The sequence below is a fragment of the Paenibacillus xinjiangensis genome (genome assembly GCF_059686975.1).
The window spans coordinates 1-57,671 of sequence record NZ_JCAALS010000002.1; the positions used below are offsets into that span (position 1 = coordinate 1).

The window sequence follows — 57,671 nt, forward strand, 5'->3', positions numbered from 1 at the left end:
TCAAGGTGCGCGAAAGAAAGAGGATGAATTTCAATTTAATAAAGATGCCGGCATGTACGTTTGCAAGGCTGGGCACATGGCAATCCGGAAAGCGCGAAGCGGTAAGAAAGGGGTCGGTGCAAACCAAGTTTATTCCTACTTCTTCGATGTGGAGAAGTGTAAGAGGTGTCCTTTCAAGAATGGGTGCTACACCGAAGGAGCGAAAAGCAAAACCTACTCGGTGAGTATTAAATCCGCCGAACATACCGAACAGATGGCGTTTCAAGAAAGTGAGTACTTTAAGGAGAAGGCAAAAGAGCGCTACAAAATTGAAGCAAAAAACAGTGAACTCAAGCATAGGCACGGGTATGATGTAGCCACTTCCTCGGGTCTATTAGGCATGGAACTACAGGGCGCTATGGCAATATTCACAGTAAATCTAAAGCGAATATTAAAGCTGATGTAAAAGAAAAAATCCCAGACAAGCTTATTTAGATTAAAAAAGACGGCTCTATTCCCAAAAACTGGGGGTGAGAGCCGTCTTTTTATTCGTGTCACTTAGCTAATCCGAAAAACTACAAGTTCTTCAGTGGCCTCCCCATTACTGCTATTTCTTCCTTATCATCTCTGATACCCCATTCTGTGTAGAAGATAGAGAAATAAGTTGCTTAACGAAAGAAAATGTGACGTTAGACGACAGAGGAACGATCGTTATTAGCGATTTTTCATAAATATGAGAATGACCTAGTCATCAACGATGACTTTTGAGACAGCCTCTTCTTCGTGCGGAATGAGAAGGCTTGAGGGGGAATAGAGCGTCTCGTGTATGCTGCATAATCTGTAAATACGAATAAAGAGAGAGGAAGGAGTTGACGAATGGGAAACGAATTGTTACTATATATTAAACGTAATAATTACGATTAACTGACGGATTGTCGGTTTTTCATTTGATCATTAATCGTAATTATTACAATTTAAATAGAGCGAGATAACATGAACATCGTATGAGCATGACATTAATAAGAGGAAAAGGTGAATCAGCATGACAATGAAGAAAATACCAGTAACCGTATTAAGCGGGTATTTGGGAGCGGGTAAGACGACCATACTGAATCATGTGCTGCATAATCGGGATGGGCTGAGGGTAGCGGTTATCGTGAATGATCTGAGTGAGGTTAATATCGATGCAGCGCTTGTGAAGAGTGGCGGCGGTCTCTCCCGTACGGATGAGAAGCTGGTTGAAATGTCTAACGGGTGCATCTGCTGTACCCTTCGTGAGGACCTGCTTCGTGAGGTGGAGCGGCTCGCCAAGGAGAATCGATTCGATTATATCCTTATTGAATCGACAGGGGTGGGTGAGCCGGTACCTGTAGCTCAGACCTTCACCTATATTGATGAAGAGCAGGGCATTGACCTGACACAATTCTGCAAGCTGGACTGTATGGTGACGGTTGTAGATGCTTATCGGTTCTGGCATGACTATTCCTCAGGCGAGACACTCATCGACCGTAATCAAGCGGTGGATGAGCAGGATACGAGAGATGTGGTCGATCTGCTCATTGATCAGATTGAATTCTGCGATGTATTGCTGCTCAATAAATGCGACCTTGTTGAAGAGAATGACCTAATTGAGCTTGAGGGAGTTCTTCGTAAGCTGCAGCCTCGTGCCAAGCTTATTCGCACAGCCAGAGGACAGGTGAATCCAGCTGAGATTTTGAACACAGGCTTATTCGATTTCGATGCGGCAAGTACATCAGCTGGCTGGATCAAAGAGATGGAGGCTGAGGCTCATACACCGGAGACAGAAGAATACGGGATATCTTCCTTCGTGTATGAACGCGTCAAGCCATTTCATCCAGAGCGGCTCATGCATTGGATGGAGGAATGGCCGGAGGATGTGGTCAGGGCCAAGGGTATGGTATGGCTGGCAACACGAAGCGATCAAGCGCAGAGCCTTAGTCAAGCAGGGCCATCCATTCAATTCGGACCTGCCGGCCTGTGGGCTGCCGCGCTCCCTGAGGACGAGCAGCAAGCGCTGCTAGTGGAGGAGAAGGAGCTGGCGCAGAAATGGCACCCGGAATACGGTGACCGTGTCAATAAAGTGGTCTTTATTGGAATCGATCTGAATCGGCATGAAATCGAGGAATCTCTGGACGCATGCTTATTGAATAGCGATGAGATGAGCTCAGATTGGATTCATTTCGTCGACCCATTCCCTAATGTGCCAGGATGACCAGCTCCAAGTTCATTAGTCGGTTATTCAATTTTGAATCAGGAGGTGATCCATTATGCGAGTCATAGTGACATTGGCGTGTACAGAAACGGGAGATCGTAACTACACAACGACTAAGAACAAAAGAACAACAACTGAACGGCTTGAGATGCGTAAATATAGTCCGCGTCTGAAGCGGATAACGCTGCATCGTGAGACGCGCTAGGGCAGCATTAATTAGACTGATTCACGAAAGCTGCACAGAGGGGGATATCTGCCATCTGTGCAGCTTTTGTGTATAACGGACAGCTCGCTCCTTATTTCGCGCGAGTATAGTATAGATCATTCAAATTAAGCTGCATGATGCTGTCAACGATTCTCTCATCGAATTGTGTTCCGCTGTGTCGTCGTAGCTCGTCCCACGCGGCTTCGATGGAAAGTCTCGCGCGATAGGGACGATCAGTCAGCATGGAATCAAGGGCATCAGCAATGGTACAGATTCGTGCGTACAGCGGGATGTCCTCTCCTGCGAGGGCATCAGGATAACCTTTGCCATCATAACGTTCATGATGGTTACGAACGGTTTCGATTGTTCTTTTATCCACGTATTTGTGCTGGTTCAATATATCTTCGCCGAGCTCAGGATGAAGTCTCATAATTTTCCATTCATGCCGATTAAGCAAATCTTTTTTATGTAAAATGGTATTAGGAACCATGGCTTTACCTAAATCATGTAAAAAACAGCCCCTTACAAGTGGCATAACCTCATCTGTCTCATTCAATCCAAGGAATGGAGCCATTTTCTCCGCTAGTAACGCTACTCTGACACAATGTCTATAAGATTCAGGGCTCTTACGGAGCAGAAACTCCATCCAACTGCCGAGATCCATATGCTGCTGCGGGAAATAGTACTTCATTTGAGCATCTATAAGCATATTTCCTCCCTTTGTAATAGGAATATCACTAATTATGGATTGATTTTATGGAAGATCTTTGCAAATATAAATCCATACGGAGGGATGTCGCATAATTACAGTTATCCGACAACAACAGGAGGGATTTCACATGAATGGTAAGGAAATGGAAATAGGTTCAACAATTGTTAAGCATGCCAGTGTCCAAGAACATACATATACAGATGGACAAATCATACAGATGTTTTTATCCTCATGCAGCAGGTCTATTCATACAGCGAAAACGTATATGAGAGCGATCGAGAGGTTTCGTGTCTTCATTGGCTTCAAGCCCCTGTCATCTTCGAACTGGAGAGATATCGAAGCCTACAGACTATGCTTGGTTCACGGAGAGTTTCCAGGGGGCAGCCCCTTATCTCCGGCAAGTGTTGCCACGCTTATAGCACCATTGAAATCTCTGTTCAAATGGGGGAGTGATCCCAACATCGGACTGTTCAAGCAGAACCCTGCCAGCAGCATTAAATTAACGGCTATTACGGTTACAAGTAAAAAGCACTATTTGACAAAAAATGAAGTTGGGAAGCTCATTAGTGAATTGCAGAAGCAGGGGATCCGCAACTATTTAATCGGAATTTCCCTTGTGTTACTGGGACTTCGTGTCTCGGAGTTATGCGGCATGAAGTGGGGAGATTTCTATACAGATCCAGCGGAATCATCTGTCTGGCTGACTGTAAGCAAGGGAAAGGGCGGGAAAGTAAGGGAAGTCAAAGTGCCTGCAATACTCTGGAAAGTTTATTCCCATTACGGAGATAGCTGCATCGATCCTGTTCATAGAGAATCTGAAATGGATGTATTCCCAATTACAACACGACAAGTGGAGCGGATCATCAAGGGAGCGGGAGAGAAAAGCGGGATGAACAAAAAGGTAACTCCGCACTGGCTGCGGCATACGAATGCAACACTCGCTTTGTTGAATGGTGCTTCTCTTCAGCAGGTTCAGGAAACGCTAGGTCATGCCCATATTAATACAACTCAACGGTACTTGCATACCGTTGACCAGATCAAAAAAGCAGCCCCTGATTTTGTCGAAGACCTGCTTCTAGAGTATATCTAAAGACCCAATCTTATAGTATTAATTTCCTGTTTATATCATCTGAATAACTTGTGTATATGGGATATGTGGCATATAATACTATAGATAAATGAATGTTGCATATGTAAACATAGCGGTAGATGTCGGATAACTGTAATTATGCGACATTCTAAAATGTAGCCCCATGAATTATTAATTATACTCGAAAGTTGTCTTTACATTATTTGTGAAAAAGAATGTGATAATAGTACTGTTTAACCGAAGGGAGTGAGAAACAACCGATGATGAATACGAACACAGTCTGGAGCAATCGTTGTACATTATGTTGTCCCTCACCTCTCAGGTCGGAGCTTGAATAACAGCTTTATCATACTATTCGGATCATTGGCATTCTATTGATAGGGTGTTCATGTATTTCGTATTGTATGAGAGCTGTATGGCCGCAAGGATTATTAATCCTTGCGGCTTTTTTGCGTTCAGTCGTCTGTATGATTAAGGGACAACCGATTCGTTCACATTGAATACGGAGGCTTGCCTAATGATGAAGTTAAGTACGATGAAGCTAGTAGTGGATACACTGGACAAAGGATGGAGAAGTCCACTTGCGGAACAGATCGGAGTTCGTTGGGGCTGTGATGAAGCGGAGCTGTTCTTCTGGAGAGCGAGCGCGAACTTTGTGTTCCTGCTTAAGCGGGAAGGTAAGTCGTATTACTTGCGTTTTAACGATAGCTCAGAAAGAACGAAGGAAATGATCGAAGCCGAAATACAGCTATTATTGTATCTAGGCGAACAGCCCCTCCGAACCAATCGGCCCGTTCTATCGGAGCAGGGTCATTATGTCGAAACTGTGCATACGGAGTATGGGAGCTGGCTATTCTGGATTTCGATGATTGCTGCGGTCATTGGTATGCTGCTGATATTGCTTATGCGCTGAGAGGCTTGTCTGAGCGAGAGGTCGATCTGAGTAATCCGAATGTGGAGGCATTCATACAAGGATATAGGGAAGCAACGGACTTGGATGAGGGGCTGCTTGCACAGGGACGGCTGAATGCTTTTTTGAGCATGCACAACCTGCTGTCGTACGCGAAGCTGCTGCGTTCGATAGGCGAGCATGCGCTAGAGGATGATCCAGATGCGGTTGTTCCATTAGGTGGATTAAGGAGCCTGCTGCTGGGGATGCTTGAAGAGAACCGCACGATGTTCATGTCAGATAGAGCGTCAGACGTCTGGCGGTAAATGCGGCATAATGTGTTGGGAGAAAAGACTTGCTGTGCCTGTTGAAGGCGCTGGCAGGTCTTTTCTTGTTGAACGGTCTAGCTGTGGCACCCGAGCCTAATTAGAGCAGCAGCTTCCGATATGGGGTGGCGAGCTGCCTGTATGCTTCTTGAACGCTTTGGAGAAGGAGAAGTGATCACAAGGAGAGCTAATCCAGCTGGAATGATGACTAAAGTGCAACATTATGCGCTCAGGGGAGCTAATCCAGCCGAAATGATGACTTATGTGCAACATTATGCGTTCGGGAGAGCCAATTCGGCTCGTAATGATGACATATGTGCAGCATTAAACGTACGGGAGAGTTAATCCAACCGGAAATGATGACATAAGTGCAGCATGGTACTCATGATAAGGTCTTAGTGAGGTTCTTTAACAGGTGTGGCTTGCCAAGGGCACTCTACTCTTTAGAGGGAAGCAGATTTTTTATCTTGTCGCGGCCATAGGGTGAAGCTGAAGCTGTAGAGGAAGTCGATGCCCAGGATGATGGACCAGATACGAATGGTATTGCTTAGGGCATCCGTCTTCTCGGCATCTCCAACGATTGTGATCATGACAAGCAAGACGATACAGCCAACGGCATAAGCTAGCAAATACCGAAGCCAATTCTGGCGCTCATATCTCGCGTGCTGCTTGCCATATCTGGGCTTCGGCTCGGGTGCTGGCCCGCCTGCGAAGCGTTGGGCGAATTTCTTGTCAGCCCAGCTCACCATTCGATGTCCGAATGCGACGGATACCCCAATATAAATTGCGGCGAGCACATGCATGTAGGCAGCCGTTGAACCCGCACGAAGATCGATAATGGTCACAATAACGAGGATGACATCAACGATAGGTGTCAGTATGAGCAATAAAGCTCCCGTTCTCTTCCATCGGAGCACATAACGACATATGAGCCCGGCAATGACTAGCACCCAGAATCCGATTTCACAGCCAATAATAAATGCCGCAATCATAACAAGACATCTCCTTTTTTAATACAAGTGTATGATAAAGACTTTATTATTATAGCACTGTTGTATTAAAAAGCAACGATGGCTATAATAAGGTCATGCCAAAAATCGTAAATCATGATACGCGCAGGGAACAATTAGCAGAGGCGGCATGGAGAGTCATCCGCCGTGAAGGGATAGAGGGAGTGTCCGTAAGACGTGTAGCGGAGGAAGCAGGAATCTCGCTGGGCTCATTGCGGCATTATTTTGTCACGCAGTCTGAACTGTTGGCTTTTTCTATGCGGCTGGTGTCGGATCGAATAACTCACAGAGTAGAGAGCTTGATCTATACAGGTGACCCGCGTCAGTACGTCGAGCAGTTGATTGGTGAGCTGATTCCGTTGGATGAGGAACGTCGTGCGGAATGCGAGGTATGGCTCGCTTTCATGGGACGAGCTGTAGCTGATCCTAGTATTCGGGCATTGAGCCTTGAGGTGCATGACAAGCTGTATGAAGGCATCTGCCGTATGATTGAGCTACTTATTGCCCATGACATGCTGCCGCAAGGGATGGATGCCGAGCTCGAAGCGAAGCGGCTTCATGCCTTGGTAGACGGACTTGTCGTGCATGGGGTTACTCGCTCAGAGCGCCTCGATGCCGAGCAGATTACAAGTGTTATCGTCTATCACTTGGATCACTTGCTGAAGAGATAAGCTAGAAGAATAGCCATGCCCCCGATGAGCGTGCTGACTGGGGGCATGGCTATTCTAATTCATTATGGTGTTGCGACAGCTAGCTTCGTCATCCCATTCATATAAGGCTGAAGGGCTAGTGGAATACGAATCGAGCCATCCTCCTGCTGATGGTTCTCCAGCAATGGAATCAGAATTCGTGGTGTAGCGACAGCTGTATTGTTCAGCGTATGGCAATAACGCAGCTTGCCAGCTTGGTCGCGATAACGGATGTTCGAACGGCGAGCTTGAAAATCATGCAGATTCGACGACGAGTGTGTCTCTCCGTAAGCTTGCCGGCTTGGCATCCAAGTCTCGATATCATATTGCTTGTAAGTCTTCTGCGACATATCGCCCGTACATACGGCCATTACGCGATAGGGCAGCTCTAACAGCTGGAGCAGCTGCTCAGCGTTGGCGGTAATTTCTTGCAGCAGCAGCTCCGATACATCCGGGTCAGCCTCGCATAAGACGACTTGCTCCACCTTGGCGAATTGATGCACGCGGTATAAGCCGTGAACATCCCTGCCGGCCGAGCCAACCTCACTGCGGAAGCATTGCGAAGCTGCCATCAGCTTCATCGGCTCCGCGAGGTCAATAACCTCATTGCTGTAATACGAGATGAGAGGAGCCTCCGACGTGCCAACTAGCCAGCGGTCTTCCTCATCTATTCGGTAGGTTTGATCCCGTCCCAATGGGAAGAAGGCCGACCACATCAAGGCTTCTGTTCGGACCATTAGCGGCACCTCGAATAGTGTAAAGCCTCGGCTATCCAGTAGATCAATCGCCATCTGCTGAACAGCCCGATGGAGCTGAGCGCCGGCGCCTTTCAAGTAATAGCTGCGCGAGCCAGCTGTCTTAACACCACGAGCGATATCAAAAATCTCGTGCAACCCGCCAAGCTGCACATGATCACGGAGCTCGAACGTAGGGATAATAGGCTCACCTACATGCTTGATCACTACGTTGTCGGCATCCGATCTGCCAACGGGTGTATCAGGAGATACCATATTCGGCACAAGCAGCATAAGCTCCTCGGCTTGTTCCTCAACCTCGGCCAGCTGCCGCTCCAATCTACTTAGCTGCTCGTTCTTGGCCTTAACTTCTGCTTTCTTCGTCTCCATCCGTCTGCTGTTCTGCTCTCGCGACCCAGTATCTGCCTCGAGCAGCTCTCTTCCTTGATGCATCAGCTTCCCAATATCCTGCGACAGCTCATTACGAGCCCTCCGCAGCTCATCGGCCTCCTGCCGAAGCGTTCGCTTCTGATCCTCCAGCTCTAGCAGCTGCGCTACCGAGAGTGTGATGCCTTTCTGATCTGCAGCCCATTGCACCTGCTGCTCATTACTCCTAATCCATTTCAAATCGAGCATGTTCCACCGCGTCCCTTCACATAAGAATGCAAAAAAGCGCCCTCGTCCATATGGGACGAGGAGCGCTTAGACTCGCGGTGCCACCCAACTTGACCAGGGCAGTGTTGTAACACAGCCTGATCCACTTCGGTTCCGCGATAACGGGCGGGTTCCGGTTAACTTAGGAGTAATGACTATTGCCATCCTCTTGACGAGAACGCCTCAGAGTTGGAATCTCTTCATCGGCAAATCGTTAGTAATGAAATTAGCAGTATTATAACTCTAAACAATTACAATATTCAAGCTATTGTTCAAAAAAATGTTGTTCAAAAAAACTTATTTGATCCACGCATCGACCACAGCTTGATTCGCATCAACCCAGGCTTTTGCCGCTTCCTCAGGAGATTGACCCTCTTGGATCTGTACCATCACCTCGGCCATATCGTCCGGGGTCCAGTTGAATTGATCCAAGAATGCGTAAGCCTCCGGTTGATCATCGGCCAGCCCTTGGCGTACAACCGTATGAATCTGTTCATCTCCACCGTACACATTCTTAGAATCGTCCAGATACTTCAGATCCATACTAGCGAACATCCAGTGCGGCGTCCAGCCAGTCACAATAATCGGCTCCTGCTTGTCATAAGCCTTCTGAAGCTGCTGTGTCATGGCAGCAGAAGAGCTCTCAAGCAGTGTCCATTTGTCGCGAAGACCATATTCATCCAATACTTTTTCCGTAGCCATCATAATACCCGCACCCGGCTCAATGCCGATAATCGTATAATCAGTGGCTTGACCAGCCTGATCATTCAGATCCTCAATGCTGTCGATATCCATATATTGCGGCACGACGAGCCCGACCTTCGTACCCTCAAGATTAGGACCTAGATCCTCATATTTGCCTTCATATTTCTCAGTATAAGAGGCATGTGTCGTAGGCAGCCAAGCAGCTACCATTGCATCAGCGCTGCCATCCGAAATACCAGCCCACATTGGGCCTGCATCAACCTGAAGCATCTCTACCTCGTAGCCCAGCTTCTGCTCGAGAACCTCCTTCACGACATAGGTGCTGGCAATCTCAGAATCCCAAGCTACATAAGCGAGTGAGAGCTCTTTCTTATCTCCGCCATTCGCGGAGGAGCAGCCTGCAAGCAGGACGATCACCATTACAGAGGCTAGCAGCAAGTACATTTTTTTACCCATCTTCATCTTCAAATTCATTACAACTCCTTCTATCTATTTGGTATAAAAGCTTAGTTGATGCGGGTCTTCTTAATAATTCGTTGAGTCAATCGGTCAAGAATAATCGCCAAGATGACGATAGCAAGACCTGCCTCAAACCCTACACCAGTGTTGCCTTGTGTTACTGCGCGGTATACGAATGCACCTACACCTTGAGCACCGATCATCGAAGCTATTACGACCATCGACAGCGACAGCATGATGGTCTGGTTAATCCCAGCCATTATTGTCGGCATCGCAATTGGAAGCTGCAGCTTGAAGAGCTTCTGCGATGGTGTAGAGCCGAAAGCATCCGCTGCTTCTACAAGCTCAGCAGGCACCTGCCGAATGCCTAGATTAGTCAGGCGAATCGTAGGCGGAATAGCAAAAATAATGGAAGCGATAACGCCAGGCACAACTCCTAGTGAGAAGAAGGAGACGGCTGGCAGCAGGTATACGAATGCTGGCATCGTCTGCATAAAGTCCAGCACAGGAGTAACGATATTCTGTACAGTGTTCTTGCGAGCGCATAAGATCCCGACTGGCACACCTATCAGTACCGAGATAAAGGCAGCTGTAAGCACCAGCGCGAGTGTCTGCATCGTCTGGCTCCAATAGCCTAAATTCTCAATTATAGCTAAGCCAACTAATGTGAATAGAGCCATTCTCCATTTGCCAATGAACCAAGCGAGGAGGGAGAAGATCAGAATGAGAACAAGCGGGGGAAACCAATTGAGTCCGGCTTGCAGTCCACCAACCGTTTCGCCAACAATTAATCGAATGAAGTCAAATATAGGTTCAAGATTGTTTTCCAGCCATGCCTCGAGCCATTCAACCCAATCGGCTAAAGGGATTTTAGGCAGATTCATTACGTTCACCAACCTCCAATACGGTATTTCCGGCTAATGCAGCAAGGACAGCACCTTTGATAACGATGCCCTGCAGCCGTCCGTTATCGCCGATGACGGCAACAGGAAGCTTGGCATTGCTCATGATTTCGAATAAATCATTAATCAGTGTATCCGGAGCAGCGATGGGTACTTCACGCTGCATAATCTGTTCGAGCGATAGACCCTCTTTGAGAGCATTCGACGCATCCTCTGCGGTAATAACGCCGAGAAGTCGTTTCTCTTTGTCAACGGCATACAGACTAGAGACACCTCGGTCACGCATGAATTGGAGCGCGACGCGTGGACCTCTCTCTATTGTGATCGTCTCCGCCTTGACCATAACATGGGAAGCGGTAAGCACCTTCGATAAGTCAACGTCCTCAACGAACCGTTCCACATATTTGTTAGCAGGCTGCATCAATATTTCATCTGGCGAGCCAATCTGTACGATGCTGCCGTCCTTCATTAAGGCGATCTGATCGCCGATACGCAGCGCTTCGTTCAAATCATGGGTAATGAAGACGATCGTTTTCTTCATCTTCGATTGCAATTCGAGCAGCTCATCCTGCATATCCTTGCGAATAAGCGGATCAAGTGCGCTGAAGGCTTCATCCATGAGCAGAACATCCGGATCATTCGCTAGTCCTCTAGCGAGCCCCACACGCTGCTGCATACCGCCGCTGAGCTGATCAGGATAGCTATTCTCATAGCCGCTCAATCCCACAAGCTCAAGGGATTGCATCGCCATCTCCCGGCGTTTCTTCTTGTCGATGCCCTGCACCTCAAGACCATATTCGATGTTCTCAATAACCGTGCGATGCGGGAATAAGGCGAATTTTTGAAAAACCATTCCTACATTCTTTCTTCTGAAATTGCGCAGCTGCTCCGCATTCATCTTGAGAATGTCTGCTCCATTGAACAGAACCTCACCTGCGGTAGGCTCGATCAATCGGTTAAGCAATCTGACAAGTGTAGACTTACCACTGCCTGACAGCCCCATGATGACAAAAATTTGTCCAGCCTCAATTGCGAAGTCTGCTTGATTAACCCCAACAGTCAGCTTCGTCTCCGCATGTATTTTTTCTTTAGACCATCCTTTATCCAGCAGTGGGATCGCCTTTTTCGGATCAGCTCCGAAAATTTTGGTTAGCCTTTTGGCTTCTATAATCGCCATTTGTCTGCCCCCTTTGTGGAATATTTCGACTGGTATAAGTTTAGATGGTTATCTTTGCTAGGGTCAAAAGGCCTGAGCGTCCGTATAGTCTGTACAGTTATAACTTTACAAACTTTACGTACTGTATGCTCTTGATAACTCCCTTTTTCGTACTAGTCGCATTCTTTACAGCTATACAAGCATTTGAGTACAATGGGTTAGGTAAGGTTGAAAGCGGATATGTAACTCCTCGGGAGGATCGATATGAACGAACTAGAAGCATTATCTGACGAGCAGCGGGCGAAGATTCTTCAGGCACGTCGTCGAGTCATTGAATCAATTGGGAAGAATATGGACTTGTACGGCGTTACGCTGTCCATTGGGCACTTATACGGCAATATGTACTTTAATCAGCAGCCGGTTACGCTTGATGAGATGAGCGAGACGATGGGGATGAGCAAGACCTCTATGAGTACCGGCATGCGTACGCTGCATGATTTGAAGATGATTAATAAGGTGTGGGGCAAGGGCTCGCGCAAGGATCTATATGAAGTAGTTCCCGATTGGCATCAGAACTTCACGGATTTCTTCTCTATTAAGTGGAGGAAGGCTGTTGAGCAGAACATGAATATGTTCGAGCGTACCTTGAAGGAGCTTGAGGGGCTTAAGGAGCAGTACAAGGACGATGAGGCATTCATGGACATTCTTCGCAACGATACGGATAAGATCCAAGAGACATTGGCTTATTACAAATGGCTTGACCGCTTGATTGATTCGTTCGAGACCGGAGAGATCTATCGCTTTATACCGAAAGAAGAGATTTAGAACAGGGATAAATCGCGTAGAGCCGCGGTTTATCTTTTTTTCAATTTATACGATAGAAAATGGAGGGTTGACTGAGGATGAGCGAATTTCGTGCATATGTACTGGACAATCGGATTGGTGGGCAGCCGACATTCGAGCTTAAGCGGCTCTCGCTTGCTAGCTTACCAGCAGGAGAGGTCACCGTTAGAGTCGCATATTCCAGCGTGAACTATAAGGATGGAATGGTCGCAAAAGGGAATAAAATGGTGAAAGCCTATCCATTAATTCCTGGTATTGACCTTGCGGGGACAGTAGAACAGTCAAGCGATGCGCGCTTCAAGCCAGGTGATCCCGTAATCGTTACAAGCTACGGGCTGGGAGTCTCGCATCATGGTGGCTTCAGTGAAATGGCGAGAGTGCCTGCGGACTGGGTCGTTCCGCTGCCGGAAGGGCTGACCCTGCGGGAGGCGATGATTATGGGGACAGCTGGCTTCACAGCTGCACTCTCCATACAGCGTCTTGAGGATAATGGACTTCGCCCGGATAAGGGGCCGGTTCTTGTTGCGGGAGCAACTGGCGGGGTCGGCAGCGTAGCGGTAGATCTATTGTCATTACGAGGCTATGAGGTAACGGCCAGCACAGGCAAGACGGAGGAGCATGATTACTTGCGGGAGCTTGGAGCGGCTCATGTCATTCATCGCAGCGAAATTGTCGATACGGATAAGAAGCCGATTCGCAGACCGCAGTGGGCAGCAGCCGTTGATCCCGTTGGAGGCACAACCCTGCCATACATACTCAGCACACTGCAGTATGGGGGTTCTGTTGCAACTAGCGGCCTAACAGGAGGGATTGACGTAGAGACCTCCGTCTATCCGTTCATTCTAAGAGGAGTTAACTGGCTGGGTATTGATTCGGTTGAATGTCCGATGGACATTAGGCAACAGATATGGACTAGGCTGGGGAGTGATCTGAGGCCTAGATCGATCAATGATCGTATGGTGAATGCGATTAGCTTGGAGCAGCTTCCAGATGTACTGAACCAGATTCTGCAAGGCAAGGTGCGGGGAAGAACGATTGTTGAGATGTAAGGCTATGCTCCTTCACACAGAGGCTGTTCCACAAGAGAACGGGGCCGTCTCAAAAGGTAATCACTCACTCACTGTAGAGACGGTTCGCATAAGTCTAGCGGCAAGCCACATGAACATGATGTTTTCGCGTACTGCTTGCGCGATTTGGCGAGAGGAGTACATGCGCTGCGTATAGGCATAGATGATGACCTTCATCAGCATTTTAGGGTGGTAGCTATCCCAGCCACCTCCGGGATAAGCTTTGGTGAAAGAGATTCATATCTCAACGATAGACCGCGTCATTGATGACGCGAACGAGATGATTTTCGGGGATATCTTCCTGCAAGTCCATTGGCAAGGACAGCTGATCCCTGGTATATTTAGAATGGTTGGTGGTACTTCTATTCTAACAAGGGTTGGCTTCTTTTTGTTTGATTCATGAATAGGTTAAGGGCGGACGGAGCATTAAATGATTCTGGAGAAGCGTTAGCGGTCGCTTTTGTGAAGGGATGCCAACATTACCTCGTTGATTCAAGGAATCCCTGAGCAATGGCGATCGGAAGAACATTTAATGCGCAGGCTGCTGTTTAGCCAAGATAATAAAAAGGGGGTGTCCCGTCATTTTCATGACTTATGGGACACCCCAATTCTCTTATGTAGTACTATATACTTCGATTAAACACTATTTTTCCTTAGCTACTGCTTTTATTTCTTTATGTTCACTCGATCTAGTCCCCAGCAGCACGAAACCGGCCCACTACTGCTTTTTCTTCCTTCTTAAGTAATGAAGTTCCGCTGTTCCTGCTATTTCTTCCTTACCCTCTCTGATCCCCAATTCTGTGCTGCAAATAGAGAAAAAAGTGGCTTATCGAAAGAAAAAAGTGACGTTAGACGTAAAAGGTGCAATCGTTAGTTAGCTAGCCATCTTCCTCCAAAAATACGACACTGACCCCGTTACGAACTGCACCCCAATTGTTAGTTGTGTCTACCAATTGGGGTGCAGTTTACTTATTTGGCTATTTGATATACACCCCGCCGAATGGCAAAAGCTCGCGAAGCATGCGCCTAATCATTCCTCCGCTCTGCAGCTGCTCCTCAATTCCACCGGCCTTCGTGCCGGTCTGGATCAATACAGGCCCTGTGCCTGTAATTTCCCACTGCACGTTCATATGCTGGCTGGCAAGCTGATTGCCATAGACAGACAGCTTAATGACTGCATCCTCAGGGTAGGCGATCAGCGCTCCGGCATCGACGAATAGCGGCTGCTTCGGATCAAGCTGCATATACGCCATATCTCCAAGCGTCAAGATACCGAGCTCGCCCGGGCCTGTGAAGCGCATCCGCATGAATTCTCTCGTGATCCAAGCGGTTTTCATTTTTTGAACGACAGTCTTGAGCTTCATTCCTTCGGAGAAAAAGAAAACATGCCGGAAGTCGAACAGCAGTCCGCTGTCTTCTGGTATAGGGACGGTGACCAGTGAGCAGCCAGGCGGCAGGCCGGCAATGAAATCGCAGGGACCCGTGAAGAGCGAGCGTATCCATTTCTTTTTGCGATACAGGCCTGCCAGATCCATGAACCGGTCCTCCCGCGAATGCGGAGCGCCTTGATAAGCCATAATTGCCGAAGGATGGAGCACGTGGAGCTTGTCCCCTTCAGCCAGAGAGATATGAACGTGACCGAGTGGTGCCGGAGCTGTCGTCTTCATGTTGGATTAGGCTCCTTCAGTCAATGGTTTCTGCTTGCGCCATACGATATAACGCCATACTCTAACGGATACAATATAAGCCACTATAAAAAAGGCGAAAATAACGACGGTATAGATCAGCTTGCGGACGAAGCTCTCACGATCCTGCTTAGCCAGCTCCATCTCATTGACGAGCTTGCTGTTCTGCAGCATCAGCTGCTCATTCTGCAGACGGTACTGCTCGTTCTGAAGCAGCAGCTCCTGCTGCTTCAGAACCGATTCCTCCAGCTGCTGCCGCTGCTCCTCGAGCGCATCCTTCGCTTCTGTATATTGCTGCTGCAGCTCATCTATTTTTTCTGGTGTATTGTAAATATCCTTGATACGGTCGAATACGCCTGCTTCGGCTGTGGGAGTAGGAATAATCAGGAATAGCATAGCTACGAAACTTATGATGGCGTACGAATAAAGTTTATTGTTCATTAGGCATCAGCACCTCCTAATGAACAGTTTATCTCTTTTTTCGCCAATAATCTATTAATTACGTCCTTTTCAGTGCTAGTTTCCTATATCTCAGGATACGGTTATACATGGATCGATCTTCCAGCTTGCGGAACGGTATCGCCTCGGGTTTGGAATTGACTTCAAGTATCCAAGGATGAAGCTTCTGATCAAGGGCAATGTCGAAGCCAAGCTCATTCAGATGTGGAAAAGCATGCTGCAATTGTTTCGCGGCAGTGCGGCAAATGGTACTTAGTCGGACCTCCGTTCGCAGCCGTGAATCCGATCTGCCTTGCGAGCCCATTACCGTCTTGATGGTACGGATGGAGGCTCCTTGACTGCCATTGGTGACAGCGCTGCCCAGCTTAGCCACTCTAGCAAGCATGCCGGTTACGCGCCAGCTTCTTGCCGGGTCCAGCTGCGCCACTACACGAAGGTCGAACATTCTGCGTTGGTACCTTAGCATATGGATGCCCCGCTGCACGAGGTAACGCTTGCTTCTGGTGTGCTGACTAACGCGATAAAGCAGGCTTTGCCAAGTTAAATTGCGGTAGACCTGCGAGCCGAGCTGGAGACGGTAGCCGCTCTTCTTGCTCTCGATACGCATAACGCCGATGCCATGCGAACCGTGCACAGGCTTCATATAGACCATGCTATTCTTCCGCAGCATCGTTCTTAGCGTCTGTTCAGAGAAGGGTCGTGTATGCGGAATGTAACGCCTGATCTGTTTGTTTTTCATGAGTATGCTCGTCTTCGTCCATTTGCTGGAAGCACCTCTTGTGGACTTTCTCTTCTTGTGTTGTCGGCTCATTACAGTCTCTTCCTCCTATGATGGTATCGCTTGCCACAGCATATGCTTGCCCAATTCGGCAGGAGTGGGCTTCCTTGCCTCATAGGACATGTACACGGACGCTTCGATTCACGCGTGCATAAGCTGATAGAAGTTGAAGTTGAAACGGAGGATGGACGATGCGGATTTCCCTAAGCGACAAAGCGGTTCGTGACAAATGGGAGGACGTGCTCCGGCTGTATCCTTGGTATGCAGACCTGAAGACGGCAAGTGAAATCAAGCAGTGGGAAGACATCCCCTTCCTCACGCATGAACGCTTGCTGCCTTATTATGAGCGCGGTGAAGGTGCTAATTATCCAGATTGGAATGTGTATCGCACCTCAGGAACTAGTGGAAGCAAACGTAAAGCCATCTATTATGATGCGATGGATGAGGTAGCCTATGTGCAGCATAAAACAGCTCTATTCGAAAAGCTGCTAAGCGACTATTCTGTCAAGCGGGCGCTTAGTGATGTGGGAACGGGGCATGCTGAGGCGACTGCCTTGCGTATATTCGAGGAGCTTGGGCTCGTATGCGAATCGATCCCCTTTGGCCTACCAGTGGCGGCACATCTGCTGCATTTGTCTGCTTTTAGACCGGATGTATTATATACGATGCCATCTATTCTGGATGGTCTTGTTCGGGTTGCTCCTGCTGACTACAAGTGGGGGCTTAGCTGTGTCATTCTCGTGGGGGAGCCAGCGTCTCCTGCATGGCGGCAGCGTATGGGAGAAATACTGAGTCTAGATGCAAGCGCCATTATGGATACCTATGGAAGTATTGAGGTAGGAACGATTGCTTATTGGGAGCAGGCTCTCGGTCGTTATGTTGTGCTTGACGGCTTGATTGGTGAGGGTGCAACACCAGATGAGGTTGGGCTGACGGATATGCAGCTGGCAGAGGGGGAGCAGATTCTGGTCCTTACATCGTTTGTTCGGCGTCGGTTCCCGGTGCTTCGCTTTGTCACCTATGATGTCGTTCGGGATCTTCGAACAGAAGAGGTAGAGGGGCAGCTGGTGACCACATTCGAAGCTGTCGTGAAGCGGGTCGGACCGGAGCTGAAGCATGGGGAGAAGATTAGCATATTCGATATCGAGAACGCCGTATTCAAGCATGTGCAGCAAGCGACAGTCCGAGTGCTTGTGAGCGGCAATCGGCTGGAGGTCTCGATAGCCGTTCCTGATCCAGTTGCTCCGGCTGTTGCTGCGAAGATCCGCAATGAAGTGCATGGCGCGATACCGGAGATCGGAGCGATGATTCGAGGCGGGCTGCTGGGAGAAATTAAGGTAGCTTTCCTAGATGCCAATGAGACTGCTGGCAGCTTCGCTTCCACGTCACAAGAGGCAGCAGTCCCGATTAAGCAGAAGAAGCTGTACGTTGGGAAAAGTGCTGAGAAGGTGGAGCCTTCTTGAGCATTCATGAGGATATACGTACCGTCATTGGCAGAACGCCTGTTGTAGAGCTGGGACGACTGTTCCAGCATGAGGACTTCAAGGTATATGCGAAGCTGGAGCTAATGAATCCCGGAGGCAGCATCAAAGACCGATCAGCTGGGATGATGCTGCAGGCTGCACTGCAAGAGGGACGAATTGGCCGTGGCTCAGTTATTGTAGAGTCCAGCTCGGGCAATCTGGCTATTGGGCTCGCCCAGCTGTGCAATGTGATTGGCTGTACATTCATCTGTGTCGTAGATCCACGAACGACAGAAGCTAATCTTCGAATTCTCCAAGCTTATGGCGCGCGAATCGATATGGTGAGCCAGCCCGATCCAGCAACGGGGGAATACGTCCCGGCGCGGCTTGCTCGCGTACAGCGCTGGCTGCGCAGATTGCCTGATGCCTATTGGCCGAACCAATATGGCAATCTGAACAATGCGCTTGCTCATGAGCGCATGACGATGGCTGAGCTTGCAGCTGATCTGCCGCGCATCGATTATTTGTTCTGCGGCGTCAGCACCTGCGGTACGCTAAGGGGCTGTCTGGACTATATTAGGCGGAACGGACTGCCTACGAAGGTTATTGCGGTTGATGCCGAAGGGAGCGTGATCTTCGGCGGCAGCAAGGGGACATCAAGGCGGTTGCTGCCTGGACTCGGAGCGGGCATTCGCCCTCTTCTCTGTCCGGAGGAGGGGATTGTGGACGTCATTAAGGTGAATGATCGAGATTGCATAGCCGCCTGTCGTAAGCTCGTGCGTCAGGAGTCGATTCTCGCGGGAGGCTCATCTGGAGGAATCATTGCGGCAGTGGTGAAATATCGGGAGCGTATAAAGTCCGGCTCCATATGCGCCTTACTGCTTCCAGACCGGGGAGAGCGTTATCTCGATACTGTCTTTAATGATGAATGGGTCACGCAGGCCTTCGATGCGGAGTTCACAGCCAGCCTTCATTCACAAAGGGGATGCAGCAGGTGATCTATCTTAATGAAGCGGATATCGAGCATATCGGAATGGATTGGAGTATGCTGGCCGATGTGGTGCAGGATGCGGCTGAAGCGCATGCCCTTGGCGAATGTGCACAGCCTCTTAAGCCTTACTTGAAGTTCGGCGATGAGCGCAATCGCATTATTGCTATGCCGGCGTACGTCAATCGGCCTATTCAGTCAGCGGGCTTGAAGTGGATCGCAAGCTTTCCAGGCAATATTACAGCAGGCTTGCCGCGTGCGCACAGTGTAACGGTGCTTAATGATCCAGCTACGGGAGAGCCGACCGCTCTCATTAAGGGCGGCTTGATTAGCGCCGTTAGAACAGCGGCGGTTAGTGCTGCGCTCCTGCGACGAATGCTGCCTGCACGATCTGAGGGTCTAGAGGTCTTCGTTATTGGAATGGGCCCGATCGGACGGATGCATATCCGTATGCTGAACAGCTTGTTCGGCGATCAATTGGCTCGAATCCGTGTATACGATCAGAGAGATATGGAGGTAGACACTTGGCTTGCAGGGATAGAGATGGTCATCCCGGTTGAGCGATGCCAGTCGTGGCAGGAAGGATATGCCGCTGCTGATCTCGTCTTTACCTGTACAGCATCTACACACCGATATATTAATGTGGCAGCCAAACAGAATGCTCTGCTCATGCATATTTCACTGCGAGATTATAGGGTGGAAGCGCTGAAGGGACTCGGAATGATTATCGTGGACAGCTGGGAAGAGGTCTGCCGTGCAGATACGGATATTGAGCAGCTGTATCTTCATCAAGGGCTGCTCGAAGAGCACACGACCACTCTTGCAGCGATCCTCCTTGGGAATAAGGATGAAGAGAACGCTCCTGCGCGGGTGACTGCTGCTAGTGCTGGCCCAATTCTGTTCGCCCCGATGGGGATGGCGATATTCGATATTGCAGTTGCGGCTCATTATGCAGCGATAGCTCAGCGGCTCGGCATAGGCAGGCCGCTTGATTAAACATAGCAGAAGCCTCCGAAGCAGGCCTTATTGCTGTGGCTAGCTTTGGAGGCTTCTGCTTGAGCTTACTTCAATAGATGATCATCCGGCTGGGGGTCGTCTGCAATGCCCTTGGTCGAGTTGCGGAATTCACGCATCGTATCTCCCAGGGCACGGCCAAGCTGAGGCAGCTTGCTTGGTCCGAACACGATGAGCGCGATGGCGAAAATAATAATTAACCCTGAAACGCCGATATTGTTGAACATCAGTTATCCACTCCTATTTCTTATATGGTTAAGACGGATTCGGACTCATCAACATTCTCTTCCGCTTGCTGCGGGAATAGCGCCAGGACACGAATACGCTAATCTCGAACAACAGAATAAGCGGAACAGTGACAGACAGATGAGACACGAAATCCGGTGGTGAAATGCAAGCACCGAGTACGGCGAGACCGACGTAAGCGTATTTCCGGATGAACTTCACTCTTCCGGGCGTAAGAACGCCGATTAGCGTGAGGAACAGCATGACGAGCGGCATCTCGAAGGCGATGCCCATAGGGAACAGAAAGCTGAACAGGAAGGATACGAAGTGCTGAAGTCCGTATACTTCGTTGGCGCCGATGACGTGGTTCAGCTTCACCATGAAGCGGATCATCATCGGGAGTGCGACCGTGTAGCCGAATAGAACGCCAGCTGCGAATAACGCGGCTGATGCTGGTACGAACCATAGCATGTTTTTCGCTTCGCGTACGGTCAAGCCGGGGCGGGCGAACGCCCAGACATGGTACAGCAAGAAGGGGAGCGTGGCTGCGATACTGAGCAGCATTGCGCATTTCATGTACACCATCAGTCCGTCAGAGAGCGCGAATACGCTCCACTCGACATTTAAGGTTCCGAGGTTCGATTGGATGAAACGCAGCAGGTGTGGAGAGAAGTAGATGCCGACGCATAACGCACCCAAAAACCAAGCGGCTACATAGATGAGCCGTTTGCGAAGCTCGGTCAGATGAAGGACGACGTCCTGCTGCATATCCATCTATACCAGGGAGCCTCCTTTTTCCAAATACTTAAGAATACCTTCGGCAGCCCGGTAAGTGAGCGCTCCAACGGTTGCGGTCGGGTTATATCCGCTATTGTGCGCGAAGGCTGAGGCGCCGATAATAAACACATTTTCCGCATCCCACATTTGCAAATAGTTATTCACAACAGAGGTGGAAGGATCGCTGCCCATGATCGCTCCGCCAGTATTGTGAGTGGATTGGTATGGCACGATGCTGTAGGTCGTAATCTGATTGCTTGTCTCGACTGAAGTCGGCTTCATCGCTTCGGCAATGGCTTTGGTCTTCTCAGCGATGAAGGATACGAGCTTGCGATCCTGATCCTCGAAGTCGAAGGTCATGCGCATAAGCGGAAGCCCGTATATATCCTTGTACGTCGGATCGAGATCAAGATAGTGGTGCTGGTAAGGAAGGTTGGCGCCTTGAATGCCGACACTTAAGTAACGATTGGCGTATTTGATCGACTGCTGCTTGAATTGCGCACCCCAGGCGGGTGTGCCCTTAGGCGCTGGATTGTTGGCAATCGGTCGCAGTCCGGCTTGTGTAAGCCGTATGTTGCCGCCATGCAGGAAATCTAGCGAGCTATGGTCGAAGTTGTCGCCATTGAATTCGTCAATCGCGCTGCCAAGCGCGCCTGCACCCATGAAGGTGTTGAACTCTCTTTCGTCAAAATAAGCATTCGAGGTACCGCCGACGATCTGATAGGCATAGTTGCGGCCGACAACACCTGTACCCGATTGGGAATCATACGGCTTGCCAAGGTTGGATAGGAGCAGCAGCCTGACATTCGAGAAGACGTAGCCTGCCATAATCACGACATCTGCGGGCTGCTCGAATTCTTCTCCTGTCGGAGTGTTAATATATACAACACCAGTGGCCTTGCTGCCGGTATGTAGAATCTTGGTAACGTTCGAGAATGTGCGTATATCGAGCTTTCCGGTTTTTTGGGCGACCGGTATGACCGTGATGCTCGGATCTGCTTTGGACCCATATTCGCAGCCGAACCTTTCACAGAATGCGCAGTATTGGCATGCGCCGCGAGCAATGCCATCCTCATTCGTGTAATCCTCCGATAGGTTAGCAGATGGGATGACGTAGGGCTTGTAGCCGAGCGAGGTAGCTGCCTCCTCGAACATTTTCATCGAAGGCGATTTCTTCATTGGCCCTGTAGGAAAAGGCTTGGTCATTGGGGCAGCGAACTCAGGCATTGTCGATTCACCGGAGATGCCGGCCATATATTCGAACTTGGAGAAATAAGGATCAAGCTCATCATAGGTAATGCCCCAATCCTGAAGCATCATGCCCTCGGGAATTTTGTTCTTGCCGTATTTCTCAATGGTCTTCGTCCTTATCTCGAAATCGTAGGGAAGGAAACGGTGATATTGCCCATTCCAATGGACGCCCGAGCCACCCACGCCTTCGCCCATTAGGAAAGAGCCGTATGAACGCATAGGCAGGGACCTAGTCTTCTCAGAATGGCGGAAGGTTACGGTTTCCTTGGACAGATCCTGCATCATCTCGTAACGCTGAGCGTAGCGAAGCTCGTCATGGACGTGGAAAAAATCTTCTGTATTGCGCATTTTCCCGCGCTCGAGCGCGACGACCTCATGCCCCGCCTTGGTCAGCTCGGCTGCAATAATACCGCCGACCCAGCCTAATCCGATAATAACAATCGGTACCTTAGGTAACTTTGTAGCCACATCTGTTCGCTCCTTTATCCTAAATTCAAATGATCATGCAGACTGAGAGGCTCCAGCTTAACGAACTCCTCCTTCTCAATATCTTCGAAGTAGCTCATCTGATTGCCAGGGTAATTGCGCATGCGCCAGCCATCCATATTCTTATTGCCGCTGTAGAGCGGATCGGCGTATGCCCCTTCTATCGTTAACTGGCGGAGCAGGGAGAAGAAGGTAGAGGATGGAACGCCTTTAAGTGAGGCTTCATTCTTCTCGAATGCAGTAAGCACCGCATCCTGCTCCTCTGCGCTAAGCTCGATGAACGTCTTCTGGTATTTCTCTGAGCTGTACTCGCGTAAGGAATCCAGCCCCATCGTGAATATTTCGTTTCGCTTGAAGCTGAGCTGGTAGCCCTGTGTAACATCGGCCTCATAGAACGGGCCCATCATATAATCGCGGGCGTTGATTCCCCATGCACCAGCCAGCTGATGATCGATATAAAAAGCAACGCCGAGCGCTTTGGCACCAGGGCCTAAGTCATCCTCGGGGAAAATACGCTCAGTTGCAGCTTCTGTATTAAGGAATTGATCCTGCGTTAAATACATGAGCGCTTGGCTGAAATCCCTCGATTCCTGCTGGGTAGGCGCAGCAGGCTGCTCCTGTGTCTCCTTCCCCCCTGTCGAGCTGCCGATTAAGCCGCCGATGAGTCCACCAACGACTGCTCCGCCGAGTGCTGTACCAGTGTATTTCATGAACTTACGACGGGATTCGTCCTGCGGCTTATCTTTTTTGAGAGTGTCGTTCGCCATAATAACCTCCTTGAATTTGTCGAAGACAAATGGACTTCATTGGGCATGTGCTTCATTATTGCGAAGCGAGCTTGCTTCCAGTAATCGAACATGCTATTCATTGTTACTTAAAGAAAGTTTTACCTATTTGCTGAATTTCATCCAAAAAGATATAACGATAACGGTAAACAAATGTTTGTTATTGTGGTAGTATGAAGTTAGTTATATGTAATAACAAAATAACATATTAGCTAACAAAAGATTGGGGGATGAATGGATTGCTTAACATTGATCTTACGAATAAAGTCGCTCTGGTCACTGGGGCAACTGGTGATCTTGGCAGAGTGATGGTTCGCACTTTGGCAGCTTGCGGTGCAGATATCGTGATCCATTATTTGAGTAACGAGGCTAAAGCAACGGAGCTGAAAGATGAGATTGAGGCGCTTGGCCGAAGAGCGACAATTATACAAGCCGATATAACGAAGCAAGTGGACGTCGAACGTATGCAGCAGGAGGCAGCTGAACAGCTGGGAGCCGTTGATATTGTAATAGCGAATGCTGTTATTCAATATCAATGGGCGAGTGTATTGGAGCAGCCTGCCGAGGATTATGCGGGGCAATTCGAATCTTGTGTGATGCAGAGCGTCTATTTGGCGAAAGCTTTCATACCATCCATGATTGAGCGTGCAGGTGGCGGACGTTTTATTGGTATTAATACAGAAAGTGCCATGCAGAACTTCCAGAAGCAATCTGCATATGTTGCCGGCAAGCGCGGGATGGATGGCGTATATAGAGTTCTTGCCAAAGAAGTAGGGGAGCATCAAATTACAGTGAACCAGATTGCACCTGGATGGACAATCAGCGACAGGGATCGGGAAGCACAAACGGAGCGTAACGAAGGATACGAGAGCAGCGTGCCGCTGAAGCGCCGTGGTACCGATCAAGAGATTGCCAATACGGCTGCTTTCCTCGCATCCGATCTAGCTAGCTTTATTACAGGCGCATACGTACCGGTCAACGGCGGCAATGTGATGCCTACGATCTAAACTCATGGGCGGACATCATCGAAGAGCGAAACGAGTTTCGCTATTTAAGGAAGCGACTTTCGCTAATTGTCGGCTGCTCAGGCTAATTAGTGGTGATAGCGAAACGAGTTTCGCTATTAACGAAAAGAAATTCACCAATAGCGAACTTCGTGTACCTATTCGATTGTTCACCTGACTATCACTCCGCATTAGCGAAAATAGATTCATCATTAGCGAAATTCATTTCGCTAATCAAACCCGAGTAACTGGATCAAGCACCAGCGAGCCACAGACGGTTAGTTGAGTAGCTAGATAAGCAGCAGCGAGCCACAGACGGTCAGTTGAGTAACTAGATCAAGCAGCAGCGAGCCGCAGACGGTCAGTTGAGTAACTGGATAAGTACCAGATAGCCACAGACAGTTAGTTAAGTAACAGGAAAAACACCAGCGAGCCACAGACGGTCAGTTGAGTAACTAGATCAAGCAGCAGCGAGCCGCAGACGGTTAGTTGAGTAACTGGATAAGTACCAGCGAGCCACAGACAGTTAGTTAAGTAACAGGAAAAACACCAGTGAGCCATAGACGGTCAATTGAGTAGCTAGGATAGCAACTGTAGAATTAGCGAAGCAGTTTCGCTATTTAAGGAAGCGACTTTCGCTAATTGTCGGCTGCTCAGGCTAATTAGTGGTGATAGCGAAACGAGTTTCGCTATTAACGAAAAGAAATTCACCAATAGCGAACTTCGTGTACCTATTCGATTGTTCACCTGACTATCACTCCGCATTAGCGAAAATAGATTCATCATTAGCGAAATTCATTTCGCTAATCAAACCCGAGTAACTAAGATCAAGCACCAACGCACCGCCCACGGCCATTAGCTATCTGCCTCGTGCTCATCTCTCCACTGCTTGCTCTTCATGTCTGCAGACACACACCTCCAATCCACGGTGAAGTGGAGTGGGGGTGTTTGGGGTGAAGAATGCGGTGCTGACAACAGTAAGAATTCCTAAGCCAACTGAATATGGTTTTGTTATACTACAATAGATACAGAAGCAAGAGAAACACGAGGAGCTAAGAGAATGAACCAGTCACGGCTGTGGAACCTATGGGCCAGATTTAACGACATGCAGATGGAGCGCAAGCTGCTGCTCGTGTTTTTATTATTGATAACGCTACCAATATCGTTCATCGGCTATATATCCTATACGAATTACTCGCAATCGATTGAAGAGAAGACCATCGTATACTCCACCAAAATGCTGGAGAACATGATGGTGCGAGTCGACGATTATATCGAGGATATGATTCGCATATCATCGATTCCTGCCTATCAGGACGATATTAAGCAAAACCTGCTGCGCTCGAATCGTTACTATGAGCAGCGGCAGCAGGCTTCGGGAGAGGATGGCAAGACATTACCGGCAGAGTTCGATCTGCTCTTGTCGATCCAGAGGGGCATTGAGGGGAATATCTCATTCATTAACAACATTAAGCGGGGCGCGAACTCGGTTTATATTTTTGACAAGTATGGGAACGGCTATTATTCAACGCAGGCTGGCGGAATCCGGCTCAATATTCAAGAAAGCTACGAGACCTGGATACAGCGTGTGGATCAGTCTAGCGGAGAAGCCATGCTGTTCGGTACCGAGAAATATACGAGTAATCTCAAAAGCGAGAGATACGCCTTCACCGTCGTCCGCAAAATCATCGACAAGTCGCTGCGGCAGATTGGGCTTATAGCGGTGGATGCGAATATTAGCGTCATCGAGGATCAGATAACAGAGCTGGACAACGTGACGAACGGCCGCTCCATTATTGTAGATGAGCTGGGCAACGTTGTGTATGACAGTGAGAAGCTGAGGACAGCGACCAACATTAGCAGTGATCAGGACTTTGAGCAGGCTATAGGGGAAGAAGGAAGCTTTTATGCCGATATGGATGGAGAAAGCCTCCTATTTATTTATGCAACCTCACCGAACACGAAGTGGAAGGCGATCACCTCCATACCCGTCAAGGAGCTGACGAAGGATTCCGTCGTCATTCGTAATGTGACGTGGATTGCGACCTTCGTGACGATTGCGGTTGCCCTCTTGCTGTCGATTTTCCTATCCATTGCCCTGACGAATCCCCTTCGTAAAATGATGCGCCTGATGAAATCCGTTCAGGAAGGCGATTTCAATGTGAAGTTCCAGGTGAAATACCGCGACGAGGTCGGGCAGCTAGGCAATCAATTCAATCGGATGATTGTCAGAATTGAGCAGCTAATCCGGGATATATATCAGATGGAGACGAAGAAGAAGGAAGCAGAGCTTCATGCGCTGCAGAGCCAGATTAACCCCCATTTTATGTACAATACGCTTGAATCGATTCGAATGGAAGCGGAGTTGAATGATGATGTAGTGGCAGCAGATATGATCTCCGTTCTAGGCAAGCTGCTCCGTTATGCCATCAGTGATCTGCATGAGCAGGTGACGCTGCAGCTGGAGCTTCAGCATGTAGATAATTACGTCCAAATGCTCAATTACCGTTATCCTAACCGGTTTATTCTGGCTGTAGAGACGGGAGCGGGTCTTGAGCGTTACCCAATCATTAAGCTTGTGCTTCAGCCGATCGTGGAGAATGCCATCTATCACGGGATGGATGACCGCAAATCCAAGATGGTGATTAGAATTCAAGCGGAGCTCAGCCATCCCTACTTGCTGCTTCGCGTAACCGATGACGGACTCGGGATGGACCGAACAACGCTGGAGCGTCTGAACCAATCCTTCGCAGGGGGAGAGCAGCCTAAACGCAAGAATGGCGGCATTGGTCTAGCTAACGTCAATGAAAGAATCAAGCTGCATTACGGCAGCATGTATGGCATCAAGGTGAGGAGTGCAGTTGGGGAGGGAACAGAGGTGCTGCTGCAGCTGCCGCATCCTGATCAACTACTTACGTCAAGGGAGGGTGATTCATGAGAACCTATGGAATAATTATGATAACAATCCTATGTGTTGTATTAGGAGCGGGCTGCATGTCTTCCAGCTCTACGGATCAGCTCAAGCCATCCAGCGAGCAGGAAGGTGCTGATAAGGGAACAGACGGCAGCAGTACGACAACGCTGCAGGTATTGACTAACCGTATTGATCTGATCGAGAACGGTGAGCTGCGTCGTTATGCCGAGAAGTTCTCAGAGGAGCATCCAGGAGTTGTGATCGAGTTCGAGGGCATTACGAATTATGCCAATGATATTATGGTTCGATTGTCGACACGCAATATGGGGGATGTGCTGCTCCTCCCTAACAATATTACGAATCAGGAGCTGCCTAACTTCTTCGAGCCTCTGGATGACGGGATGTTCGAGAATCTCAGATTCGCCGATTACAAAGCCTATCAGGGCAAGCGCTATGGCATGACGACTGGAGCTTCCACGACAGGGATTGTCTACAATAAAGCCGCCTTCAAGAAGGCAGGCATTACAGTCATTCCAACGACCTTAGATGAGTTCTATGAAGCGAGCGGCAAGCTGAAGAATGTCGGGATCACCCCTATATATTTGAACTATGGAGCACAGTGGCCGCTTATGGTGTGGGGGGAGGATCTGGTCAGCTATATGACCGGCGATGCCGCTTATTTGAATGACATGGAGAATAGCGATGAGCCATGGCAGCTGGATACGCCGTGGGGAGATGCGATAACAATCGTCAGAACCTTGATCGACCGCGGCTATACAGAAGCGAATCTGATCGAGAACAATTGGGAGAAGTCCAAGAGTGAGATAGCACAGGGCAGCACAGCTATGTATTTGATGGGAAATTGGGTCATTAATCAGATCGTTGATGCTGGGGCAGATCCGGATAATATCGGTTATTTTCCATTCCCCTACGATAATAGTACAGAGAGATTCGCACCGCTAAGTCCAGATTGGTTCATTGGCGTTAGCAAATTCAGTACCAAAAAACAGCTGGCAGCCGAGTGGGTGGAGTTCTTCGTACGAGAATCGGGCTATGTCGAGGATTCCGGCTTCATGCCGATCGATCTAATGAAGCCGTCATCCGTGCCACAGCAGCAGCTTCAGCAGTTTCTATCGTTCAATCCTATATTGGTGGAGAGAAAGCCTCCAAGCGACCGATTCTTAGAAATCGCCAATATCTCGCAAATAGCGTTCTGGTCAGGCGACTATCTTCAGGAGTGGATTGCAGCTCCAGATTTGTCCACGGTGTTCGAACGCTACAATCAGAAGTGGAAGGAAGCCAGACAAGCCTCCACACAATAATCGAAGCAGACGCTAACTTGTTAGCATGTTATAATAACAAAAAGTAGATAAGATAATGGAGCTGGAGTGGTAACATGTCGAAGAAAGTGACGATGCAGCAAATTGCAGATTATTTAAGCGTCTCTAAGTTTGTCGTGTCCAAAGCGCTGTCAGGCAAAGGCGGAGTTAGCGAGCAGACGAAGGAACGCGTTATACAGGCTGCTTCGCAGCTAGGTTATTTCACGCAAAAGAATGCTTATGTCAAAACGATGAAGCTCGATCAGCTTCCGAAATCACAGTCCGGCAACAAACAGTCTGTTATTGTCCTGATGCCTAACATTCGCTTCCAGACGAAGGATTCCGTCTATTGGGGCCGCATCCTGGATGGCATCTCCTCGCGTCTGGAGGAGGACGGGCTAGGCATGGTAATCTTGTCCGAGCAGAGCGTAGATCATTTTCTTCATTTGATCAACCCTAGCGGCATATTAGGCTTAATCGGAGTTGGAGAGATTTCCACTCCTCTGCTGCTGGAGGTGCACCGGATTGGCCTTCCGATGGTATTGGTCGACCACGAGGACCCGCTGATCCCAACGGACACCGTATTCGTGAACAATTACGACAGTATGAATCGATTGGCGAAGTACCTGATCGGCTCGGGACATAGGCAGCTGCAATTCATCGGAGATACGCGGTTCTCCAGAAGCTTCTATGATCGGTGGACAGGCTTCCGCAGTGCTCTGGAGGAGAATGGCTTGAGCGTTGGCATCAAGGAGGAGATGATACTAGCTCTGGATGGCCTTGAGAGCGAGTATTTTCAAGAGCAGATTCGCAGCTGGGCGGCTAAGCGCAAGAAGGCAGGGACATTGCCAACGGCATTCCTATGTGCGAATGATTCCATCGCTGTGAGTGCTATCCGTGCGTTGACCGAGCTGGAAATTGCAGTACCAGACGATGTATCGGTTACGGGCTTCGATAACATCGAGGACGCTTACCAGCTGCAGCCGACGCTGACGACGATCCATGTGCCGAAGGAAACGCTGGGCAAACGGGCAGTCGACAGGCTGCTCGCACGAATCGTGAGCCAGCAGGACCCCGTGGAGAAAATACTGATTGCCGGCGAGGTGCTGTATAGAGAGTCGACGACAGAGGCTAAGCTGTCATCGGTATAGAAGGCAGGTCCCGTCATCTATCGGTGGCGGGCTATTTTTTTTCGTGGGCATTTCTGAATTTATGTCTAATTTCATTGGCTCCTATGGTACAATGTGTGGATATATTTAAGACCATGTACAGGAGGAAATGATGACTCAGCATCTCATACCCCATAATGCTTTAATTACGGTAGCGGGCACTGTCGGCGTAGGCAAATCCACATTAACAGCTGCACTGGCGAGCCGACTTGGCTTCCGAACTTCTCTTGAGCAGGTCGAGCATAACCCTTATTTGGAGAAGTTCTATCATGATTTCGAGAGATGGAGCTTCCATTTGCAGATTTATTTTTTGGCCGAGCGGTTCAAGGAGCAGAAGGCGATCTATGAAGCAGGCGGCGGCTTCGTTCAGGATCGTTCCATCTATGAAGATACGGGTATATTCGCAAGAATGCATGCGGATCAAGGGACGATGTCAACGACGGATTATGCGACCTATACGAGCTTGTTCGAAGCGATGGTCATGACGCCTTATTTTCCCCACCCGGATGTGCTGATCTATTTGGAAGGCAGCCTGCCGTCTATTCTGACACGGATTGAAGAGCGCGGTAGGGAAATGGAGCTTCAGACTGATCGTTCCTATTGGGAGAGGATGCATGGCAGATACTCAGACTGGATCGCAGAGTTCGATGCATGTCCTGTGCTTCGCCTTAATATTGAGGATTATGATGTTCATGATCCAAGCTCTATGGATACTATTCTCCAGGATATAAGCAACACGATCCAGGCTGCCAGAAGCGTGAAATCATAGCGTCTCCTAGCTCAAAATAGGATATTATTCCCCTGAAATTGGATTAATCTAGTATAATTAGAAGCTCAAGCGATACATTCGTTTGGGCTTTTTAGCATGAATACAGACAGACCTAATGGAGAATGAAGCGATGAATAGAGACCGTAAGATTCTAATTATTGAAGATGAACAGCCGATTGCGCGAATTGTAAAAGATTATTTGACCATTAATGGCTATACGGCTTTTGTCACGCATACGGGCAAGGACGGTCTGCTGGCTATCGAGAGCGAGCAGCCAGATTTCATCATTCTGGATATTATGCTGCCGGACGCCGATGGCATTGAGCTCTGCCGCCAAATTCGGGAGAGCAGCGCTACGCCGATATTGCTGCTGAGCGCCAGAGGCAGCGATACAGATAAAGTGCTGGGGCTAGGCTTCGGTGCAGATGATTACATGACGAAGCCTTTCTCGCTTAGCGAGCTCGTCGCTCGGATTCAAGCGCATTTGCGCAGAGTGGAGCGTATGGCAAGCGTTCCGGCGCCTGCTGCCGCACCTCCAGCTCAGGTGGAAGGACGACTAACCTTCGGCATTCTCACAATCGACAAGAAGGCTTATCAGGTAACGTTAGAGGGCAAGGAGGTATCCTTGTCTGCCAAAGAATTCGAGCTGCTCTATTATTTGGCCAAGCATCCTAATCAGGTGTTCTCGAAGAGCCAGCTGCTCGATGCGATATGGGGCTTCAACGAATATGGCGATGAGAATACGATATCTGTGTATGTCCGGCGAATTCGAGAGAAGATTGAGGCAGATGCCTCGAGCCCTGTCTATGTAAGGACAGTATGGGGCGTTGGGTATAAGTTCAGCGTGGACTAGGCGAGATAGGAGAGAGCGATGTATTTGAGTCAATGGATGCGCAGGTGGCTGGCAGCAGCGCTTGTCTGTATCGTTGTTATTGCAGGCAGCAGCATGCTCCTGCTGGCAGATGCCCTCGGAAGCCAAGCGGAGCAGAGTTCAACCTATGTCATTAATCAAGCACGAATTCAGGTTAGCGGGACTATGCAATATCTGGAGCAGTATATCGAGCAGCTCGAGCTGGATGCTGATCGGCAGAGGACGCTGCTGGCTATGACTGAAGACAGCGGCATGAGCCTCTTAGTGGCGTTAGCAGACGGCACAGTGATCTTCGACTCTGAGCAGTCGTCGATAGCGTCAATAGATGTAAGAACGGCGGTCCACTATGATATTTACGCATCCCAGATCGACAAGGAGATGTACCGTGTAGCTTTTCCAATCGTAGAGCAGTATACGGGGACGCAGGTCGGCAATGCTATCTTCCAGCTACCCGCTGCATCCATGATGAATGGGGAAGCCTCCAAGCCTCCCATCGCTCCAAGTCTTCTCCTGCTCTCCTCTATAATCATTCTCGTGATTCTGCTCTTCTTGCTGCACCGTAGAATTACCTATACGACCATCAAGCCTATTCAACAGCTTACGGGCTATTCAGAGGCGATACTTAGAGGTGATTATGAGCAGCAAGCGGAATATGCCAGTATGGATGAGGTCGGTGAATTGTATGCGATGTTCGATCAGATGAGGCTGGAGCTGATGGAGCTCAATCAGAGCAGAACGCAGCAGGAGAAGGCTCAGAAAGAGCTGATATCCTCGATTTCACATGATATTAGAACGCCGCTGACGACGGTGAAGGCTTATATTGAAGCGATAAGGGCAGGCGTATGCCCGGATATGGATGCCGTAATGGACTATATGGAGGTCATGCAGCTTAATGCGGATCAGATGGCGAGACTGCTGGACGATCTGCTGCTGCATGCGCTCAGAGAGCTGGGACAGATTTCTGTGCATCCCGTCGAGCAGTACAGCGGGGAGCTCTTTCATGCGATTATTACTCCGCTTGGACATTACGTTCGCACGACTGGGGTTACGTTCATCGAGCCGCAGAGCCTCCCTAATGTTCTTATTAAGGCGGACAGCACTCGTCTGGAGCAGGTGATTGGCAATCTGGTGTCCAATGCGCTGAAGCATACAGCAGCGGGAGATTCGATTCGAATAAGCGTGGAGCAGGATGCTGCGCAGCTGACCGTAACGATTGCGGATACCGGAAAAGGGATTCTGCCGCAGGATATGCCCTTCGTATTTGAGCGGTACTTCCGTGGCCATGCAGACGAAAGTGCTGCTACGCTTGGCAGCGAGGGGACGGGACTTGGCCTGTCTATATGCAAGTCGATCATTGAAGCGCATCAGGGAACGATTTCTTTTACAAGTCAGAAGGGACAGGGAACGGTGTTTTATTTCTCAATTCCGCTGTGCTGAGCGAGGCTGTAAGAATTTATACATAATTTGATAAGCATGCAGTAAGATCGGCCCTTTACAATCCATAGTAGACAAAGCGATTACGGGAGGGCATATGAAGAAACCGATTATTCAAGCTGTGAACCTATGTAAGACTTATCAGACCGGCAGTGAACAGTATCATGCGATTCGGAACTTGAATGTCGATATTTATGAAGGGGATTTCACTGTCATTATGGGCAATTCCGGCTCAGGGAAATCGACGCTGCTCTATCTGTTAAGCGGGCTTGACAGTTGCACAGCTGGGGAGGTTTATTTTCAGGGGGAGCGGATTGATGGTTATAAAGAGAAGCAGATGGCGGAGTTCAGAGCGAGAAGGATGGGGTATATCTATCAGAGCATCAACCTCGTGCCCGATCTGACGATCTTCGAGAATATCGCGCTTCCTGGCTATGTGGCAGGTGCAGCAAGGCCGGAGGTGAGGGAGAAGGCGCGTGCCCTTATGCGGAGGATGGACATCGAAGGTCAGCATAATCGCCTGCCCTCACAAACATCAGGTGGACAGCAGCAGCGAGCTGCTATCGCCAGAGCACTTCTTAACGGACCGGATGTAATCTTCGCCGATGAGCCGACGGGGAGCCTAAATGTGGAGCAAGGTATTGCAGTGCTTGACCTCTTAACGGGCATTAACCGCCAAGGCCAGTCCGTTGTTATGGTTACTCATGATATTAAGGCGGCCTGCCGAGCCGACAGGCTTATTCTTATAAGAGACGGCAAGCTAGGCGGCATTCTGGAATTCGACAAATTCGCAGAGCAAGGCAGCAGCGAGCGTGAAGCGATGATTTTCTCTTACGTGACGGGAAGGGGGTAGCGCTATGTATGCGGTATGGACTCTTTGTCTGTCTAATCTAAGAACGAAGAAGCTTCAGAATGGGCTGATCGCCCTGCTCATCCTAGCGTCTACGCTTCTGCTCGCTACATCTGTCACCATCATCTCCAGCTCAGAGAATGTGTTCACGGATAGGCATGAAAAGGCGAACGGATCTCACCAGATTCTGACGCTGGCAAGTGGGCAGCATGATCCCCAGAGGGTCCATGAATGGTGGAGCGGGCAGGAGGGGGTGGCGTCATCTGAGCTGCTGCCCTTCCGGTATTTGTACGGAATCGAACATGAAGGCACCTATGTTCCGAATGTTTATTTGCACATGATGAATACGCCGGAGCATGCTCCTACAGTGGATAAGCTGATTTTTGCACAAGGACAAGAAGCGGTCACTCCTGACAAAGGGACGATATGGATTCCTACCTCGATGGCTTATTCCTATGATATCTCGGTAGGGGATCAGGTGGGATTTCATGCAGGCGATGCGTTGCTTGCTCTGGAAGTATCCGGGGTCGTTGTCGACTTGCCTTACGGAGCACCATTTACGACGAGCGCGCGCATATGGATGAACAGCGAGGATTATGAGGAGCAGATGGCTGTACTACCTGGCGAAGATCTGTTCATGATGGGCCTTCGTTATGAGGATTACAGTGAACGACTGGATTATTGGGAGCGCTTCGAGCAATACCTGGGCGTTCCGTATCAGGGGGCCAAGATGGAGTTCGAGGAGATCTCCTCCTTCTATCTTATTATCAATAAAATAGTCGGTTTTATTATGATTTTTGTAGGCGTCGTGATGATATCCATTGCACTGTTCACCGTTAGCTTCACAATCGCCGATGCTGTATTGACCAATTACAGGACGATTGGTGTCCTGCAATCTATCGGCATGACCGCTCAGCGAACGATGAGGGTGTATATCCTGCAGTATGCGCTCCTTGCGGCTGTATCGATTGTGCCGGGACTAATGCTAAGCTCTCTGTTATCGAGGCTGATCGTAGACAGCGCCCTTTCTTATTTGAGAACAGATGCTGAACCGTTACAGCTGCAAGGCATTCCAAGTGCCACAGCCACTGCCTTGCTTGTTTTTCTTATCGTCCTTGGATGTGTATGGCTGTATGCCCGCAGGGTACGCAGGGTCCAGCCTGTACAGGCGATTCGGTATGGGATGTCAGAGCAGGACAGCGGCAGGCTGGCGAGACGTCTAAGCAGATCAGGCAGCAATCGATTGGGATTCGGCTCGATCCCGGTGCTTCTGGTCATTGGGCTAAGAGCTGTTCTGATTAATCGCAAAGGCTCCACACTCATGATGGCACTGGCAACGGTAACGTCGGCGATACTCGTATTGGGATTTGTTCTGCTGAGTAGCATTGCCTCCATCCAGCAGACAGCTTCATCATGGGGGTATGATTCTGCTAACATTGCTATAGTCGTGTTGAATAAGACGACATTCCCTCGCGCTGAGCTGGAGAAGGACCTGCTGGCAGATAAGCGTATCCGAACGGTCGGCTGGGTCGGCTATGTCAATGGCGTACTTCCTTCGCAGCCGGCGAAGAACGATAATGAGTCGGATGTCCAGGCGATGAACATTAATATCACCGTTGTAGACGGAAGCTATGAAGAGCTGGGCTACGGCACCTTGGAGGGGGATAATCCTCGCAATCGCAACGAAATCGCACTTGGCGTCAATATAGCGAGGACATGGAACAAGCAGATTGGTGATGTCATCGAGATCTATATAGAGGGGAACAGAGTGACCTTCACCGTCACGGGCATTTATCAGGCTATCGCCAATATGTCCTACACTGCGAGAATAACCGTAGATGCGGTGCTAGCGTATAACCCGAATTATGTTGCTCTAGAGTCTGGGTTCATCAATCTGGTCGATCCTACGCAGGATGATCTCATAGTAGACGAGTTGAATGCTCGATATAAGCTTGACCTATCGGCCGTTACGCAGCAGACGCTGCTTGATTCGGTGTTTAAGGAAGCTGTGGCTGTCCTCCTCATTCCGATGAGCCTGATGGGACTGCTGTTTATTATCGTTACCTTCATTATCATCTACAGCGTATGCCGGATTAATATCCGCAAAGAAAGCCGTACCTATGGCATCTACAAATCGATCGGCATGACCTCAGCGGCTATTCGATGGTCGATTACCCTTGGGATCGTCGTTATATCCACTATTGGAGCTGTGCTCGGCATGGGTGCAGGTGTGTATCTGCTGCCTAAGCTGCTCAGCAGTATACTGATCAACTATGGAATTGTACAGCTGCCGCTCGTCATGAATAATGCAGGCATTATCGCAGTCGCATGTATAAGCATATGCTCGGCTGCGCTCGGCTCATGGGTATCCTCAAAAGCCATACACGAGGCATCGCCTCGAATGCTGGTAATAGAGTAGAGCGGAGGTTAACGTGTATTTAAAAAGCAAAAGGCTCAACAGGTGCGGCGCATAGCCTCCTGTTGGGCCTTGTTTCTTGTTTAAGGTGCATAAACAGCAGCGGAGCAGAACGAATGATTCTGAAGAAGCGCAGCGTTCGCCTTTGTTTCCGGATTGCCCCCATGGGCAATTGTTCAAGCAATCCGGAAACAACAGCGATCGTAAGAACATTCGTCCTGCGCAGCAGCTTGTTTAATAATATATAGGTTTAAATTAATCCAATGGAAATGGCTAACGTTGTCCAATTCGATCACATTCGTTAATAGCTATAATGAAAGCGTAACCAACATATGAACTCCATTAAGCTTATCCGAACCGAAATTAGGGAGGACTACATTCATGAATAAACATATTCGCTGGATTGCAAGCACGGAGCAGCACCGCTGGCAGGAGCAGACGGCGGTAGCAGCATCAGCTGAATCAGCTAACTTAACGATATCCGATCACTTATACCAGACATTCGAAGGCTTTGGCGGCTGCTTCAATGAGCTTGGTCATGTCGCGCTGGGTTATCTGCCAGCGAAGGATCGTCAACAGGTGATGTATGACCTGTTCCATCCGGAGGGTGACCATAAGCTCAGCGTATGCCGGCTGCCGATCGGTGCCAGCGATTATGCACTAGATTGGTACAGTCATAACGAGATTGACGGCGATACCGCGATGGAGCATTTTTCGATTGAACGCGATCGCAAGCATTTGATTCCTTATATTAAAGAAGCGCTTGAGCTCAATCCTGACCTCGTATTGTTTGCTTCCCCCTGGAGCCCGCCAACGTGGATGAAGTTCCCGAAATCATACAATTATGGCACGCTGCGCTGGGAGAAGGGTATCTTGGAAGCGTACGCCCTGTACTTCGTCAAATTTGTACAGGCTTATGCAGAAGAAGGAATCACGATCCATCAGGTGCATGTGCAGAATGAAGTGGTCGCTGATCAGAAGTTCCCTTCCTGCGTATGGACCGGACAACAGCTGCGAGAGTTTATTCGCGATTATTTGGGGCCAGCCTTCGAGCAGCATGGGCTGGCTACAGAAATCTGGCTGGGCACCATTAATGCGCCAGAGGCTTGGGATGAATGGCTGAAGAAAAAGGCAACCGATTTCGACGGTTATGCGGGTACAGTGCTCGGAGACCCAGAGGCGTACAAATATGTCAAGGGAGTCAGCTATCAGTGGGCGGGCAAGTATGGAATTCAGCGGACCGTGCAAAGCTATCCAGAGCTGCGTTATATGCAGACCGAGAATGAATGCGGCGATGGAGAGAATACTTGGTTCTATGCCAAATATATTTTCAACCTATATCAGCATTATTTGTTCAACGGGGTCCATGCTTATATCTATTGGAATATGGTGCTGGAGCCGAAGGGCAGAAGCACTTGGGGCTGGGAGCAGAATGCGATGGTTACCGTTGATCCTGCGTTGCAGCAATATGGCCGGAATCCGGAATATTACGTCATGAAGCACTATGCGCATTATATATCCCCTGGCGACATCCGAATTGGCTTGCAAGGTCCGTGGTCGGGCCATGCCACAGCCTTCCTGAAGCCGGACGGAACGAAGGTAATCATACTGACGAATCCTTATTTGGAGGAGAAGGAGCTGCGACTGTCGAGCGGCTCTGAGGTATACAGCTTCAGGCTTGAGCCTGAATCCTTCCATACGATTGTATGGCCTGGCTAAAATGGTCTCATTCACGAACGCCCACAGCAGCTGCGGGGCGTTCGTGCTTTTTGATTTAACCTTTTGAGCTTGTCTGCTTCAAGGCTATAATGGTTGCAACCCGGGGGTGATGTCGTAATGATAACAAGATTGTTCAACAAGCTGGTCGAGCCGTTCAAACGCAGCATTAGGAATAAGCTGATACTCGCAATGATCGTATTGGCGATTGTGCCGATTGCCGCTATAACGGGGCTTGCTGCCGACAACAGCCGCGTCTCCATGGAGACAGAAGTGATTGCAACGAACGAATCCAATATGAAATGGACAGGTGTATACGTAGGTGACCAATTCACACAATTGAATAATTTTATTTATAGTGTGCTTATTAGTCCTCATCTCAGCGAATATTTGGCGAATGCGGAGGAGGGTAGTCCGTCCACGCAATTCACGATACAGAAGAATCTAATCGAGACACTCAATAATTTGTTCTACTCTGCGGGCAATCAGGTCATCGGAGTGGAGATGTATCTAGCTGAGCCCCACAAGATGTTTATCGTTAACGCATCGCAAAATGATATTGAGTCAGTAGCCGCTCATCCGGAGCCCTTCCAGACAATGTTGGTCAACAACGAAGACTTTATGGTGCGGACAGACGAGGAGCAGCCTGATCAATTCCAATTAATTAGAAGCATTAACCGCTTCGAGAATCAGGATCGCCTTGGCTATATTTCCTTGCGGATTCGATGGTCCATGTTCGATCAGACGCTCGAACTGCTAGGTCGCGGCGATCAGCAGCAGCTGCTTATTGCCAGCGGGGAGGGCGAGGTACTCTATTTGCCAGGTGGTCATGACGTGCCAGAGCGGACGCTGGAGCATATACGGCAAGAGGATGAAGGACAAGGCTACTACAGGACGGATGATGAATATGTGTTTTACAATACGATCGATCCGGTTAATCTCCGCCTCATTAACATCGTTCCAAGAAGCGTGATTAATGAGAGCGCGCTTGCTACGATGCGATTTGGGTTCATCGTCGGAATTATTTCGGCTATCGCTGCAATCATTATGGCCATATTTCTCGCTTGGCGCCTAGCTAACCCTATTGTGCTGTTGGCGAGATCGATGCAAGGACTCGGCCTTATAAGAGAGACGGAGATTCCGATCAGCAATCGCGTCGATGAGATCGGGCTTCTAGAGACGAAGCTGAACAACATGTCTCTGCGAATCAAAGAACATATTAAGAACGAATATAGTATTACGCTTGAGAAAAAGACAGCGGAGCTCAAAGCCCTTCAGGCTCAGATTAATCCGCATTTCCTACAAAATACGCTGCAAATGATCGGCAGTATGCTGTTCACCAAGCCGCCTGCGGAATGTTATGCCATTATTCGTTCGCTTAGCGAAATGTTCAGATATGTCATTCGTGATCCTGATCATCTGGCAACGTTAAAGTCCGAGATGAGCCATCTCGATAATTATATGAAAATTCAGCAGCAGCGCTTCGGAGCAAGGCTTGCGTACAAGGTGCAGCAGAATGAGGAGGCACTTGCGAGTCCAATTCCTAAGCTCACACTGCAGCCTATTGTGGAGAATGCTTTTTTCCATGGACTGGATACGAAGCCGGGAGATTGGCAGCTTAGCGTTGACGTCTACAAGGAAGAGAGTACAGTGCATATTCGCATCAGGGATAACGGCATCGGTATGAGCGCTGATCGGCTGGCTCTCGTCAGGAGCAGGCTGGGCGGGCCCAGCGGACAAGCATGGACGACCGGCAACCGGATTGGCATTCAGAATGTCGCAGCGCGAATCAAGCTGCATTTTGGCAGAGAAGGCCATATAACGATCCATAGCGAGCTTGGAATAGGCACAACGGTAACAGTAAGCATACCACTTGGCGGGGGGAGTCAGACTTGAGTAATCGCATTAAAGTGCTGTTAGTAGACGATGAAGGGTGGACACGGGATATTATAAGGACGTTCGGCAGCTGGGATGCACTGAACATGACTATTATCGGAGAAGCGGAGGATGGCATGGAGGCGCTGAGGCTGGTTGAAGAGCTTGCTCCTCAGGTTGTTATTACAGATATGCGCATGCCTGGTGTTGACGGCGTTAGATTGCTAGAGATGCTGCATAAACGTTATCCCGATATTAAATCGGTTGTAGTCAGCGGCTACGATGATTTTCAATATGCGAAGCATGCGCTCCGGTTCGCAGCAGTCGATTATTTGCTGAAGCCTGTGGACCCAATGGAGCTCAACGCTGCTTTGCTCAAATGCAAAGAGCAGGTGGAGGCTGCGCAGCCTGACATCCATGTCCGAGGCTTGGATATCGATGTCTCTTATCTGCTCTCTCCGTTCAAAGCCCGCCTGCGCAGCTACTACAATGAGCTTAATTATGAAGGCGTCGAGTCGACGCTTAATCAATTGCGGGTAGAGCTCGATGCGAAGGCAGTTGTGAAGCCAGCTATGCTGGAGCAGGTTGCGCAGGAGCTGCTGGTGCTGCTTAAGGAGCTGATGGCGGTTAATTCACAGAGTGCGGACAGCTTGAAGTTCTCCTATGAATCCAGCACGTTCGAGTCGCCTAGCGGCACAACGGCTTTTTTGCGGGTGTGCTACGGACATATGCTGGATCAATTGATCCAGCTGCGCAAGTTCAAGAACAAGCTTAATCTGGAGGAAGTTCGCAAGTTTATGGATATGCATTACGCCGAGCCGATCACGCTGGAGCAGCTAGCGCGAAGCTTCTATGTGAGCAAAGAATATTTGAGCAAGATGTTCAAGCAGGAGTTCGCTTGCAACATTACGGATTATTTGCTGACCTTGCGAATGGACAAGGCGAAGGAATGGCTGCTGGACGAGAACATTCCGATTAAAGCGATTGCCGAAATGGCAGGTTATGAGGATGTGACTTATTTCTATCGCGTATTCAAAAAGCGCTTCGGTATCGCTCCAGGCGAAATGCGTAAAAACAACGAGGTTTAAAATTGTCCAACAAAAGTGTACAAATCCGTCCAATTAAACGCTTTCATAAATCAGTTACACTGAACATGTAAACAATACAAGGCAATTGGGGAGGTCGTCACCAATGAGAAAAATGTTAAAAGGCATGTTGGTTACAGCACTTGCAGTTACACTTCTGGCGGGCTGCGGGAATAATACGAGCAGCAATAGCAAGCCCAGAACAAGCGGTGAAGCGAAGAGCGTTAAGCTGAAGATTTTTATTGCACAGCCACGGCTTAAAGAGCATTACGACAAATTTATTGCCGACTTTGTTGCCAAAGAGAAGGCCGACAAGAACATCGATGTTTCGGTACAGCTTGAGATGCCAACAGCTGACAATGCGGCTCAAATCTTGAAGACGCGTCTTGCATCCAATGATGCCCCTGATATTTTTGCACTTCATGCAATCAATGAGATACCGACCTATTACAAAGCTGGCTACCTGGAGGATCTGTCCACTCAGCCATTCGTAGGCAAGCTGCTAGACAGCATTAAGCCTGCGGTAACGACCACGGATGGCAAGGTCGTTGCAGTTCCGTTAGAAACATTATCTTGGGGCTTCTTGTACAACAAGGAGATATTCAGCAATCTTGGATTGACGCCTCCGACGACGCTGACAGAATTGAAAGCGATTGTAGAGAAGCTGAACGCGAACAATATTACGCCGTTTGAATTGTCCTACAAAGAGTCATGGGTACCGCAATTGATACTTCCGCTAGCGGCTGGGGCCATGATCAACACCGAGAATTCAGATTTCATTGAACGGATGAACAAGGATGAAGGCTCCTTCACTGAAATCAAATCAGCGATCTTCGATGTATTCGACCTGATTAACAGCAACGGTACAGAGCGTGCGACCGAGGTTGGCGCAGATGACGGAGCAGCAGCGTTCGCATCAGGCAAAGCGGCTATGTGGCTGCAAGGTCCATGGTATGCGGAGACAATACTGAAATCGAATCCTGACATTGAATTTGGTGTAGCGCCGCTGCCAATCAACGATAACGAGCAAGCGACGATGATCAACCTGAGCGCGTCTACGTCTCTAGCTGTTTCCAAATCGAGCAAAAACAAAGAGGTAGCGCTTGATTTCATCAATTATGTGCTCGATGACCAAGCCTCCAACGATTTCTTCCAAGTCCTGAAGTTTAATCCCATCGCGACTGTTCACACGTATGAGAGCTATCCATGGGTGAATGATGCAACCGCATATGTAAAAGAAGGCAAATCATATCAGGACCCTGCCATTCCGCAAGCGGTCAAGGATGAGGTCGGCAAAGGCTTGCAATCGTATTATGCGGGCCAAATTTCGCAGGACGATGTTGTGACTGCACTGGATAAAGCGTGGAAGTCATTCAACAAAGTAAACAAATAAACAGATATTCGGGCATGGTGGGAGCGCAAGCTCCCCACCTGCTTGCTGAGAGAGATCAGATTATCACATGGAGGGGGCGTAACCGATGCTCGCCAAAGGCTTTCGCAAATATGCTACATTTATAACATTTATCGCGCCAGCATTTGTTTTATATGCCGCTTTTCTATTAATCCCGACAATAGGCGGGATGTTCTACAGCTTTACGGATTGGAATGGACTCAATACAGATTATGATTTTATTGGAATTGGAAACTTCGTGGAAGCGCTTAAAGAGGATCCGGACTTTATCAACTCGCTGCTCTTCACGCTTAAATATGTATTGTTCATGATCGTACTGCAGAATGTAATTGCGCTTGGTCTTGCCGTGCTAATCGAGACACGGACGCGCAGCAAAGGGTTTTTCCGCACCATCTTCTTCATGCCGAATATGATCAGTATGATTATCGGTGCTTTTATGTGGACGTTCGTGTTCGCGCAGGTGCTCCCGCAATTGGCAGAGAGGACAGGCATTGCCTTCTTCGGTCAATCCTGGATCGGCGATCCGAATGTATCGTTCTTCTCTATCCTTATCGTTTCCTTGTGGAACGGCGTAGGCTATATGATGATTATTTATTTGGCCGGGCTGCAAGGCGTTCCGCAAAGCTTGAAGGAGGCTGCTGTCATTGACGGCGCAACGCCGTTCCAGACGTTCCGCAACGTTACGCTACCTATGATTACACACGCTATCACGATCTGCTTCTTCCTGACGCTTAATGGCGCATTCAAAGTGTTCGAGGCGGTATATGGACTTACTGGCGGCGGCCCAGGCCGCAGCACGCAGGTAATTACGATGAATATTTACGAAGAGGCTTTCTCGAACAACTTCCGTTATGGTTATGCGAGCGCCAAATCGGTTATTTTGTTCATTATTATTCTGATCTTCACCTTTATTCAAATTCAGGTTATGAAAAAACGGGAGGTAGAGGCATGAGACAGAAAAAATCAACATCGCTGCTTATTGGCATTCTACTGACAATCGGTGCAGCTATCTCCTTCTTCCCTATCTATTTGGCCATTATCAACTCCTTCAAGACGCAGGGAGATATGTTCCGCTCATTCGTTTCTCTGCCTACCAGCATTAGCTTTGACAACTATGTGCAGGCCTTTGATAAAATAAATCTGCTGGGCAGCACCTTGAACTCGGTTGTTATATCGGTGCTAGGCATTGGCGGCATCGTGCTGTTCGCCTCGCTTGCCGGCTACAAGCTGTCGCGAACAAGCGGCAAGCTGAGTCAGTTTATTTTCTTCCTGTTTATCGCATCCATGCTTGTTCCGTTCCATTCGATCATGATTCCGCTCACTAGAATGGCCAAATCGTTATCTGTGCAAGGAAGCACCTATGGTCTGTCCGTTATTTATATCGGATTAGGTGTCAATATGGCCATTTTCTTGTATCATGGTTTTGTGAAGTCGATTCCTCGCGAGCTGGAGGAAGCGGCGCAGATAGATGGCTGCAACGAGTACCAGACGTTCTTCAAAATTATCTTTCCCTTGCTAGTACCCATTACGGTTACCATTGCTATTCTTGATTTTCTCTGGATCTGGAATGACTTCCTGCTGCCGCTGCTCATGCTGACAGACTCGGCGGACTTTACCCTTATTTTGTCTACGAATACACTGTTCGGCGAATACAACAAGGACTGGTCATTAATCTTGTCTGCCCTCGTGCTGACAGCTATTCCGGTCATTATCATCTATGCGTTCTTCCAGCGCTTCATTATGCACGGCATTGCCGAAGGCGCGGTCAAAGGCTAATCGAAGGAGCGGATCCACTTGGACAAATTATTGTATGGTGTTGCTTATTATGATGAATATATGCCTTATGAGAGGCTTGATGAGGATATTCGGATGATGAAGGAGGCGGGCATTAACGTTGTCCGCATTGCCGAGTCTACCTGGAGCACTCATGAGCCGCACAATGGGGTATTTGATTTCACCTCGGTGGACCGCGTGCTTGATGCTATGCATGGGGCGGGCATTCATGTCATTGTCGGAACGCCGACCTATGCGGTTCCGACTTGGATGGTCAAGGAGCATCCGGAGGTGCTCGCAGAGACGCCTCGTGGCCTAGGCAAATATGGTGCCCGCCAGATCATGGACATTACAAGTCCAGCCTATTTATTCTATGCGGAGCGTATTATTCGCAAGCTCATCTCGCGAGTTGCTAGTCATCCCGCGGTAATCGGCTATCAGACGGATAATGAGACGAAGCATTATGATACGGCAGGAGCGAATGTTCAGCTGCGCTTCGTTAAATATATGCGTGATACTTACGGTGATCTCGACGTAATCAATAGCCGCTTCGGTCTCGATTATTGGAGCAACCGAATCAACAGCTGGGAGGACTTCCCTTCCATGGTTGGAACGATTAACGGCAGTCTAGGCGCTGAATTCGCCAAGTTCCAGCGAACGCTTGTTAACGAGTTTCTGGCTTGGCAGGTATCGCTCGTGAATGAATACAAGCAGCCTGGACAGTTCGTCACGCAGAACTTCGATTTCGATTGGCGCGGGCATTCGTTCGGGGTTCAGTCAGCAGTGGACCATTTTGCAGCTGCGGTGCCATTCGATATTGCAGGTGTCGATATTTATCATCCTTCACAGGATAAGCTGACGGGCATTGAGATTGCCTTCGGCGGTGATATGACACGTTCGCTTAAAGACAGCAACTACCTGGTGCTGGAGACGCAAGCGCAGGCATTCCCTAATTGGACCCCATATCCTGGTCAGCTTCGCCAGCTTGCATTCAGCCATCTGGCATCGGGAGCTAATATGGTCGCTTATTGGCATTGGCATTCCATTCATAATTCCATTGAGACTTACTGGAAGGGCTTGCTGAGTCATGATCTTGGCCCGAACCCTGTCTACAATGAGGCGAAGACGGTCGGCGCCGATTTCCAGCGTCTGAGCGCTGAGCTAGTCAATCTGCGCAAAACGAACAAAGTCGCGATGCTGGTTAGTAATGAGGCGTTAACGGCAATGGAATGGTTCAAGCTGCCGGACGGCAAGCTGTACAATGATGTGGTGCGTGCGCTCTATGACGAGCTGTACAAGCTCAATGTGGAATGTGATTTTATTTCTCCTTCGAGCACGGAGCTGGACCGTTACAAGCTGATTATTGTGCCTGCCCTATACGCGGCACCGGATGCTTGCTTGCAGCGTCTGAACGAGTATGTACAAGGTGGAGGCCACGTAGTCTACTCCTTCAAAAGCGGCTTTGCCGATGAGACTGTGAAAGTGCGCCAGTCGCAGCAGCCGGGCATCATTCAGGAAGCATGCGGCGTAACGTACAATATGTTCATTGTACCTGAACAGGTTGGACTGCGTGGTCCAATTGCAGCTGAAGGCGAATCAGCGGCTGTCACATCATGGATGGAGCTGCTGACACCTGGATCGGCTGAGGTGCTTGCTTGGTATCAACATAAGCAATGGGGAGAGTACGCTGCTATTACGCGTAATCGGTATGGCTCGGGTACTGCGACTTATATCGGATGCTTGCCGGAAGCGGGCATTATCCGCCGAGTGCTGGAAGGCGCCGTACAGGAGGCAGGGCTATGGGGAGTGGAGCAGGAGCTGTCATTCCCTATCATTACCCGTGCGGGCATTAATGGTGCGGGCAACCATATTCGCTATTACTTCAACTATTCCAGCGATGAGACAGCCATTCATTATCCGCATGGCGATGCTGTAGAGCTGTTGTCAGGCAACTTGGTCAAGACAGGAGACAGCGTCAGACTCCCAGCTTGGGGCGTTGCTATACTAAAAGAATAGTGAAGAGAAAAAGGCTCAACATGAGCGGCGCATAGCCTCCTGTTGAGCCTTATTTGTTGTTTTTGGTGCATAAACAGCAGCAGAGCAGAACGAATGATTCTGAAGAAGCGTAGCGTTCGCCTTTGTTTCCGGATTGCCCCATTGGGCAATTGTTCAAGCAATCCGGAAACAACAGCGATTGTAAGAACATTCGTCCTGCGCAGCAGTATGTTAATCCTTATCCTTACTTTATTTCGAATTAACCTGCAAATTACGCTGAATAAGTGCAATGCGCTGCTCTACACAAGCGTGAGAACGGAGCGGGTCCTCAGGTGTGTTCATGACGTAGTCGAGCAGGCGGTCGATCGTCGTTGTAGCGACATGGCAGCGAGTATCCGATGACGCATAATAGAGGAACACATCGCCGTTATCACGCGCAATAATACCGTTGCAGAAGGCTACATTCGACACGTCGCCGATTCTCTCTTCTCCTTCAGGGGCGAGCAGGTGGCCGCCAGGGCGATGAGTGACCCTGTTCGGCTCATTCAGATCCGACAAGAAAGCATAGAGCACATAACGCAGACCAGCAGCGGTGTTGCGTACGCCATGAGCGATGTGCAGCCAGCCTTTCTCGGTTTTGATCGGAGCAGGGCCTTGGCCGTTCTTCACTTCTTTGATTGTATGATAGTGGCGCTCATCAATGATGCTCTCACTCTCGATAACCGCGTTCTCGATGGTTGCCGACAGCCCCCAGCCAATACCGCCGCCTGATCCCGTATCGATGAAGCCATCCTGTGGACGAGTGTAGAAGGCATACTTGCCATCAATAAATTCAGGATGAAGCACCACGTTGCGCTGCTGATTGGAATTGGTCTTCAAGTCAGCGAGCCGCTCCCATGAAGTTAGATCCTTCGTACGCACAATTCCGCATTGAGCAATAGCGCTGGACAGATCTCCAGGGCCTGCAGCTGGGTCTTTGCGCTCCGTGCAGAACAGGCCGTAGATCCAGCCGTCCTCATGGCTCACCAGCCTCATGTCATAGACGTTAATATCGGGGTTCTCTGTCTCCGGCAGCAGGATCGGAAGATCCCAGAAGCGGAAGCCGTCGATCCCGTTGTCGCTCTCAGCGATTGCGAAGAAGGACTTGCGGTCATTGCCTTCTACACGGGCGACCAGATAATATTTGCCGTTCAAGTAGATGGCACCGGGGTTGAACACACAGTTGATGCCCAGTCTTTCCATGAAATAAGGATTCGTAGCCGGGTCGAAATCGTATTTCCAATGAAGTGGGGCGTGAGCGGCCGTCAGCACGGGATGCTCGTATCGCTCATAGATGCCGTTCCCGTTCATAATAGGCGTATTCGGGCGTTGTACAAGTGCTTCATATTGTGTGGTTAGCTGTGATTTTCTTTGTTCAAATAGACTCATTCGTGATCTCTCCCTCTCTCAATTAACTCAAAGCATGCTCTAGCATTATGATAAGGACATTTCCATACGCCGGCTTTAGGATGGCCCGTTGTCGGGACACCTTCGCGGGTAACGCTCCAATACCATTCCCCGTTAGCTTTATCGACGATATATTGATCGATGAACGACCAGCTCTTCTCTGAAGCTTCCAGGAACTTCGTGTCCCCGGTCAGCTGGTATGCATTGAAGAAGCCTACTACTGCCTCGGCTTGCGGCCACCAGTCTTTATCCGTATCGATTAGTCCAGTACTGTCAGCTTCGTTGAGCAGACCTCCATCTGTATCCACGCCCTCCGCATAAGTGGCCTCTGCCATGCGGATTGCCGCTTTCTTGGCAGCGGCGAGGAGCTCTTCATCGCCTAATACTTCAGCTGCCTCATGCAGCAGCCAGCTTCCCTCGATATCATGGCCATAGGAGATTAGGTCGGATTTGACCTCCCATTCCTCGTTGAAGAAGAGATTGAAATGGGCGGTATCGGCATCAATGATATGCTCCATCGTGATTTCGATAAGCTCCTTCAGCTTCACTCTAAGCTCATCAGACCTCCACACCCGATACAGGTTCGTATACGCCTCGAGTACATGGAGATGAGTATTCATTGATTTCCGCTCGAGCCGATCTTTACCGCTTAGGCTGTAATCATCGGTCTCCTGCCACTCCCGGGAGAGAGCCTCCCAGTAGCCTTTATGAAGAGAATCATAGCCATACTTCTCTACCGTACGGAACAGTTCAATCGCATAAGCCAAGGCACTCTCATCACCAGTTGCCCGGTAATATTCGGATACCGCATAAATAACGAAGGATTGACCATAGATTTGCTTCTTATCCTGCGAAGCCTTGCCGTTCACGTCAACCATCCAATAGAGTCCGCCATATTCACGATCGTAGAAATGCGCGGTTAGGTATTGATAGGCACGGTCGGCTGTCTGCAAATATTGTTCATTGCCAAGCAGACGATAAGCTGCCGCGAACGTCCATAGAATGCGAGCGTTCAGCACCAGACCTTTATCGGCATCGGCATGGACGGTCATGTCCTGACTAATCTCTCCGATGAAGCCTCCGTGCTGCTCATCAATCGTGTTCTTCATCCAGAAGGATAGGATGTTGTCCTTAAGCTCAAGCTCAATCGCTTCAAGCCAGCTGCTTTTTACGGTTGTCACTGAGCATTCACCTCTTTCGTCCTTGTTTTACTAGCGTAGTAGCTGCCTACGATAGCTTCTGCTTTCTTGGCATACAAGCAGTAATCATCATTCTGAGTAGCAAGCTCAGGCGGATATAGAATGGCCGGCCAATCCCACAGCATGAAGCCGCCGACCCAGTCGCGCTTCTCACAGCTTGCGAACATTGCTTCATAGAAGTCCGCCTGTGCTTGCTCACTTGGGGCTCCCTGCAGTCCCCAGTCATTCGGAATAGAAGGCGAGCCTTCCCGGCTTGGACAGCCAGCTTCCATGAAGAAAAAGGGCTTGTCATAGTGCTTCACAACCGGTTCAATACGAGAGAGCTGTTCCTCCCATTGATCGATCGGGTAGTAGCCGCTGGAAGAGATGACATCAACCGCATCCCACCATTTCACTTGATTCTCTTGATATTTATCGCAATTATACGTAATGATGCCTGAATAAACGGCTCTTACTTCTTTAATTAGCTGGCGCCACTCGGATTCCCTGCGGTCCGTCTGCACCATTTCGCAGCCAATACAGAGCATCTCACAGCCAGTTTCCTCAGCAATCTTCGCGTAATGCACCATGAAGCGCGTATAGGAAGCGAACCATTCCGACCATTTGGGCTCACAAGGAACATTAATATCAAAAAAGTTAATATGTGCGCGCCAAGTGCCGTCAGCACAGTTCACCACCGGCTTCAGACAAACGTTCAATCCGAGCGACTTCGCTTTGCGGATAGCGAAGGTGATTTCCTCGTCCGTAACAGTAGGCTCTTCCCAATAAGTAATTTCAGTCGCTTGTGGATGAGCTTGATGTGCCCCGAATGTAATAGCTGCCCAATTGAGCTTCAGATTCTCAGCCATAAGCTCCATGGATTGCTCAGCTTGCTCACCTGTCCAAGTACCGCGTACGCCAGTCCAGCCCCAGGTCATTCCGGCGATATATGGTGTAGTCATGTTCATCGTCGTCTTCGCTCCGTTCATCGGTATGTTTGTTAGCATAATAAACTAATAATTTATATAACAAGTAAACATGATAAGGGTGGCTGTTGGCAAGAGGGTAATGAAAAAAAGTGTTTTTTCTAATGTCATCCTAAGACTAGAAAAGACAATGTAGACCATTTCAACAGGCTCTCACATGAAGTAAACTCAAGTTGCAAGCGTTGCCAAAACAATTCTTAGGGGGAAAAAGAAATGAAGAAGGTTTTTAAGTTAGCAGTAGTATCTTCTGTTATGCTAACAATGTTAGCGGCTTGTGGTGGTGGGAACAACGCTAACAACACACCAACTACAGAGCCAGCAGCAACGAACAACACGAATAACACTGCAACTGAGGCACCTGCATCAGAGATTACAGGCGAAGTTATTTTCCTTACCAACCGGACAGATATGATCGACAAAGAATACAACGATTATGAGAAACGTTTTGAAGATAAATACCCAGGCGTTGATCTTCAATTCGAAGCCATCACAGATTATGATAAAAACCTCAAAATTCGTATCGCTTCAGGCAAATTCCCTGATGTCGTATTCACGCCTACGATTGCTAACAACGAATTGCCTAAATATTTTGCGCCACTAGATGATATCGCTTTCTCGGATGAGATTTACTTCAAAGACCTGAAGGCGAATGAAGGCCAAATGTACGGTATTTCCTCTGGTGCTTCTACAGTAGGCGTCGTGTACAATAAAAAAGCTTTCGCACAAGCAGGTATTACGGACATTCCGAAAACCTATGATGAGTTCCTTGCAGCAGCACAGAAGCTGAAGGATGCAGGCATCGTGCCGCTGGCTTCCAACTTCAAAGACAAATGGCCGCTAGATGCATGGGTTTATGATGTTACTACAATGATTGCAGGAGCTGCTGACCACCAGAACAAACGTGCTGAGACAGATACGCCGTACACACTTGATAACGCTTACGGCAAATCATGGAGCATCTTGAGAGAGCTCAGCGAGAAGGGCTTCCTTGAGAAAGATATTAACTCCACGAACTGGGAGCAATCCAAAATTGACGTAGCACAAGGTAAATTCGGTATGTACTTGCTGGGTAACTGGGTTATTAACCAAGTTATCGGCGCTGGCGCTGCAGCAGAGGATGTAGGCTTCTTCCCGTTCCCAACTGACAATTCAGGTCAAGCCAAAGCGCCTCTTAACCCAGATTTCTTCTATGCGGTTAACAAAGACGGCAACGTAGCAGCAGCTAAGGCTTTCGTACAATGGATGATCGAAGAGTCAGGCTATGAAGATTTTGCAGGCTTTATTCCCACATTGAAATCCAAAGAGCCTAAGCTTGCACAGCTGGCTGAGTTCAACAGCTACAATGTAACGTTCTTCGAGCCTGCTTCTCCAGTAGATGCAGCTACAGAAATCCAGAACAAAGCGCAAATCGATCAAGCTGCAGTCGTTCAAGAGTTCGTACTCGCGAAAGACCCGCAAAAGGTATTGGATAAAGTAAATGCAGCATGGGCCAAAGCGAAGAAAGATCTTGGTCTGTAGGACTGTAAGTAACGTCAGGATGGGTTACTCGGGTAGCCCATCCTGCTTCTTTCCATTAAAGATAAAGATAATGAGTTGTGGAGGAGAGGGGATTTCCCATGCTAAGTAGCCTTTCTTTTAATGCACAGAAGAGAATAATTATTATTTCCTTTATTGCTGTGCCATTGATATTGCTGTTTACCTTTGCCTATTATCCAGCTCTGGAGCTGTTCCGTTTAAGCTTCACAGATTGGGATGGGTTAAGTCCAGATAAGTCCTGGATCGGCTGGTCCAACTATAAAGAGGTATTCTCCAATCCAGAAATATTTGGCGTGTTCAAAAATAACTTTGCTTATTTCGCCGTAGGTATCGTGCAGAATATCGTTGCTATTTATTTCGCTGTTATACTCAACAGCAAGCTGAAAGGGAAGAACTTCTTCCGACTCGTCCTATTCCTTCCTTATATTCTGAATGGCGTTGCCGTAGCTTACTTATTCGGTTTTGTATTCAATACAACAGAAGGCTCACTGAACTATGTACTTGGTCTAATAGGTCTTGGCTCAGAGACTAGCTGGCTTGGAACTGAGGGACTAGTCAACTATACACTTGCTTCCATTGGCTTCTGGCGCTTCATGGGCTTCAATATGGTCATTTATTTGGCAGCCTTGCAATCTATCCCAAGTGATATTTACGAGGCGGCCTCGATCGATGGGGCGAACGGCTGGCAGAAATTCACGAAGATTACATTACCGAATATTTATAAAATCATTGAGCTGAACCTGTTCCTAACGGTAACCGGAGCATTGGAAGTATTCGACCTTCCATTCGTCCTGACGAACGGTGGACCTGCAGGGGCAAGTGAAACCTTTGTCATGAAAATTATCGAGACTGCGTTCCAATTTAACAACTATGGTTTGGCATCAGCGATGAGCGTAGTGTTGTTAGTATTTGTAGTATTAGTATTGTCTGTACAGCGCTTCTTATTGAAAGGGAGGGATTAGGAATGACCAAGGAGAATAAGCTGTGGAGCTCACTTAAATATTTATCGCTAATTCTTGGGGTATTTGCTGTCCTGTTCCCTCCGTATATAATAGTCATTAATGCGTTCAAGACGAAGGATGAGTTCTTCAATAAAGAATCGATTGCACTGCCTGACAGCTTCCTGAACTTCGATAATTTCGTCAGTGCCTTCAAGCAGGCCAACCTGCTGCATGCCTTCGGCAATACGTTGTTTATTGTGGCTGTTACACTCATCCTTAATATCATCATTGGATCAGCCTTCTGTTATGCAGTGGGGAGATTCAACTTCAAGTTCAAGGGCGTACTGGTTGGCCTGTTCCTGTTCGCGACCATTATCCCGCAGATCACGACGCAGGTGGTTAACTACAAAACCGTGCTTTCACTAGGCTTAACGAACAACTTATTTGGTCCGGTGCTCATTTATATTGGAGCAGATATTATGCAAATTTATATTTTCCTGCAGTTCATCCGCAATATCCCTTATGAGCTGGATGAGAGTGCAATGATCGAGGGAGCATCCTTGTTCAAAATCTATCGGTCGATCATATTCCCGCTGCTTGCACCAGCTACTGCGACCATTATTATTCTAAAAACGATTAGTATCTATAATGATATGTTCGTTCCGTTTCTGTATTTGCCTCGGGCGGAGCATGTTGTAGTCTCGACTGCGCTCATGCGGTTCTTCGGAGTGAACAGCGGGGACTGGCAGATGGTATCCTCGGCAATCCTTATTATTATGATCCCAACGGCAATCATGTATCTGTTCTTACAGAAATATATCTTCGCAGGCGTGACCAGCGGGGCGGTGAAGTAATTTTCGTGGCTTAAAGGAGTGGGGGTAGCTTGAAAATAATCATTGCGGACGATGAAGAGGTCATTCGCCTCGGTTTAGAAAAGATTATGTCCAAGATGGATCTGGACATTGAGGTTATAGGATCTTACGGCAACGGGATGGATGCCTTGACGCATATTTCCAAGCTTGACGCGGGTGAGCTCGATGCTCTCATTACCGATATCAAAATGCCTATGATGGATGGGCTTAAGCTAATTGAGCATGTACGTGACAAGGCAAAGATGTTCCCAATCATCGTTTTGAGCGGCTTCAGTGACTTTGAATATGCACGTACTGCTCTTCGCTATGGCGTACTTGATTATTTGCTTAAGCCGATTGATAAAAGCCAGCTGTATGATATTTTGTGGAAGCTAAGGGTCGTTAAGAAAGAGGAAGAGGCGCTCAAGAAGCCTGATGCAGGTAGTGTCGACAAGGAGCATCATGTTATTGAGCAGATGAAGGCTATTCTGGAAAAAGAATATGATAAAAATTTCGAGCTGGAGCGTATTTCAGCTACAGTAGGAATGAGCGGAAGCTACTTAAGCCGGCTGTTCAAGCTTCAGACCGGAATGACCGTAACGGATTATCTTATTCAGATTAGAATGGACAAGGCCAAGCAGTTCCTCACGGATCACCCCAACCTGAAAAACTATGAAATCTCCCAGCTTGTTGGGTATAGCGATGCCGTCTATTTCAATAAGCTGTTCAAAAAAATGGTCGGCGTGACGCCCAAGGACTACAAGGTGAAGTATCGCTAGATAGTGATGGACTACGAAGATCGTGCAGAGGAGGACCAGTACCGAATGATTCGGTCTGGTCCTTTTTACATAGTTTTTCATAAAATATAGGGAGAGACCATTGAAATTATAGGAAAACAAAGTTACACTTATAAATGATAATGAGAATTGATATCATATAAAATTTCACAGATGAATTTGATTATAACTATACGGGCATAGCCGTCACATACTGGAGGAAATAATGAGCGAGCAACTGGAGTTATACGATGTAACGATTATTGGCGGAGGCCCTGCGGGGATGTACTCCGCATTCTATAGCGGGATGCGTGATATGAAGACCAAGTTGATTGAAGCACGTGATAGGCTCGGTGGAAGAATGCTCTTTTATCCGGAGAAAATGATCTGGGATGTAGGCGGCGTCACGCCTATTCTATGTGAGAATCTAATTAAGCAGCTAGAGGAGCAAGCCCGGACCTTTGATCCGACGATTATTCTTGGCCAGCAGATTGAAGATATGGAGCGGCAGGAAGACGGAACGATTATACTTACTACTACTACTGGAGAGAAGCACTGGACCAAAACAGTCATTATGGCTATTGGCTACGGTATATATAAAATGGCTAAGCTTGAGATTGAAGGGGCAGATCGTTATGAGGTAACGAATCTGCACTATACCGTACAGGAGCTTGAGCCATTCAGAGGGAAGCATGTGCTTATCTCAGGAGGCGGAGATTCTGCAGTCGATTGGGCGAACGAGCTGGAGCCGCTTGCGGCAAGCGTGACTGTCGTACACCGCAGAGATAGATTCGGCGGACTTGAGCGTAATGTGCTGCGGATGAAGGAATCATCAGTCAACATCAGAACGCCTTATGCGGTAGAGAAGCTGCATAGCAACAACGGAAACAGTATCGATCAAGTAACGATCACGCATGTGGAAACAGGTGACAGCGAGGTGCTTGATGTCGATGCGATTATCGTTAATCACGGGATGAAGAGTGACTACGGACGGATCCGTGAATGGGGTTTGAACATGGGCGAATGGCACACACCGGTTAGCCCTAGGCTTGAGACGGATGTGCCTGGCATCTTTGGAGCAGGTGACTTTGTTGAGTATGGCAGCAAGCTATACCTCATTGCAGGTACGTTCACAGATGCTGCACTCGCGGTCAACAGCGCGAAGATCTATATCGACCCAGAAGCAGACAAGGTAGCTTATGTATCCTCCCATAACAGCCGCTTCAAGGAGAAGAACAAGGCACTCGGCGTAGTGGAAGAGGTCTAATCATTCTTATAACAGTAACTGCAACAGCAATACCGAATTTGGTATTGCTGTTTTTTTGTGCCGCGGTTATTTCTATGTTAGTTGCCTTCAATGTTAGGTGTGAGCGCTCGGGGTGAACTACAGCGAAGGAACAAGGACCTGTCGGTATGCTTCTGGCGAGGATAAGCTAGTTGGAGGGATATCATTCATTAATTAGGCCCTCTCCGAGGATAGAGAAGCAATGCCATTCTTGTCCTTTGGGCCACTCTCCCCCCAGCTCAGGTAGATTGAGAAATTTAGAATTCCTCGTTGTGGGCAAGCTCATTCCTGATCATTGAATGCCCAGATGTATTATTAACTGTAATATATCGGTGGGATTTCTACCGCTCCTCTTTCTGAGCTAAAGGGAGAGTGCCTCAAAGTACGAGAAAAGGTGCACTGCTTTTCTTACTGAGCTAAAGGGAGAGTGCCTCAAAGTACGAGAAAAGGTGCACTGCTTTTCTTACTGAGCTAAAGGGAGAGTGCCTCAAAGTACGAGAAAAGGTGAGGGTTAGATTAGATTAGATTAGTAATAGCAACTGTTATATTGAACAAGCCGGGGTCTTCCGCTGGGGGAAGGCTCCGGCTTGATTTCATGCAGTTATTTATTTTGCTGGTTTCACATATAGACGGCTAGTCTCTTCCCATATTTCTCCGGGCTCAAGTCCGACTAAACCGATTTGATCAGCAGGCAGTGCTACATTCGGTGCATTCACCAGATTGAGCTGTGGCTCTGGGCAGAAGAAGCCCTTCGTCGCATTGTTGTTCCAGATCATCCATTGCTTGTAGGCTGTGCCCGCATCGTAGACCAGAGTTACTTGCTCATTCTTGTCAGTAAGCTCCATGCGGTTGCGGCCGTTCTGAGGCTCTACCGTATAATGATTGTCCATTGCATCCCAGAAAGGATTGAGGCCTGTCGTGCTCATTGCCTCTTCTACACGACCAAGCGGTTGGTAGTTCCCTGTTGGCAGCATGCGCTCGTTAAGCTCCCAGCGCTTGCCGATTGTCAGTGTAAAGTTATAATCATCTGATGTGCTGTTCGGTGCGAATGGCGCATTAATGGCTGTATGGAAAGCGATCATGCATGGCATGGCATCTGTTCCTTCATTATGTACAGAAACATGCTGGAAGAGTCCATCACCATTCAGTGCATAACGAAGCTTAATGCTGAAGCGATGCGGCAAATATTGATAGATCGGATGGCTGTCGTCGACTGACAGCTTAAGTGCGACGAAGCTTTCTGTTTTGGTTACTCCGAAGTCTTCCACACTCCACACCGCTGTATGAGCAAACCCATGTAGATGATTGCCAGTATTGAGTTCATTGACTGGGAAGCTGTAAGATTTGCCATTCCATTCGAACTTTCCGTCTTGATAGCGGTTCGGAGGGAAGAGGACGGGAATTCCGTGAACACCGGGGCTTGCTTTGAAGCCTTCCATTTCTTCTAGTGCAGGCTCACGCAAAAACTTATAACCTTGCTCAATGTCGCGGAACAGAATAAGGTTGGCTCCGATTTCCGGCAGTACTGCCGCTTCGTAAGCACCCCATTGCAGCCATACGGCTTGCTCGCCATTAAATAGTTTCTCGAATGCTTGTCCTTGAGTAGTCATAATAGCCTCCTAATGGTTGTACGCTGGACGTTAAGCCAGCTTTATTACGTCTATCACTTAAGCTATAAGTATGTTCTTGATTAGAATAACAGGATGAATGTAAACAAACAACCGCTGTATTCCATCGGAATGGAATAAGCGGTTGTTCATAAAAAGGTTAATTATGGCGTAATGCGAAGATCATTATTCATCGTCCGTTGCGTGAATAGCTGCTGGATAACGAATTGTTTTCTCCGTGGTACAGGTATTTGCTTGGACTCGGAATATTCCGATCCGAAGTAAATGACGCCACCGGCAATAGACTTGATTTTGCTAATATTAATGTAGCAATTAGAGCTAATTGGATAGAACGAGTTCTCGCTAGTCAACTGCTTAATCTGCTCGGCAGTCATTCTCTTTTTTATATTATAGTTTCTGCCGTGGAAGCTGACCAATCCTAGCGTGCCGATTCTGTAATACAATACATCGGACTTAGGATCAATATCCTCATAAACGTTTCTGTCGCTCAGCGTTGCATTCATCATCCTGAATCCCCCCTCAAGAAATGTGAACCACTGAATTGTTAGCGCTTACATTGTATCATGGGCAAAGAGGAAATGGAAGTCTTTTTTTGAAAAAGACATTGTTTTATGAAGGAGGCGTGTGCTATGTTCAAATACAAGAGTATATAGAAGGGTTGATGAACATGACTTTGAATTCACTATCCAAACCATATGAAGGTATCCTGTACATAGGTTCTTACGGAAGTGCCTCTGAGCCAACCATTCGTGTGTGCTCCTTCAATGGAAGCTCCGGAGCCATTACCGTTATTCAAGAAATAAATGAAATTGAAAATGCATCCTATCTGGCGCTAAATCCGGCTGGAAATCGCTTATATGCGGTTAGTGAAACGGATAA

53 protein-coding genes and 1 pseudogene (1 of these 54 running past the window's edge) are annotated in these 57,671 nt (G+C 48.6%); 35 read left to right on the forward strand and 19 right to left on the reverse strand.

What is annotated here, in order from left to right:
* The 3 genes from AC6ESP_RS02045 to rpmG all read left to right on the forward strand — a co-directional run.
* On the forward strand, nucleotides 1–445 hold a 445-nt coding region (locus AC6ESP_RS02045), incomplete at its 5' end, for a transposase (protein WP_497095012.1).
* Between the two features lie 576 nt (nucleotides 446–1,021).
* The gene (locus AC6ESP_RS02050) at nucleotides 1,022–2,212 is read left to right on the forward strand and encodes a GTP-binding protein (RefSeq protein WP_497095013.1); all 1,191 of its coding nucleotides are present in this window, start codon (nucleotides 1,022–1,024) and stop codon (nucleotides 2,210–2,212) included.
* A gap of 55 nt (nucleotides 2,213–2,267) precedes the next feature.
* Nucleotides 2,268–2,417 carry a 50S ribosomal protein L33 gene (gene rpmG, locus AC6ESP_RS02055; RefSeq protein ID WP_497095014.1) on the forward strand — a complete coding sequence of 50 codons (150 nt, stop codon included), beginning with the start codon at nucleotides 2,268–2,270 and terminating at the stop codon, nucleotides 2,415–2,417.
* A 91-nt stretch (nucleotides 2,418–2,508) separates the two neighbouring features.
* Here rpmG and AC6ESP_RS02060 read toward each other — a convergent pair whose 3' ends face one another.
* Nucleotides 2,509–3,126 (reverse strand): HD-GYP domain-containing protein, encoded by a 618-nt coding sequence (locus AC6ESP_RS02060; RefSeq protein ID WP_497095015.1) that lies wholly within the window; start codon nucleotides 3,124–3,126, stop codon nucleotides 2,509–2,511.
* Nucleotides 3,127–3,256: 130 nt separating this feature from the next.
* Between AC6ESP_RS02060 and AC6ESP_RS02065 the strand changes: the two genes are divergently transcribed.
* From AC6ESP_RS02065 to AC6ESP_RS02075, 3 genes are all read left to right on the forward strand, one after another.
* Nucleotides 3,257–4,219, forward strand: coding sequence for a tyrosine-type recombinase/integrase (locus tag AC6ESP_RS02065; RefSeq protein ID WP_497095016.1), 963 nt, complete (start codon nucleotides 3,257–3,259; stop codon nucleotides 4,217–4,219).
* A 517-nt stretch (nucleotides 4,220–4,736) separates the two neighbouring features.
* Entirely contained in the window at nucleotides 4,737–5,132 is a 396-nt protein-coding gene (locus AC6ESP_RS02070) for a hypothetical protein (protein WP_497095017.1), read from the forward strand.
* 5 nt (nucleotides 5,133–5,137) lie between these two features.
* On the forward strand, nucleotides 5,138–5,434 hold the full coding sequence (locus AC6ESP_RS02075; RefSeq protein ID WP_497095018.1) for a hypothetical protein: 297 nt from the start codon (nucleotides 5,138–5,140) through the stop codon (nucleotides 5,432–5,434).
* Nucleotides 5,435–5,877: 443 nt separating this feature from the next.
* On the opposite strand, the gene AC6ESP_RS02080 is transcribed toward AC6ESP_RS02075, so the two are convergent.
* Nucleotides 5,878–6,426 (reverse strand): hypothetical protein, encoded by a 549-nt coding sequence (locus AC6ESP_RS02080; RefSeq protein ID WP_497095019.1) that lies wholly within the window; start codon nucleotides 6,424–6,426, stop codon nucleotides 5,878–5,880.
* A gap of 95 nt (nucleotides 6,427–6,521) precedes the next feature.
* On the opposite strand from AC6ESP_RS02080, the gene AC6ESP_RS02085 reads away from it, so the two are divergent.
* Entirely contained in the window at nucleotides 6,522–7,115 is a 594-nt protein-coding gene (locus tag AC6ESP_RS02085) for a TetR/AcrR family transcriptional regulator (RefSeq protein ID WP_497095020.1), read from the forward strand.
* Nucleotides 7,116–7,177: 62 nt separating this feature from the next.
* Here the strand turns inward: AC6ESP_RS02085 and serS are convergent, their stop codons facing one another.
* The 4 genes from serS to AC6ESP_RS02105 form a co-directional block, all read right to left on the reverse strand.
* Nucleotides 7,178–8,503: a serine--tRNA ligase gene (gene serS, locus AC6ESP_RS02090; RefSeq protein ID WP_497095021.1), complete on the reverse strand. Its 1,326-nt coding sequence runs from the start codon at nucleotides 8,501–8,503 to the stop codon at nucleotides 7,178–7,180.
* A gap of 315 nt (nucleotides 8,504–8,818) precedes the next feature.
* The gene (locus tag AC6ESP_RS02095) at nucleotides 8,819–9,700 is read right to left on the reverse strand and encodes a glycine betaine ABC transporter substrate-binding protein (RefSeq protein WP_497095022.1); all 882 of its coding nucleotides are present in this window, start codon (nucleotides 9,698–9,700) and stop codon (nucleotides 8,819–8,821) included.
* A 32-nt stretch (nucleotides 9,701–9,732) separates the two neighbouring features.
* Nucleotides 9,733–10,569 (reverse strand): ABC transporter permease, encoded by an 837-nt coding sequence (locus AC6ESP_RS02100; RefSeq protein ID WP_497095023.1) that lies wholly within the window; start codon nucleotides 10,567–10,569, stop codon nucleotides 9,733–9,735.
* The gene (locus AC6ESP_RS02105; protein ID WP_497095024.1) at nucleotides 10,556–11,764 is read right to left on the reverse strand and encodes a quaternary amine ABC transporter ATP-binding protein; all 1,209 of its coding nucleotides are present in this window, start codon (nucleotides 11,762–11,764) and stop codon (nucleotides 10,556–10,558) included. The genes AC6ESP_RS02100 and AC6ESP_RS02105 overlap by 14 nt, the downstream gene beginning before the upstream one ends.
* 243 nt (nucleotides 11,765–12,007) lie before the next feature.
* Between AC6ESP_RS02105 and AC6ESP_RS02110 the strand changes: the two genes are divergently transcribed.
* Both AC6ESP_RS02110 and AC6ESP_RS02115 read left to right on the forward strand, forming a co-directional pair.
* On the forward strand, nucleotides 12,008–12,568 hold the full coding sequence (locus AC6ESP_RS02110; RefSeq protein ID WP_497095025.1) for a GbsR/MarR family transcriptional regulator: 561 nt from the start codon (nucleotides 12,008–12,010) through the stop codon (nucleotides 12,566–12,568).
* 77 nt (nucleotides 12,569–12,645) lie between these two features.
* Nucleotides 12,646–13,635, forward strand: coding sequence for an NADPH:quinone oxidoreductase family protein (locus AC6ESP_RS02115; protein WP_497095026.1), 990 nt, complete (start codon nucleotides 12,646–12,648; stop codon nucleotides 13,633–13,635).
* 66 nt (nucleotides 13,636–13,701) lie between these two features.
* On the opposite strand, the pseudogene AC6ESP_RS02120 reads toward AC6ESP_RS02115, so the two are convergent.
* The 4 genes and pseudogenes from AC6ESP_RS02120 to AC6ESP_RS02135 all read right to left on the reverse strand — a co-directional run.
* Nucleotides 13,702–13,966 (reverse strand): annotated as a pseudogene (locus AC6ESP_RS02120) (transposase); the annotation flags it as partial.
* Between the two features lie 664 nt (nucleotides 13,967–14,630).
* On the reverse strand, nucleotides 14,631–15,320 hold the full coding sequence (locus AC6ESP_RS02125; RefSeq protein WP_497095027.1) for an AIM24 family protein: 690 nt from the start codon (nucleotides 15,318–15,320) through the stop codon (nucleotides 14,631–14,633).
* 6 nt (nucleotides 15,321–15,326) lie between these two features.
* Nucleotides 15,327–15,779 carry a hypothetical protein gene (locus AC6ESP_RS02130; RefSeq protein ID WP_497095028.1) on the reverse strand — a complete coding sequence of 151 codons (453 nt, stop codon included), beginning with the start codon at nucleotides 15,777–15,779 and terminating at the stop codon, nucleotides 15,327–15,329.
* 58 nt (nucleotides 15,780–15,837) lie between these two features.
* A complete protein-coding gene (locus AC6ESP_RS02135; RefSeq protein ID WP_497095029.1) occupies nucleotides 15,838–16,608 on the reverse strand; it encodes a YheC/YheD family protein in 771 nt (256 codons plus the stop codon).
* A gap of 158 nt (nucleotides 16,609–16,766) precedes the next feature.
* Here AC6ESP_RS02135 and AC6ESP_RS02140 point away from each other — a divergent pair, with 158 nt between their 5' ends.
* From AC6ESP_RS02140 to AC6ESP_RS02150, 3 genes are read left to right on the forward strand one after another with little or no spacing between them, the layout of a single operon-like run.
* Nucleotides 16,767–18,038: a phenylacetate--CoA ligase family protein gene (locus AC6ESP_RS02140; protein ID WP_497095030.1), complete on the forward strand. Its 1,272-nt coding sequence runs from the start codon at nucleotides 16,767–16,769 to the stop codon at nucleotides 18,036–18,038.
* Nucleotides 18,035–19,036, forward strand: a complete 1,002-nt coding sequence (gene sbnA / locus AC6ESP_RS02145) for a 2,3-diaminopropionate biosynthesis protein SbnA (RefSeq protein ID WP_497095031.1) — start codon at nucleotides 18,035–18,037, stop codon at nucleotides 19,034–19,036. Before AC6ESP_RS02140 ends, sbnA begins: the two co-directional genes overlap by 4 nt.
* Nucleotides 19,033–20,022 carry a 2,3-diaminopropionate biosynthesis protein SbnB gene (locus AC6ESP_RS02150; RefSeq protein WP_497095032.1) on the forward strand — a complete coding sequence of 330 codons (990 nt, stop codon included), beginning with the start codon at nucleotides 19,033–19,035 and terminating at the stop codon, nucleotides 20,020–20,022. Before sbnA ends, AC6ESP_RS02150 begins: the two co-directional genes overlap by 4 nt.
* A 65-nt stretch (nucleotides 20,023–20,087) precedes the next feature.
* Here the strand turns inward: AC6ESP_RS02150 and tatA are convergent, their stop codons facing one another.
* Genes tatA through AC6ESP_RS02170 form a run of 4 tightly spaced genes read right to left on the reverse strand, consistent with a single transcriptional unit; the run spans nucleotide 20,088 to nucleotide 23,546 of the window.
* Nucleotides 20,088–20,267, reverse strand: coding sequence for a twin-arginine translocase TatA/TatE family subunit (tatA, locus tag AC6ESP_RS02155; protein WP_497095033.1), 180 nt, complete (start codon nucleotides 20,265–20,267; stop codon nucleotides 20,088–20,090).
* A gap of 28 nt (nucleotides 20,268–20,295) precedes the next feature.
* A complete protein-coding gene (gene tatC, locus AC6ESP_RS02160; protein ID WP_497095034.1) occupies nucleotides 20,296–21,039 on the reverse strand; it encodes a twin-arginine translocase subunit TatC in 744 nt (247 codons plus the stop codon).
* A complete protein-coding gene (locus tag AC6ESP_RS02165; RefSeq protein WP_497095035.1) occupies nucleotides 21,040–22,761 on the reverse strand; it encodes a GMC family oxidoreductase in 1,722 nt (573 codons plus the stop codon).
* 14 nt (nucleotides 22,762–22,775) lie between these two features.
* Nucleotides 22,776–23,546, reverse strand: a complete 771-nt coding sequence (locus AC6ESP_RS02170) for a gluconate 2-dehydrogenase subunit 3 family protein (RefSeq protein WP_497095036.1) — start codon at nucleotides 23,544–23,546, stop codon at nucleotides 22,776–22,778.
* 248 nt (nucleotides 23,547–23,794) lie between these two features.
* On the opposite strand from AC6ESP_RS02170, the gene AC6ESP_RS02175 reads away from it, so the two are divergent.
* The 17 genes from AC6ESP_RS02175 (at nucleotide 23,795) to AC6ESP_RS02255 (ending at nucleotide 46,186) form a co-directional block, all read left to right on the forward strand.
* Entirely contained in the window at nucleotides 23,795–24,571 is a 777-nt protein-coding gene (locus tag AC6ESP_RS02175; RefSeq protein WP_497095037.1) for an SDR family NAD(P)-dependent oxidoreductase, read from the forward strand.
* A gap of 1,057 nt (nucleotides 24,572–25,628) precedes the next feature.
* The gene (locus AC6ESP_RS02180) at nucleotides 25,629–27,506 is read left to right on the forward strand and encodes a sensor histidine kinase (protein ID WP_497095038.1); all 1,878 of its coding nucleotides are present in this window, start codon (nucleotides 25,629–25,631) and stop codon (nucleotides 27,504–27,506) included.
* Nucleotides 27,507–27,562: 56 nt separating this feature from the next.
* Nucleotides 27,563–28,804 (forward strand): ABC transporter substrate-binding protein, encoded by a 1,242-nt coding sequence (locus AC6ESP_RS02185; protein ID WP_497095039.1) that lies wholly within the window; start codon nucleotides 27,563–27,565, stop codon nucleotides 28,802–28,804.
* Nucleotides 28,805–28,878: 74 nt separating this feature from the next.
* Nucleotides 28,879–29,952, forward strand: a complete 1,074-nt coding sequence (locus AC6ESP_RS02190; RefSeq protein ID WP_497095040.1) for a LacI family DNA-binding transcriptional regulator — start codon at nucleotides 28,879–28,881, stop codon at nucleotides 29,950–29,952.
* 130 nt (nucleotides 29,953–30,082) lie between these two features.
* On the forward strand, nucleotides 30,083–30,739 hold the full coding sequence (locus tag AC6ESP_RS02195) for a deoxynucleoside kinase (RefSeq protein ID WP_497095041.1): 657 nt from the start codon (nucleotides 30,083–30,085) through the stop codon (nucleotides 30,737–30,739).
* A gap of 130 nt (nucleotides 30,740–30,869) precedes the next feature.
* Nucleotides 30,870–31,592, forward strand: coding sequence for a response regulator transcription factor (locus AC6ESP_RS02200; protein ID WP_497095042.1), 723 nt, complete (start codon nucleotides 30,870–30,872; stop codon nucleotides 31,590–31,592).
* An 18-nt stretch (nucleotides 31,593–31,610) separates the two neighbouring features.
* Nucleotides 31,611–33,047: a HAMP domain-containing sensor histidine kinase gene (locus tag AC6ESP_RS02205; protein WP_497095043.1), complete on the forward strand. Its 1,437-nt coding sequence runs from the start codon at nucleotides 31,611–31,613 to the stop codon at nucleotides 33,045–33,047.
* 94 nt (nucleotides 33,048–33,141) lie between these two features.
* Entirely contained in the window at nucleotides 33,142–33,897 is a 756-nt protein-coding gene (locus tag AC6ESP_RS02210; protein WP_497095044.1) for an ABC transporter ATP-binding protein, read from the forward strand.
* A gap of 4 nt (nucleotides 33,898–33,901) precedes the next feature.
* Nucleotides 33,902–36,313, forward strand: coding sequence for an FtsX-like permease family protein (locus AC6ESP_RS02215; RefSeq protein ID WP_497095045.1), 2,412 nt, complete (start codon nucleotides 33,902–33,904; stop codon nucleotides 36,311–36,313).
* Between the two features lie 76 nt (nucleotides 36,314–36,389).
* Nucleotides 36,390–36,548: a hypothetical protein gene (locus tag AC6ESP_RS02220; RefSeq protein ID WP_497095046.1), complete on the forward strand. Its 159-nt coding sequence runs from the start codon at nucleotides 36,390–36,392 to the stop codon at nucleotides 36,546–36,548.
* A gap of 143 nt (nucleotides 36,549–36,691) precedes the next feature.
* Nucleotides 36,692–38,029, forward strand: a complete 1,338-nt coding sequence (locus tag AC6ESP_RS02225; RefSeq protein WP_497095047.1) for a glycoside hydrolase family 30 protein — start codon at nucleotides 36,692–36,694, stop codon at nucleotides 38,027–38,029.
* 117 nt (nucleotides 38,030–38,146) lie between these two features.
* Nucleotides 38,147–39,922 carry a sensor histidine kinase gene (locus AC6ESP_RS02230; RefSeq protein WP_497095048.1) on the forward strand — a complete coding sequence of 592 codons (1,776 nt, stop codon included), beginning with the start codon at nucleotides 38,147–38,149 and terminating at the stop codon, nucleotides 39,920–39,922.
* A complete protein-coding gene (locus AC6ESP_RS02235) occupies nucleotides 39,919–40,989 on the forward strand; it encodes a response regulator transcription factor (RefSeq protein ID WP_497095049.1) in 1,071 nt (356 codons plus the stop codon). The genes AC6ESP_RS02230 and AC6ESP_RS02235 overlap by 4 nt, the downstream gene beginning before the upstream one ends.
* A gap of 103 nt (nucleotides 40,990–41,092) precedes the next feature.
* The gene (locus AC6ESP_RS02240; protein ID WP_497095050.1) at nucleotides 41,093–42,379 is read left to right on the forward strand and encodes an ABC transporter substrate-binding protein; all 1,287 of its coding nucleotides are present in this window, start codon (nucleotides 41,093–41,095) and stop codon (nucleotides 42,377–42,379) included.
* 85 nt (nucleotides 42,380–42,464) lie between these two features.
* The gene (locus AC6ESP_RS02245) at nucleotides 42,465–43,349 is read left to right on the forward strand and encodes a carbohydrate ABC transporter permease (protein WP_497095051.1); all 885 of its coding nucleotides are present in this window, start codon (nucleotides 42,465–42,467) and stop codon (nucleotides 43,347–43,349) included.
* Nucleotides 43,346–44,173, forward strand: a complete 828-nt coding sequence (locus AC6ESP_RS02250) for a carbohydrate ABC transporter permease (protein WP_497095052.1) — start codon at nucleotides 43,346–43,348, stop codon at nucleotides 44,171–44,173. The genes AC6ESP_RS02245 and AC6ESP_RS02250 overlap by 4 nt, the downstream gene beginning before the upstream one ends.
* 18 nt (nucleotides 44,174–44,191) lie before the next feature.
* Nucleotides 44,192–46,186: a beta-galactosidase gene (locus tag AC6ESP_RS02255; protein ID WP_497095053.1), complete on the forward strand. Its 1,995-nt coding sequence runs from the start codon at nucleotides 44,192–44,194 to the stop codon at nucleotides 46,184–46,186.
* 228 nt (nucleotides 46,187–46,414) lie between these two features.
* Here AC6ESP_RS02255 and AC6ESP_RS02260 read toward each other — a convergent pair whose 3' ends face one another.
* From AC6ESP_RS02260 to AC6ESP_RS02270, 3 genes are read right to left on the reverse strand one after another with little or no spacing between them, the layout of a single operon-like run.
* Nucleotides 46,415–47,593 (reverse strand): glycoside hydrolase family 130 protein, encoded by a 1,179-nt coding sequence (locus AC6ESP_RS02260; RefSeq protein ID WP_497095054.1) that lies wholly within the window; start codon nucleotides 47,591–47,593, stop codon nucleotides 46,415–46,417.
* Entirely contained in the window at nucleotides 47,590–48,792 is a 1,203-nt protein-coding gene (locus AC6ESP_RS02265) for an AGE family epimerase/isomerase (RefSeq protein WP_497095055.1), read from the reverse strand. Before AC6ESP_RS02265 ends, AC6ESP_RS02260 begins: the two co-directional genes overlap by 4 nt.
* Nucleotides 48,789–49,796 carry a glycoside hydrolase family 113 gene (locus tag AC6ESP_RS02270; protein ID WP_497095056.1) on the reverse strand — a complete coding sequence of 336 codons (1,008 nt, stop codon included), beginning with the start codon at nucleotides 49,794–49,796 and terminating at the stop codon, nucleotides 48,789–48,791. The genes AC6ESP_RS02265 and AC6ESP_RS02270 overlap by 4 nt, the downstream gene beginning before the upstream one ends.
* A 192-nt stretch (nucleotides 49,797–49,988) precedes the next feature.
* Between AC6ESP_RS02270 and AC6ESP_RS02275 the strand changes: the two genes are divergently transcribed.
* The 5 genes from AC6ESP_RS02275 to AC6ESP_RS02295 all read left to right on the forward strand — a co-directional run bounded on the left by AC6ESP_RS02275 (nucleotide 49,989) and on the right by AC6ESP_RS02295 (nucleotide 55,146).
* Complete coding sequence (locus tag AC6ESP_RS02275; protein ID WP_497095057.1) at nucleotides 49,989–51,293, forward strand: ABC transporter substrate-binding protein; 1,305 nt, start codon at nucleotides 49,989–49,991, stop codon at nucleotides 51,291–51,293.
* Between the two features lie 98 nt (nucleotides 51,294–51,391).
* Nucleotides 51,392–52,273 carry a carbohydrate ABC transporter permease gene (locus tag AC6ESP_RS02280; protein WP_497095058.1) on the forward strand — a complete coding sequence of 294 codons (882 nt, stop codon included), beginning with the start codon at nucleotides 51,392–51,394 and terminating at the stop codon, nucleotides 52,271–52,273.
* Between the two features lie 2 nt (nucleotides 52,274–52,275).
* Nucleotides 52,276–53,106, forward strand: a complete 831-nt coding sequence (locus AC6ESP_RS02285; protein WP_497095059.1) for a carbohydrate ABC transporter permease — start codon at nucleotides 52,276–52,278, stop codon at nucleotides 53,104–53,106.
* Nucleotides 53,107–53,135: 29 nt separating this feature from the next.
* Nucleotides 53,136–53,882 carry a response regulator transcription factor gene (locus tag AC6ESP_RS02290; RefSeq protein WP_497095060.1) on the forward strand — a complete coding sequence of 249 codons (747 nt, stop codon included), beginning with the start codon at nucleotides 53,136–53,138 and terminating at the stop codon, nucleotides 53,880–53,882.
* Nucleotides 53,883–54,105: 223 nt separating this feature from the next.
* Nucleotides 54,106–55,146 carry an NAD(P)/FAD-dependent oxidoreductase gene (locus tag AC6ESP_RS02295; protein WP_497095061.1) on the forward strand — a complete coding sequence of 347 codons (1,041 nt, stop codon included), beginning with the start codon at nucleotides 54,106–54,108 and terminating at the stop codon, nucleotides 55,144–55,146.
* Nucleotides 55,147–55,769: 623 nt separating this feature from the next.
* On the opposite strand, the gene AC6ESP_RS02300 is transcribed toward AC6ESP_RS02295, so the two are convergent.
* Nucleotides 55,770–56,774, reverse strand: coding sequence for an aldose 1-epimerase (locus AC6ESP_RS02300; RefSeq protein ID WP_497095062.1), 1,005 nt, complete (start codon nucleotides 56,772–56,774; stop codon nucleotides 55,770–55,772).
* Between the two features lie 161 nt (nucleotides 56,775–56,935).
* The gene (locus tag AC6ESP_RS02305; protein WP_497095063.1) at nucleotides 56,936–57,298 is read right to left on the reverse strand and encodes a hypothetical protein; all 363 of its coding nucleotides are present in this window, start codon (nucleotides 57,296–57,298) and stop codon (nucleotides 56,936–56,938) included.
* A 161-nt stretch (nucleotides 57,299–57,459) separates the two neighbouring features.
* On the opposite strand from AC6ESP_RS02305, the gene AC6ESP_RS02310 reads away from it, so the two are divergent.
* Nucleotides 57,460–57,671 carry the 5' end (the start) of a lactonase family protein gene (locus tag AC6ESP_RS02310; RefSeq protein ID WP_497095064.1) on the forward strand. The gene runs 880 nt beyond the window's last position, so only the first 212 of its 1,092 coding nucleotides appear in the window; it begins with the start codon at nucleotides 57,460–57,462; its stop codon lies off the right edge, out of view.

What these genes read in the sequence shown, in the direction of transcription:
- AC6ESP_RS02050 (WP_497095013.1), top strand. Translation starts at nt 1,022, where the DNA reads ATGACAATGAAGAAAATACCAGTAACCGTATTAAGCGGGTATTTGGGA.
- rpmG (WP_497095014.1), top strand. Translation starts at nt 2,268, where the DNA reads ATGCGAGTCATAGTGACATTGGCGTGTACAGAAACGGGAGATCGTAAC.
- AC6ESP_RS02060 (WP_497095015.1), bottom strand. Translation starts at nt 3,126, where the DNA reads ATGCTTATAGATGCTCAAATGAAGTACTATTTCCCGCAGCAGCATATG.
- AC6ESP_RS02065 (WP_497095016.1), top strand. Translation starts at nt 3,257, where the DNA reads ATGAATGGTAAGGAAATGGAAATAGGTTCAACAATTGTTAAGCATGCC.
- AC6ESP_RS02070 (WP_497095017.1), top strand. Translation starts at nt 4,737, where the DNA reads ATGATGAAGTTAAGTACGATGAAGCTAGTAGTGGATACACTGGACAAA.
- AC6ESP_RS02080 (WP_497095019.1), bottom strand. Translation starts at nt 6,426, where the DNA reads ATGATTGCGGCATTTATTATTGGCTGTGAAATCGGATTCTGGGTGCTA.
- AC6ESP_RS02085 (WP_497095020.1), top strand. Translation starts at nt 6,522, where the DNA reads ATGCCAAAAATCGTAAATCATGATACGCGCAGGGAACAATTAGCAGAG.
- serS (WP_497095021.1), bottom strand. Translation starts at nt 8,503, where the DNA reads ATGCTCGATTTGAAATGGATTAGGAGTAATGAGCAGCAGGTGCAATGG.
- AC6ESP_RS02095 (WP_497095022.1), bottom strand. Translation starts at nt 9,700, where the DNA reads ATGAATTTGAAGATGAAGATGGGTAAAAAAATGTACTTGCTGCTAGCC.
- AC6ESP_RS02100 (WP_497095023.1), bottom strand. Translation starts at nt 10,569, where the DNA reads ATGAATCTGCCTAAAATCCCTTTAGCCGATTGGGTTGAATGGCTCGAG.
- AC6ESP_RS02105 (WP_497095024.1), bottom strand. Translation starts at nt 11,764, where the DNA reads ATGGCGATTATAGAAGCCAAAAGGCTAACCAAAATTTTCGGAGCTGAT.
- AC6ESP_RS02110 (WP_497095025.1), top strand. Translation starts at nt 12,008, where the DNA reads ATGAACGAACTAGAAGCATTATCTGACGAGCAGCGGGCGAAGATTCTT.
- AC6ESP_RS02115 (WP_497095026.1), top strand. Translation starts at nt 12,646, where the DNA reads ATGAGCGAATTTCGTGCATATGTACTGGACAATCGGATTGGTGGGCAG.
- AC6ESP_RS02125 (WP_497095027.1), bottom strand. Translation starts at nt 15,320, where the DNA reads ATGAAGACGACAGCTCCGGCACCACTCGGTCACGTTCATATCTCTCTG.
- AC6ESP_RS02130 (WP_497095028.1), bottom strand. Translation starts at nt 15,779, where the DNA reads ATGAACAATAAACTTTATTCGTACGCCATCATAAGTTTCGTAGCTATG.
- AC6ESP_RS02135 (WP_497095029.1), bottom strand. Translation starts at nt 16,608, where the DNA reads ATGAGCCGACAACACAAGAAGAGAAAGTCCACAAGAGGTGCTTCCAGC.
- AC6ESP_RS02140 (WP_497095030.1), top strand. Translation starts at nt 16,767, where the DNA reads ATGCGGATTTCCCTAAGCGACAAAGCGGTTCGTGACAAATGGGAGGAC.
- tatA (WP_497095033.1), bottom strand. Translation starts at nt 20,267, where the DNA reads ATGTTCAACAATATCGGCGTTTCAGGGTTAATTATTATTTTCGCCATC.
- tatC (WP_497095034.1), bottom strand. Translation starts at nt 21,039, where the DNA reads ATGGATATGCAGCAGGACGTCGTCCTTCATCTGACCGAGCTTCGCAAA.
- AC6ESP_RS02170 (WP_497095036.1), bottom strand. Translation starts at nt 23,546, where the DNA reads ATGGCGAACGACACTCTCAAAAAAGATAAGCCGCAGGACGAATCCCGT.
- AC6ESP_RS02175 (WP_497095037.1), top strand. Translation starts at nt 23,795, where the DNA reads ATGAATGGATTGCTTAACATTGATCTTACGAATAAAGTCGCTCTGGTC.
- AC6ESP_RS02180 (WP_497095038.1), top strand. Translation starts at nt 25,629, where the DNA reads ATGAACCAGTCACGGCTGTGGAACCTATGGGCCAGATTTAACGACATG.
- AC6ESP_RS02185 (WP_497095039.1), top strand. Translation starts at nt 27,563, where the DNA reads ATGTCTTCCAGCTCTACGGATCAGCTCAAGCCATCCAGCGAGCAGGAA.
- AC6ESP_RS02190 (WP_497095040.1), top strand. Translation starts at nt 28,879, where the DNA reads ATGTCGAAGAAAGTGACGATGCAGCAAATTGCAGATTATTTAAGCGTC.
- AC6ESP_RS02195 (WP_497095041.1), top strand. Translation starts at nt 30,083, where the DNA reads ATGACTCAGCATCTCATACCCCATAATGCTTTAATTACGGTAGCGGGC.
- AC6ESP_RS02200 (WP_497095042.1), top strand. Translation starts at nt 30,870, where the DNA reads ATGAATAGAGACCGTAAGATTCTAATTATTGAAGATGAACAGCCGATT.
- AC6ESP_RS02205 (WP_497095043.1), top strand. Translation starts at nt 31,611, where the DNA reads ATGTATTTGAGTCAATGGATGCGCAGGTGGCTGGCAGCAGCGCTTGTC.
- AC6ESP_RS02210 (WP_497095044.1), top strand. Translation starts at nt 33,142, where the DNA reads ATGAAGAAACCGATTATTCAAGCTGTGAACCTATGTAAGACTTATCAG.
- AC6ESP_RS02215 (WP_497095045.1), top strand. Translation starts at nt 33,902, where the DNA reads ATGTATGCGGTATGGACTCTTTGTCTGTCTAATCTAAGAACGAAGAAG.
- AC6ESP_RS02225 (WP_497095047.1), top strand. Translation starts at nt 36,692, where the DNA reads ATGAATAAACATATTCGCTGGATTGCAAGCACGGAGCAGCACCGCTGG.
- AC6ESP_RS02230 (WP_497095048.1), top strand. Translation starts at nt 38,147, where the DNA reads ATGATAACAAGATTGTTCAACAAGCTGGTCGAGCCGTTCAAACGCAGC.
- AC6ESP_RS02240 (WP_497095050.1), top strand. Translation starts at nt 41,093, where the DNA reads ATGAGAAAAATGTTAAAAGGCATGTTGGTTACAGCACTTGCAGTTACA.
- AC6ESP_RS02245 (WP_497095051.1), top strand. Translation starts at nt 42,465, where the DNA reads ATGCTCGCCAAAGGCTTTCGCAAATATGCTACATTTATAACATTTATC.
- AC6ESP_RS02250 (WP_497095052.1), top strand. Translation starts at nt 43,346, where the DNA reads ATGAGACAGAAAAAATCAACATCGCTGCTTATTGGCATTCTACTGACA.
- AC6ESP_RS02260 (WP_497095054.1), bottom strand. Translation starts at nt 47,593, where the DNA reads ATGAGTCTATTTGAACAAAGAAAATCACAGCTAACCACACAATATGAA.
- AC6ESP_RS02270 (WP_497095056.1), bottom strand. Translation starts at nt 49,796, where the DNA reads ATGCTAACAAACATACCGATGAACGGAGCGAAGACGACGATGAACATG.
- AC6ESP_RS02275 (WP_497095057.1), top strand. Translation starts at nt 49,989, where the DNA reads ATGAAGAAGGTTTTTAAGTTAGCAGTAGTATCTTCTGTTATGCTAACA.
- AC6ESP_RS02280 (WP_497095058.1), top strand. Translation starts at nt 51,392, where the DNA reads ATGCTAAGTAGCCTTTCTTTTAATGCACAGAAGAGAATAATTATTATT.
- AC6ESP_RS02285 (WP_497095059.1), top strand. Translation starts at nt 52,276, where the DNA reads ATGACCAAGGAGAATAAGCTGTGGAGCTCACTTAAATATTTATCGCTA.
- AC6ESP_RS02295 (WP_497095061.1), top strand. Translation starts at nt 54,106, where the DNA reads ATGAGCGAGCAACTGGAGTTATACGATGTAACGATTATTGGCGGAGGC.
- AC6ESP_RS02300 (WP_497095062.1), bottom strand. Translation starts at nt 56,774, where the DNA reads ATGACTACTCAAGGACAAGCATTCGAGAAACTATTTAATGGCGAGCAA.
- AC6ESP_RS02305 (WP_497095063.1), bottom strand. Translation starts at nt 57,298, where the DNA reads ATGATGAATGCAACGCTGAGCGACAGAAACGTTTATGAGGATATTGAT.